Below are 56126 nucleotides of genomic sequence, written 5' to 3' on the forward strand. Positions count from 1 at the left end.
CCGCCAAAGACACAGCCGCTCAAGCCCGTCAGGAACAAACCGCGGCACGCGATCTGGCTGATCGGGCAGAGCAGGTTCTTGCAGAAGCCGAAACCGCCCGCGCCGAAACCCAATCGCGCGAAGCGGACGCACGCGCCGAAAGGTCCGAAGCCGAAGGCGAATTGAATGCGCTGAGCGCCGAAACAACGGCTCTTGCGCGGCTATTGGACCGGGACACTGCAGAAGGTGGGCAAATCCTTGACCGCTTGCAGGTCGAACAAGGCTTTGAAAAGGCCCTTGGCGCGGCATTGGCCGACGACCTGCGTGCGCCCGAGGTTGAGGGCGACGGACCAACGGGATGGACCGTGTTGCCAGCCTATGACGAAACGCTCCCCTTGCCGTCAGGAGTCAGCGCGCTGACCCGGCACGTCTCTGTACCCGAGGTTCTGGAACGGCGCATGGCGCAAATCGGGCTGGTGGACGCCGAAGATGCCGCGCGCCTGCAACCGCTCTTGAAACCCGGACAGCGGTTGGTCAGCCTCGAAGGGGACCTATGGCGCTGGGACGGGTATCGCGCATGGGCGGAAGATGCCCCATCTGCTGCGGCGCTGCGCCTTGAACAGTTAAACCGCCTCGAAACGCTCAAACAGGAAACCGCCCGTGCTTCGGCCCGAGTGGATGGCGCACGCGCCGCGCATGAAAGCCTGACACAGCGGTTGTCCGATTTGAGCCAAGCGGAAAAAACCGCACGTCAGGCCCGGCGCGATGCCGATGCCGCCGTCACAGAGGCCGCCCGCAAACTCAGCCGCGCCGAAGCCGACAGCGACATGGCCGAAGGCAAGCTGGAAAGCCTGTCCCTGTCGGTGTCACGGTATGAAGATGAAGCCACGACAGCCCGTGCACAACTCTTGGACGCCCAGCGCGCGGTCGGCGAACTTGAAGATCTCGACACAGCGCGCGGCGAGGTTGAAGATCTGAAAATGACCGTCGAAGCGGCCCGCATGACCATGATGGCCCGCCGATCAGAACATGACGAATTGCGCCGCGAAGGGGATGCCCGGACCGCCCGTGCCCAGCAGGTCACCAAAGAGCTGAGCGGCTGGCTGCACCGGTTGGACACCGCGGAAAAGCGTAGCGCCGAATTGGCCGAACGCCGGGACGCGGCGCAAGAGGAACTGGATGCCGCCGCGGATACACCCGCCCAACTGGCCGCCCAGCGCGCAGACCTCGGGCAAGCAATCTCAGACGCCGAAGCGCGCAATGCGGCGGCCAATGACACGCTGTCATCCGCCGAGAAAGCCCTGCGCGCCGCGGATCAGGCAGAACGGGATGCCGAACGGCAGGCCTCAGAAGCACGCGAAGCCCGCGCCAGATCAGAAGCCCACGCAGAAGCCGCCCGAGACGCCGTCAACGCAGCCGCTGAACGGATTGCGGAGGAACAGGAAACCAGCCCCACAGCGCTGTTGCAAAAGCTGGACGCAGACCCCGACACCCTGCCCAAGGCAGAGGCGATTGATGCAGATGTGTCCCGGCTCAAACGTCAGCGCGATGCGCTTGGGGCGGTCAACCTCAGAGCAGAAGACGACGCGCGCGAGGTCCAAGAAGAGCATGACACACTGCTGGGCGAAAAACAGGATCTGGAAGAGGCCGTAAAAACGCTGCGCTCTGGCATCGCAAGCCTGAACCGGGAAGGCCGCGAGCGGCTTTTGACAGCCTTTGAACAGGTAAACAGCAACTTTTCTTTGCTGTTCACGCACCTGTTTGGCGGCGGTGAAGCCAACCTTGTCATGGTTGAAAGCGATGATCCGCTTGAAGCCGGGCTAGAGATCATGTGTCAGCCGCCCGGCAAGAAGCTCTCGACACTGTCTTTGCTTTCGGGCGGCGAACAGACCTTGACAGCCCTGGCTTTGATCTTTGCGGTTTTTCTGGCCAACCCTGCTCCGATCTGTGTGCTTGATGAGGTGGACGCCCCTCTTGACGATGCCAATGTTACACGGTTCTGCGATCTGCTTGACGAGATGTGCCGCCGCACCGAGACCCGGTTTCTCATCATCACACACCATGCGGTCACAATGTCCAGAATGGACCGCCTTTTCGGTGTGACCATGGCGGAACAGGGTGTGAGCCAGCTGGTTTCTGTCGATCTGAAAAAGGCAGAACGCATGGTCGCGTGACCCTTCGCACCGGTTTGGACCGGCATCGTTCAGGCGGGGTTTCTACGCAGAAATGATGTCTGCATTAAGCGCCATCGACCCGGTCGCCCCGATGTGCCGGATCAGAACGCATAACAGCATGCGCTCGGCAAGGAACCGCTCATAGAATTTTGTACGCTTCATCATATCTACAAAGACGGCCCGAGTGAGATATGGCTCCGATGATGGACAGCGCGACCCGACATTCGATGGCATTCATGCCCCCATTGGCCAAACTGCCAATGGCAAAGCAGGATTTCTCAACCTCACCTGCCCATCAGACAAAACCGGAAACCGCATCGCGCGCGGATCTGCTTTGGCGTTTGGCAGCTTTCGCGCCAGCTGTGCTCATCACCATTTTTTTCAGCACCGCACTTGCTGTGTGGCTGGGCAACAGCGGCGTATCCGGCCTTGAAGCAGGTGTGGTTGGCCTAGTTGCGCTCACGTTTGTTTGGGTCTCGCTGTCGGTCACAACTGTTTCTTTGGGTTTGATCCGAAGAGTGACCAACCCATGCCGCACAAAGCTCAGCCCTGTGCGCGGCTCGGCCCAAAAAGTCGCGCTGCTTGTTCCGATCTATAACGAGGTGACGTCAGAGGTTTTCGGCAATGCCTCGGCGATGCTCAAAGATCTTAGCCATGGTCCGCAGAAAGATGAGTTCACACTTTTCATCCTGAGCGACACGCGCGACGCCGATATCGCCGACCAGGAATTGCAAGCTTATTTCGCGCTGCGCAACGACGCCCCAGACGGGATCTCGGTGTATTACAGGCGGCGCCCAGAAAACACCGACAAAAAGGTTGGCAATCTGGCAGATTGGATTGAAAACTGGGGGGCGGCCTATGAAGCGATGGTGGTTCTTGACGCCGACAGCCTGATGAGCGGAGCCGCGATCCGGCAGCTGGCGCATGAACTTGCCGCAGATCCGCGCGCGGGCTTAATCCAAAGCTTTCCATCCCTGATCGGGGCAAAAACCCTTTTCGGGCGCATGCAGCAGTTTTCAAATGCGGTCTACGGGTGGCTTTTGGCAGAAGGTCTTGCCGTTTGGTCCCAGCGCGAAAGCAATTATTGGGGTCACAACGCCATCATCCGCACCCGTGCCTTCGCGGACAGCGCGCGTCTACCATATCTGCCCGGCTTGCGTGGCGGCGAAACCCTGATCCTAAGCCACGATTTTGTCGAAGCAGGCATGTTGCGCCGCGCGGGCTGGAGCGTTCGCTTCCTGCCCAGATCAGGAGGTAGCTACGAAGAAGCCCCGCAAACATTGATAGATTATGCGTTGCGAGATCGTCGTTGGTGCCAGGGAAATTTGCAGCACCTGCGTTTGCTGACCGCACGCGGCTTTCATCCGGTGTCGCGATTTCACATGCTGCAGGGGGCTGTCGGTTTCCTGTTATCCCCAGCCTGGTTTGCGCTGATCGTGATTTGGGCGCTGCTTGGTACTTACCCCAATGACGCAGCCCCGTCCCGCGGCGCGGTCAATCCCTTACAGCCGATCTGGCCATCGTCTGAACCTGTCAACGGCCTGGTCTGCCTGGCGGTGATCTACACAATGCTCTTGATGCCGAAACTCATGGCCGCCTGTGCCCTTGGCCTGCGCCGCCGCACGCGAGACGACTATGGCGGATGGATGCCATTCATCGGCAGCGCCCTGTTCGAGGTTCTCTGCTCAGTCTTGTATGCCCCGGTGCTGATGGTTCAGCAAACGATCGCGGTGGTCCATGCCTGTGGCGGAAAATCCGGCACATGGGTTCCGCAAAATCGCGGGGCAAGAGCCTATAGCTGGCCACAGATCCTGCGGTTTCACTGGATCGAAACCATGTGCGGAACCGCCATGTGCCTTGGCATCGCCATCGGACCTGTATCGTTGTGGCTTTTGCCAATCGCAATCAGCCTAAGCCTGGCGGCACCTCTTTCCAAACTCAGCGCTGTGCGGATCAGCGCGCGCGTCCCAAAGCCATTCCGCCTGGATACACCCCAAACCCTTCGCGAACCGCGCGTTGTCCTGTCTGCGCGCAAAGAAAAAGCATGGATGGAAGAGCTGTTGACACGACCGACCTACGCGCCCTCGGCAATCGCTGCCGAGTGATCCATCCCATGATCCGAAACGCCTGTCTTCGTTTCAAAAATATCTTGGGGGAGCGCGAGAGGGCAAAGCCCCTTCGCATATGTCGGATTGGCACAGCCAATTCGATACCGCAGACACAGCTTCGGCAAAAACCGGCATCCGGGTCAGTTCAAAGCCTTTGTAACAAACCGGCGGTCGGCCACGCATCGACAGGCAGACCCATTTCCTTTTGCACCGATCGCACCGCGGCGCGGGTTCCAGCCCCTAAAATGCCGTCAATTTTGCCAACATCATATCCACGCGCTGTCAGCTTTTGCTGCAAGAGTTTCATATCATCACCACTTAGCCCCGGCCGCGGCGATCCTGCGTCAAACACCGGCGCGCCGTTCAGACGGTTGGCGAAATAAGCGGCTGTCAAAACGTAGGTGAAGCTTTGGTTCCATTCAAAGAAAACGCGAAAATTCGGATATGCGAAAAACGCGGGCCCGTCTTTTCCTTCCGGCAAAAGGACAGACCCCGTCAGACCTTGCCAAAGCGTTGATGTCCGCCCCTTAACCCCAAGCGCTTGCCATTCCATCACCGAAAGCTGCGTCGGCAACCCGGTAAGCGCAAGGTCAAGCGTGTCGGGCAACGTCACCTCTTGCAACCACGGCTCTCCTGCGCGCCACCCCAGACTTTGCAACATCTTCGCACCCGACAAAAGCGCGTCAGGTACGGATGTTTTTAGCGTCACACGCCCATCACCATCGCCATCGACACCGTTTTCAAGGATATCCGCCGGTAACATCTGCACCATTCCAATTTCGCCTGCCCAGGCTCCGGTGGTTCTTTGCGGATCAAAATCACCATTGGCAAACAATTGCATCGCAGCAAAAATCTGCGGTCGGAACAGGTTGGGCCTGCGGCAATCATGCGCCAACGTCACCAGCGCATCACGGGTATTGAAATCACCCTGAAACGTCCCGTAATCCGTCTCGAACGCCCAAAAGGCCAACAACACTCCGCGCGAAATCCCATAATCGCGTTCAATCTGTTCAAACACGCTGTCCCATTTCGCCGCATTGGCGCGCCCGCGTTCAATGCGATTTGCACTGATCAGCCGCCGCGCAAACTCTGTGAACCGCAATTGGAACACGCCTTGTCGACGGTCCGCTTTCAATACGGCTTGGTCTGACCGAACACCTTGAAAGAACGCCTCGGCCTGTTGTTCGGAAAACCCGCGTGTCTGTGCGTCACGCATCAATTCGTTAACAAACGAGTCAAATGAACCGCCACATTTCGCCCAGACCGGGCTGGCCAAGCCCGCGCAAATCATCAGTGAGCACAGAAATTTGCGCATATTATTCCCTTCTAAAACTGAATTTTTAACAACCTATCAGGGTGTTGAGCCAAACAACCACCCAAATCGGCTATGTTCCGCTCATTTTTTCGCTCTGCAAGCAAAGCTTACCGAAACGTTAACCTTTTATTATGATATCAGGGACGAGTCTGGGTCAGATACGCGACGCCATTGGAAAACTGTAAAACGTTCATGAATGTATTGATTGTCCAAACCAAACCGTCCCTCGGGCACCTGTGGCAACGTCACTTGCAGCGGCATGGCCATGCTGCGGAAATTGCTGTCGACCAGGATGGTGCCATCGCGCGCCTGTCCGAGCAGTTTTACCCGATCATCATTCTGGATGTCGTTCTGAATGACGGCAGCGCGCTTGCCGTGGCGGATTATGCCAGCTACCGTCATCCGAATGCCAAGGTCATTTTTGTGACCAACAGCAGTTTCTTTTCGGATGGGTCAATCTTTCAGCTGTGTTCGAATGCGTGCGCCTTTGTGCCCACGGCAACCGAACCCGAAGATCTGGCTGCCATGGTCGAACATTATGCCCAAACCGTCTAAGCGACCCGCTACAGCCTTTTAGGCCGCGTTCAACGCTGCTCGCCGATGAGGCGCATCAAAATCCAGATCCGGGTTGATCGGAATGATGCGATACGGATTTATGCTTTGGTGACTGTAGTGATAGTGGCGCACGATATGGTCAAAGTTCACCGTGTCTGCCACGCCCGGCCATTGATACAGTTCGCGCGTATACGCCCAAAGATTAGGGTAATCGACGATCCGCTTGCGGTTACACTTGAAGTGCAAATGATAGACCGGATCAAATCGCACAAGCGTTGTAAACAGTCGCCAATCCGCTTCGGTGATCCGATCCCCCATCAGGTATCTGTTGGTCGACAGACGATCCTCCAACCAATCCAAGCTTTCAAAAAGCGGGCCGACGGCGGCGTCATACGCCTTTTGCGAGGTCGCGAAGCCGGATTTATACACGCCATTGTTCACGGTATCATAAATACGTGCATTCACCTCTTCGATGGCATCGCGCATCGGCTCGGGCCAATAATCATCTGTATTGCCGGTAAGGCCGTTGAACGCTGAATTGAACATCCGAATGATCTCAGAGCTTTCGTTCGACACAATCGTCTCCCGCTCTTTGTCCCACAAGATCGGCACGGTGACCCGGCCGGTCATAGTAGGCTTCGCCTTGAGGTAAATATCGCGCGCGAATGGCAGATTATACAGGGTGTCACCGGTGGCAGCCGGATAATCATCCGCAAAGGTCCACCCCTCGCCCAGCATGTCAGGATGTACCACTGACACCGAAATATGCTCTGTCAGTCCTTTCAAAGCGCGGAAGATTAGCGCGCGATGTGCCCAGGGGCAGGCCAGGCTGACATAAAGATGATAACGCCCGCTTTGCGCCTCGAACCCGCTGCTCCCGCTTGGTCCCGCACTGCCATCGGCAGTGATCCAGTTGCGGAATTGTGCCTCTTCGCGCTTGAACGCGCCCCCGGTTTTTTCGGTGTCATACCATTGATCGCGCCAGTGTCCGTCTATCAGAAGTCCCATTGTGTCACTCCAAAAAGTTATCCCGGACAAGTTAGCGTATAGCACATTTGCACAAAACATCCGCGATCGCGCATATAATTACATATTTTCGCACAGAACCTTTGCCGCCATCGCATGCGCTCTCAGGTCAAGATCGAAGCTTTTGGACCACCCAAATCACGATCATCGCACCAAGCACCGCCCCTACGAGGCCGGCCACGGCTCCGGTCGCTGCCAGCAAGAGCCGGATGACCATCGCCCCGATCAATGCCCCGGCGACACCAACCATGACCGTTGCAAGAGTTCCCATTTCCACCCGCATCACACGCGTCGCCAAAAACCCGGCAGCCGCGCCCACAACCAATAAAAGCAGGATCGACATCGCTATCTCCGTCGACGGTTTCGCACCGTGCCGCGCCAGTGGGTAGGAACGATAATCAACGCGCCCAGCGAGGACGCGATGGCATTCATGCCGGGCGAATTAAAGCCGATCCCAAACATGATCCGGACAAAATACGCAAGAAACGCGCCGCCGATGCATATTATGATACTTTGCAGGATGCCATTATTGGTAAAGCCGCTTCGCTCGGAGACGTAACCCACGATGCCCGCAATGATAACAGTGCCCATCAAAACCATGAACATAGCGCTTTAGCCTCCGAACCGTGTTCCCGCCGGGATCGCAATACCTCTCAGGAAGGTTTCCGCATCCTGAGCCGCTTTGCCCGCGCGCTGTGCCCGCGTGATGGTAACGGCACCTGTTCCGCAAGCAATGGTGAAGTGATCATCAAGAGCCGTCCCGGCATCACCCTGTGCGTCGGACAAACGGCTTTGCAAGAGCTTGACCCGCTCTCCGTTCAAAGTTGTCCACGCTCCGGGAAAAGGCGACAGCCCGCGGATTTGGCGATCAATGTCAATCGCATCGCGGGACCAGTCAATCCGGGCCTCGGCCTTGTCGATCTTGTCGGCATATGTGATCCCGTCCTCCGGTTGCGCCTGCGGCTCTAAACTGTCCAGCTGCTGGATCGCCTCCACGATCAGCCGCGCACCCATGGTGCTTAGGCGGTCGTGCAAGCTGCCTGTTGTGTCCATCGCCCTGATAGGCGTTGTGTCCCTCAACAGAACAGGCCCCGTATCCAGCCCTGCATCCATCTGCATGATGCAGATGCCGGTCTCAGCATCTCCGGCCAGGATGGCCCGATGGATCGGGGCGGCCCCCCGCCATCTGGGCAGCAAAGATGCGTGGATATTCAGGCACCCATACGTCGGCGCATCAAGAATAGCCTGTGGCAGGATCAGACCATAGGCCACAACCACCGCAACATCGGCATCCAAAGCCGCAAACGCGGACACGGCTTCCTTGCTGCGCAAAGACGCAGGATGACGGACCTCAAGGCCCAGCGCGACCGCGCGGGTATGAACAGGTGTTAGACGTTCTTTTTTGCCCCGACCCGCCGGTCTTGGTGGCTGACAATAGACTGCGGCAATGTCGTGCCCGGCCTCGACCAGCGCATCCAGCACAGGAACCGAAAAGTCCGGAGTGCCCATAAAAATGATACGCATGGATCAGCCTTTCAGCTTTTTCGCGCGCCGCAGAAGCATATCGCGTTTTGTCTTGCTCAGATGGTCAAAATACATCTTGCCGTTCAAATGATCGATCTGATGTTGAACCGAGGTTGCCCAAAGCCCGACGAAATCTTGCTCGTGGATCTGAGAATCGTCACCCAGAAATCGCACCGTGACAGCGCGGGGGCGCTCTATCTTGGCGAACACACCCGGAAGATTGGGGCTTGCCTCTTCATGTGCGTGCAACTGGACAGAAGCGTGCAGGATCTCTGGGTTGGCCATCTTGATCGCGCGCCCTCGCTCCTCGGATGCGTCGACAACGGCAAGCCGCTGCAAAACCCCGATCTGATTGGCCGCCAACCCCACGCCGGGCATTGCTTCCATCGTGTCGATCATATCATGCCAGATCGTGCGCACATCATCGGTGATCGTATCAACCAGCAGAGCCGCAGTGCGCAGGCACTTGTTGGGCCATGGCACACAGGGTCGCACCGTCATGACTGCGCCCTACAGACATCGACCGTCAAAACCGGTACGCCACTCATGCGCGCGCCAATTCGCGCTTCATTTTCACCATTTTGCGCGTGATCATCTGCCGTTTGAGCGGCTTGAGGTGATCAATGAACAATGTCCCGTTAAGATGGTCAATCTCGTGCTGCAGGCAGGTCGCCCATAAGCCGTCAAATTCCGCCTCCCGTGGGTTTCCGTCACGATCCAGCCAAGAGACTTTCACCGCTTCGGGGCGGGTCACATCGGCGAATTGATCCGGCAGGGACAGACAGCCCTCTTCGTACACGTTCAGATCGTCTGATACGGAAATGATCTCAGGGTTGAACATTACCATTGGATTGGGTGTTGCGTCTTCGCCCGTTTCGCAATCCATAACGATCAGACGCGACAGCACACCGACCTGCGGCGCCGCCAAGCCGATGCCGGGGGCGTCATACATCGTCTCTAGCATGTTATCCGCCAATTCGCGCAATTGATCATTGATATCCGGCACGGATGCACAGGATTTCTTGAGACGCGGGTCTGGATGCAGAACAATCGGTAATTTCATGTGATTGATCTAGGCAATCCTGTCCTCAAGAGCAATAGACAGGGCCTTGCGCCCGCCGAACAGATCGCTAGCGTCATGCGAAAACCAGACCTGTTTTCGGAGCTTCCAATGCATGATCTTTTCAATCAGCCCACCGACCGACGTGGACGACACAGTGCCAAATGGGATCTTCTTGAAAGCAAATTCGATGTGCCAATGGAAGATGGTCTTTCCATGTGGACCGCAGACAGCGACTATCCAACCGCACCTTGCGTTCTGAAAGCGCTGCAAGACGAAATTGATCACGGCGTATTCGGCTATTTCACCGATTATTCCGATTACAATGCAGCAATCCACTGGTGGATGAAGGAACGCCATGGCTGGACCATCGACACCGATTGGATTTTGACGTCTCAAGGTCTGGGGAACGCAATTGCATTGTGCATCGACGTCTGGACCAATCCCGGCGACCGTGTGGTCACGTTCAATCCCGTCTACCACGAATTCGAACACAAGATCCGCAGAGCCGGTCGTGCGCCGGTGCAATGCCCTTTGGTGCGGGACGGCGACCGGTACAGTCTTGATCTCGACGCGGCACAACACATGCTGGATGGGTCGGAAAAGATGCTGATCTTTTGCTCGCCGCAAAACCCGTCTGGCCGCATTTGGTCGGCTGACGAATTGCGCGCGGTTGCAGATTTTGCAGCCCGCAACGATCTGATTTTGATTTCAGATGAAATTCACAATGACTTCATCTATCCCGGCAACAGCTTTGTTCCCTTCGACGTGGCCTCACCTGAATCCCGCGACCGGGCGATCATTCTGACCGCGTCGTCAAAAACGTTCAACATTGCGGGTCAAAAAACCGGCAATATGATCATCCCGGACCCCACCCTGCGCAGCGCGATGGAAAAACGCCTGCAATCGTTGGATTATTCCCCGAACGCGTTGGGCCTGAAGATGGTCACGGCGGCATACACCCCCGAAGGGGCAGCATGGGTCGACGCCCAGATCGCACATTTGGCTGAGAACAAAACGACCTTTGACGCCGGTGTAAGCGCAATTCCCGGAGTGTATTCGATGCCGTTGGCATCCACCTATCTGGCTTGGGTTGATTTCTCGGGCACCGGCATGACGTTTGAAGAGGTCAGTCGACGCATCCGGCAAGACGCCCGCATCGCACCCAGCCCCGGACCGGAATTCGGGCCCGGCGGCGAAACCTTCATGCGCTTTAACCTTGCAACGCAAAAACAACGGGTAGAGGAAGCTGTCCGCCGATTGCAGGACGCGTTTTCTGACTTGCAGTAGATCAGACCAACGGCGCAAAACGGCCGTCCGGAATGGGGGCGGCCATTATTTCGTGGAGGGTTTGAACGGCTTCATTCCCTCGCGCGCCAATTCATCAGCGCGTTCATTTTCGGGATGCCCCGCATGACCTTTGACCCATTCCCATGTCACATCATGGCGCGCCTGCGCCTCGTCCAGCCGCTGCCACAGCTCGACATTTTTGACCGGCTTTTTGTTGGCAGTTTTCCAACCATTGCGTTTCCAGCCATGAATCCACCCGGTCACACCGTTTTTGACATAGGCACTGTCAGTGATGATGGTCAGGGTTGAGGGGCGTTCCAGCGTTTCCAGCGCCATGATCGCAGCGAGCAATTCCATGCGGTTATTGGTGGTGTTTGCTTCACCGCCAGACAAGCTGCGTTCTTTAACGACGGTGTCGCCGTCTTTGGCTTGCAGCAGAACACCCCAGCCACCAGGGCCGGGATTTCCGGAACATGCTCCGTCAGTGTAGGCGAATAAGTCAGGCATAAGAGAGGATGGAGAACCACGCCGCCATGCTGCCGTCAAGCCCGCGATCACGCCCCTGGCGCACATCACCGGTTCTAAACCCGTGAATATGCAGCAGGGCGGTCATCTCGGACACGGTGTAATACGCATAGCGTCGCCCCAACCGATCCCGTGCTTCCCCAGTGCCTTCTTTGACGGCGATATGAAAACGGCCATTCGGCTTTAACGCCGTGTGTATCGCGGCAAGATGCCGGGGCATGTCCGCCCGAGGCGCATGCAACAGACTGAAATTCGCCCATATCCCGTCATACCGCTGCACGGCATCGAGATCGTCAAAACTAGCGGTCCACGCCGCAACGCCCTCAATGCGCGCGGTCAGCGCTGTCATTTCGGGTGACGCGTCCATCGCATCGACAATCAGCCCGGCGCGCACCATGTGGCGACAGGATGTGCCCGGACCACATCCAAGATCCAGCACATGCCCGCGTTCGGGTAACCCCTCCATAAATGCTACAAGACTGTCACTTGGGCTGTCAGAGGCATCCAATTGGCCGTATTCCTCGGCGCGGGCATTATAGACGTCAATGGTCTGGCGATCCGTCACCAGAACACACCAACGCTCAGGGAAATCACCACAAGCGACGTCAGCAAAACGCGCAGCTGCATCCACCATTTCGGCGCAAGACCCCAGTGCCAGAATGCGTAATCCAAAACCAAAAGCCCCAGAAATCCGAAAATCAGGTTGGTGCCAGCCGACACCGGGCCACCGCCAGTCATGAAAAATGCCCACAGCGCCGGGATCACCGAAAGCGCATATCCCGTTGCAGCCTGCCCGCCCTGCGCTTTGGTGGAAAATCCCCACAACACACCGGACATGAAGCTTAGGATCACCATCCCATAGGACAATTGAACATATGGTCCGATGAAACGCGGGCCAAGTGTGTCCAACCCCCATTGCGCAAGAGGATCAGACAACAACGTAAAAGCACCCCAGACAAACGGGATGACACCAGCAAGGCCAAGGCTTAGGGCAGAACGAGGAATAGAGGTCATGGCTGGCTCCGATAAGATGCGGCTCGTTGCGCCAGATAGATCATGCACGTTCCAACGCCAAGCGACCAGCAAGCGCTGCAAAGATCCCCGCGAATGACCGATTAAGCCAAAGCATCACGCGCTCACTTCCCAACAACCATGTCCGCGCCGCAGCGGCAAACACACCGTAAAATACGAAAACCACAAAGGTCAGCGCCATAAAGACCGCACCCAACAGCGCCATTTCAAATGTCGCCGTCGCAGGATTGCCGCTTAGGAAGGGCGGCAACAGGGCAAGAAAAAAGATCGACAGTTTCGGATTGAAGGATATTGATCAGTGCGCCGCGTCGCGCAATACGCAGGCCACGTTCGGCGGTCTTGTCAGCCGAAACCGCCAATGCACCACCCGATTTCAACGCTTGCCACGCAAGATAAAGAAGGTACGCCACGCCCGCGAACTTTACGATGTTGAACAAAAGAGCAGAGGTATGCAGCAAAGCCGCAAGACCAAGCGTCGCCGCGAGAAGATGCGGCACAATCCCAAAAGTGCACCCCAGGGCGGCCCAGATCGCGGGCCAGCGCTCCTGGCCCAGCCCAATGGCCAAAGTGTAAATCACACCTGTACCGGGCGCGATGACGACAACAAACGCTGTCAGCAGGAATTGCAGGGAGAGCATATCAGGTCCTTTCCGGGTGCGATGCCGTGACGCTATACATTTCACCTCGAATGATCTAGACGACCCCCTTTGGCGCTGCCGCCTTTTCGTTCGATGAAAGACCTCCCCCGTGAAAACTGCCCTGCAAGCCGCGCTTGATGCGCGTGGATATGACAAACTGACACCCGTGCAAGACGCTGTTCTTGCGCCTGAACTGGACGGCAAGGATTTGCTTGTCTCGGCACAAACCGGGTCGGGCAAGACGCTTGGGTTTGGTCTTGCCATTGCGCCCACGATTCTGGGCGACGCAGAGGCGTTCGGCGCGGCGGATGCGCCTTTGGCGCTGATCATCGCGCCCACGCGGGAACTGGCGCTACAGGTAAAGCGTGAATTGGCCTGGCTTTACGCTCAGGCCGGTGTCGTGATGGCATCGACTGTGGGCGGCATGGACATGCGCGATGAACGTCGGGCGTTGGCCCGTGGCGCGCATATCGTCGTCGCCACGCCGGGTCGTCTGCGCGACCATATCATGCGGGGGTCGATCGACCTGTCGCACTGCCGCGCGGTGGTGCTGGACGAAGCGGACGAGATGCTGGATCTTGGCTTCCGCGAAGACCTTGAGTTTATCCTTGGCGAAGCGCCCGAAGATCGCCAGACCCTGCTGTTTTCGGCCACCGTGCCCAAGATGATCGTCAATCTTGCCAAAAGCTATCAGCGCGATGCCGTGCGCGTGGTCACTAAATCCGAAACCAGCCAGCACGCCGATATCACCTACCGCGCGATGCAGGTTGCGGATCGCGATACCGACAACGCCGTGATCAACACGCTGCGCTATTACGAAGCGCCCAACGCCATCGTTTTTGCCAACACCCGCGCGATGGTGAACCGCCTGACGACACGTCTGTCGAACCGCGGGTTTCAAGTGGTGGCGTTGTCGGGGGAATTGTCCCAGTCTGAGCGCACCCACGCGCTGCAAGCGATGCGCGACGGGCGTGCGCAGGTCTGTGTGGCAACGGATGTGGCGGCACGGGGAATCGACCTTCCCAATCTTGATTTGGTGGTTCATGCCGAACTGCCGTCGAACCACGAAACCCTGCTGCACCGCTCTGGCCGAACGGGTCGCGCCGGGCGCAAAGGCGTTTCGGCTCTGATCGTCACACCCAAGGTGCGCAAGAAAGCTGAGCGTATTCTGGGCATGGCCAAGCTCAAATCCGAATGGGGCCCAGCCCCGTCAGCGGACGAAGTCCTTGCCCGCGACGAAGATCGAATGTTTGCCGATCCCGACTGGAACACACCGGTCAGTGCTTCCGAGGCTAGCGTCGTTGCGCGTCTGGTCGCTGAGAAGACCCCGGAACAGTTGGCCGCTGCCTATGTTCGGATGTTCCGCGAACAACATACGGCCCCGGAAGAATTGTCCGATCCCAAGGCCAAACCTGCCAAGCGCGAAGAGTTTGGCGCAAGCGTCTGGTTTGCCGTGTCAGGCGGCCGCGCCGCCGATGCGGAACCACGCCGCATTCTGCCCATGGTGTGTGGAGCCGGGGATCTGGACAAGGACGACATTGGCGCGATCCGCATTCAGCAGGATCATTCACTGGTGCAGATCAAGGAATCTTCTGTCGCGCGGTTCCTGAACGCCGTTGGTCCGGGCATGGAGTTGGAAAAAGGCGTCAACCTGACCAAGCTCGACAAAGCGCCGGAGTTCGAGCGCGGTGGTCCGCGCCCCGGTGGCAACCGGGGGCCAAAGTCGGATCGGAAGCCACACCGCGATGGCCCAAAGCCAGAACGCGCACCGCGTTCTGAAGACAAACGGCCAGACCAATCCGCACCCGTCTCCACGGACACCCCGACCAAAGCCAAGGCGAACGATGCCGCGCCGATTGACTGGAACGATGCACCCGCGCCCCGGGTCAGAAAGCCGAAACCGGCGGACCGCAAACCGACGGGGAAACCCGGCGGGAAGTCAGGTGCCCCAACGCGCGATCGCAAACCGTATGAGAGTAAACCCGGCGGAGAGCGCCCGCCCCGCAGAGACCGCGACGGGTCTGTCACGACTTACAAAGGCAAAGGCGGCAAGCCCAAAGGCCCGCCCCCGCCCGAAGGCAAACCTGACAGCAAGAAGAACATCGCGCGCCGCGCGGCTGCGACCGACCCATCACAAAGCATGCGCAAGCCGCGGGCCGGGGCATCGAAACCCGGTGGCAAGTTCAAAGGCAAATCGTCAGGGAAACCGGGCGGCAAGTTTGGCGGGAAACCAGGCGGGAAGCGATAACAGGTCGGGTGTACGTTTTGCACGCTTCCGACACACAGATCATCAGGCTGTTTGGCGCAGCACGCGGGGCACTTTGAATTCGACGTTCTCGACAGCGGTCTCGACCACCTCCATCGTCACGTCGAACTTGTCCCGGAACGCGTCAATCACCTCGTTGATCAGCTCTTCGGGCGCGCTGGCCCCTGCGGTGATGCCGATGGACGAAATCCCGTCCAACGCCCGCCAGTCGATATCAGCAGCCCGTTGAACAAGCTGCGAATAGGAACACCCTGCCTTGCTGCCCACTTCGACCAACCGTTTGGAATTGGATGAATTGGGTGCCCCCACAACCAGCATCGCATCGCATTTCGGGGCCATCGCCTTGACCGCTTCCTGACGATTTGTGGTCGCGTAGCAAATGTCTTCCTTGTGTGGGCCGACAATGTTCGGAAACCGCGTCTTCAGGGCCGCGACGATGTCGATGGTGTCATCCACCGACAGCGTTGTTTGCGTGACAAAGGCCAGCTTTTCGGGGTCGCGGACTTCAACCGTCGCAACATCCTCAACGGTTTCGACCAAAAGCACTTCGCCGTCCGGCAATTGGCCCATGGTCCCAACGGTTTCGGGATGACCTTCATGGCCGATCATGACCATCTGCAAGCCGTTGTCGTGGTGCCGCGCCGCTTCGATATGCACCTTGCTGACCAGTGGGCAGGTGGCATCCACATAGATCATTTTGCGCTTGGCCGCTGCTGCGGGCACCGCTTTGGGCACGCCATGCGCCGAGAAAATCACCGGGCGGTCATCAGGGCATTGATCAAGCTCTTCAACAAAAACTGCGCCCTTGTCACGCAGACCATCGACCACGAATTTATTGTGAACAATCTCGTGGCGCACATAAACGGGCGCACCCCATTTATCCAAGGCCATCTCAACGATCTTGATCGCACGGTCGACCCCGGCGCAGAAACCGCGCGGAGCAGCAAGGTAGACAGTAAGAGGTTGCTTTGTCATGGCGGTCTCCGGTGTTGAACCTAGAGGTAAAACGTCTGTGTCCCAGAATCCAGTGCGTTCCACTGTGCACGATCACGTGACTTGACCTTCCAGCGCAGGAACCGCGTTCATCGGGCAAAAACGAAGGACATTCAGAAATGCGAAACGCAATATTGATCGGCAGCGCAACATGTCTTGCTGTCGCCGGGGGGCTGGCGCTCTTTTTGGGATCTGGTGCCAATGGCCAGGAATCGGGTCTTCCTTATACCGACACGGCGCGCGTTGCAGCCGGTGCCGTGGTGTACCAGGATTATTGCGCGAGTTGCCACGGTGCCAACCTTGAGGGCGAGCCGAACTGGAAAACCCCGGATGCCGACGGGTATCTTCCCGCCCCTCCTCATGACCCGACAGGGCATACATGGCACCATGATGACGCCCTATTGATCCAGATCGTGACCCACGGCACAGAAGCCATCGTTGGCGGCACATACAAATCGCGGATGGAAGGCTACGGTGACATTTTGACCGCGGACGAGATCCTGAATGTTCTGGCCTATATCAAAAGCACATGGCCGGACGAGGTGCGCGATATACACAACGAAATCAATGCGAGGTCTGCCGGGAACGGTTAAATACGCTGTTGGCAGAATGGAGAACCGTTGGGCCAGCACCTTGCCTGGATGGCGGCGCATCGCGCGCGCCGCCTGCAATCCGATTAAAACGCCTGTGCGGTTAACCACGCAACCGCCATGTAGCGCACGGTTTTGGCGATGGTGACCAGCAAAAAGAACAACCACACGTTTGTGCGCATTACACCGGCCACGATGGTTAACGCATCACCCAGCGGCATCCAGCTGACCAAAAGGCTCCAAACCCCGTATTTCAGATACCAGTCGCGCGCGCGATCCAGTTGCGCTTGCGTGACGGGAAACCATCTACGGCCCCGGAACCGTTCAATGTAAAGACCAAGCGCAAAGTTCAGCCCGGAGCCAAGAATATTGCCGATACTCGCCACGATTATGATCCACGCGATCGGAATTTCGCCTTTCACCTGAAGGGCGATAAACACGATTTCGGATTGGAACGGCAGAATTGTTGCCGCGCCGAACGCCGCAATGAAAAGCCCGCTTAACGCGAGAATGTCATTCCACATGGATCGTTCGGCGCAGGATCAAGCTTAGGATTCTTCCGCAGCCACCGGCTGGCGATCTGGCATCGGATCACGCGGGGGGCGCCCGACAACATCGCGCAGTTCATCCAATTCGATAAAGTTATCCGCCTGACGGCGCAATTCATCCGCAATCATTGGCGGCTGGCTACGGATGGTCGACACGACAGACACCCGCACACCTTTGCGTTGCAAGCTGTCCACCAGCGGTCGGAAATCGCCATCTCCGGAAAACAACACGATGTGATCGACGTGGTCTGCCAGTTCCATGGCATCAACGCAAAGTTCGATGTCCATATTGCCTTTCACCTTACGGCGGCCCTGGCTGTCAGTGTATTCTTTCGCGGGCTTCGTGCGCATGTTGAAGCCGTTGTAATGAAGCCAATCCACCAAGGGCCGGATCGGAGAATACTCGTCATTCTCAAGCAAGGCCGTGTAGTAGAACGCACGCAGCAATTTGCCCCGACGCAGAAACTCCTGCCGCAGAAGTTTGTAGTCAATGTCGAAACCGAGAGACTTGGCTGCGGCGTAAAGATTGGAGCCGTCAATAAACAGCGCCAACCGCTCATCTTTGTAGAACATGAATTTCGCCTTTCAAAAAATTTGCACCTGAAGCCGACATTCGGGAGTGGTTTGATCCGAAGCCTCATGGCCAAGCTGCGTGGCGTGATTTAATGACTCGATTGCATATGGCAAGGTGCCAATTCCGAACACACTGATTTATGTAAAGTAATTATGAACGATTTCTACATCGCTTTGGGTGCTAATTTACCGTCAAGCAAAGGTTCGCCGAGCAAGACGCTGAAATCAGCTGTGCAAATTCTGGAAAAACCAGGGGTTTCGGTTGTGGCCACAAGCCGGTTCTACCAGACACCGTGCTTTCCGCCCGGTGCCGGCCCCGATTACATTAACGCAGCGGTCCATCTTCGATCCGACCTGACACCAGAGGCCCTACTTGAAAACCTGCACGCCATCGAAGCCGATTTTGGCCGGGAACGGATCGAACGGTGGGGTATGCGGACACTCGATCTTGACCTTCTGGCCTGCGGGTCTCGAATTTTACCCGATCTAGAGACATATAATGCATGGCGCGCCTTGTCGCCGGAGGCGCAGAAAGCGTCTGCACCGGACAGGTTGATCCTCCCCCACCCGCGTTTGCAGGACCGTGCATTTGTGCTTGTGCCGTTGCGGGATATTGCGGCAGAGTGGCGACATCCGGTCCTGCACAAGACCGTGGATGACATGTACAATGCCCTCTCGCCAGACGATTTGGCAGAGATCATCCCCCTGTGACCTTTATTGACTTGAATTCATCCAGTCAGGCGGATATCTAACAGCCTCTTATAAGCTGCCCGATGAATTGGAGTGTTCCATGGCCCGCGTAACGGTTGAAGATTGCGTTGATAAAGTCCCAAATCGTTTTGAACTGGTGATGCTTGCTGCACACCGGGCGCGTGAAATATCCAGCGGCGCTGCGATTACTGTCGATCGTGACAACGACAAGAACCCTGTTGTTGCCCTTCGCGAGATTGCTGACGAAACGCAATCTGCGGACGAACTTCGCGAACGGCTGATCGAATCGAATCAGACGCAGATCGAAGTTGACGAACCCGAAGAGGACGCGATGGCGCTGCTTATGGGCGCGGAGCCGGACAAACCGGCAGAAGACGACCTTTCCGAAGAGAAACTGCTGCGCGCTTTGATGGAGGCGCAGGGCCAGGGCTAAGGCGCGCGGCGATGCGGGCCACATGAGAATGAGGCGCCGATGATCGCGGCAGACGACCTTATTGCGCTGGTGCGCAATTATAACCCCAAAACGAACGAAGCGCTGATCCGCGATGCCTATGAATACGGGCGCGCCATGCACGAGGGCCAGACGCGTCATTCCGGCGAGCCGTATTTTTCGCATCCCGTTGCTGTTGCCGCAATCCTGACCGAGCAGCAGCTGGATGACGCAACCATCGTCACGGCGATACTGCACGATACCATCGAAGATACGAAATCCACCTTTTCCGAGATTTCCAACCGCTTTGGTCCAGAGGTCGCGATGCTTGTCGATGGCGTGACCAAGCTGACCAACCTTCAACTCTCTAGCTCTGAAACCAAGCAGGCCGAGAATTTCCGCAAACTGTTCATGGCGATGTCCAAGGACCTGCGCGTTATACTGGTCAAACTTGCCGACCGTCTGCACAACATGCGCACCATCAAGGCCATGCGCCCGGAAAAGCAGGTTCAGAAAGCACGCGAGACGATGGATATCTATGCGCCGCTGGCAGGGCGCATGGGGATGCAATGGATGCGGGAAGAGCTGGAAGATCTGGCCTTTCGCGTTCTTAATCCCGAAGGCCGCGCCAGCATCATCCGTCGGTTCATCACGTTGCAGAAAGAAACCGGTGACGTCATTCACCGCATCACCAGCGACATGCGCACAGAGCTGGCGAAGGCTGGCGTCGATGCCGAAGTGTTCGGGCGTGCGAAAAAGCCCTATTCGATCTGGCGCAAGATGCAGGAGAAAGAGATCGGGTTTTCACGCCTGTCCGACATCTATGGCTTTCGCATCATCACCGCGTCCAAGGCAGAGTGTTACGTTGTGCTTGGCGTTATTCACCAACGCTGGCGCGCGATCCCGGGTCGGTTCAAGGATTATATCAGCGAACCGAAATCAAACGGCTACCGGTCGATCCACACTACGGTGTCCGGGCGCGACGGCAAGCGGGTCGAAGTGCAGATCCGCACCCGCCAGATGCACGATGTCGCCGAAACCGGTGTCGCCGCGCATTGGTCATACCGTGACGGCGTGCGCGGTGAAAACCCCTTTGCGGTTGATCCGGCAAAATGGGTCGCCTCCCTGACCGAACAATTTGACGAGGAAGACGATCACGAAGACTTCCTTGAAGCGGTCAAATTGGAAATGTACCCCGACAAGGTGTTTTGCTTCACACCCAAGGGCGATGTCGTCAAACTGCCCCGAGGTGCGACACCGCTTGATTTTGCATATGCTATTCACACGCGTATTGGCTCTGGCTGTGTCGGCGCAAAGGTCGACGGGATTCGCGTTCCGCTTTGGACCCGGCTGAAAAACGGCCAATCGGTCGACATCATTACCGCCGAGGGGCAATCCCCGCAGGCGACCTGGCTGGATATTGTCACAACCGGGAAAGCGAAATCTGCAATCCGCCGCACCCTCAGAGAAGCCGGGCGCGAGCGGTTTGCCCAGCTGGGTCGTGAACTTGCACGTTCCGCCTTTGAAAATGTTGGCAAAAAAGCCAGCGACAAAGTGCTTGAGATGGCTGCTCGCAATCTCCGGATCGACACGGCACAGGAGCTGCTGGCGCGTTTGGGCAGCGCCGAGATGTCAGCGCGCGAGGCGGTCGAGGCAGTATATCCCGATCTTGCACCGCAACCGGTGGAATTTGTTGAAATGCAAAGCGCTGTGATCGGCCTGAACGCCGGTCAGGCATTCGATCGCGCCCCGTGTTGTCAACCGCTTCCGGGGGAACGCATTGTCGGCATCACCGAACGGGGCCGCGGCGTCACCGTTCACAGTATTGATTGCGGCGCATTGGCGACATACGAGGATCAACCCACACGATGGCTTGACCTGCATTGGGCCACCGGCCACCATCCTCCGGTTTATGTCGTTTCCCTGGAGCTGACCATCGGCAATGACGCTGGTGTCCTGGGACGGATTTGCACATTGATCGGAGAACAGAAGGCCAATATCTCGGATCTGAACTTTGTGGATCGCAAACCAGATTTTTACAGACTGCTGCTAGATGTCGATCTGAGTGATGCAAACCATTTGCATTCGGTCATGTCGGCCTTGGAAGCGGAAAGCGATGTAGCATCTGTTGTGCGAAGACGGGATCCCGCTTTGTCGGTGCAAACGGCTGCGGCCGAATAGAAAGATCGAAGGAACAAGGATTGGTATTCAAACGGCGGGACCGGCGGTCAATGTGGACCACGCTCCGCGAGGCCCTGTGGCCGCGTGGCGGCTGGACCCGTGCCGCCCGCTATGTCCAGCATCGTTTGAACCGACTGCCTGACCCACCTGAACGCATTGCGCGGGGCATTTTTGCCGGTGTTCTGACCACATTCACGCCGTTTTACGGACTGCATTTTGTGACGGCTGCGGTCATCGCCTGGGTGATGCGGGGCAATATTCTGGCCGCACTACTGTCTACGTTTTTCGGAAACCCGCTGACCTATGTTCCGATCACCGTTGTATCCTTGCAAACCGGGTATTGGTTGCTTGGCCTTGGAGAGGTGATTCACGAACACGGCACGGTAGGCTATAAATTCGCCAAAGCGGGCGAAGATCTTTGGCAAAACTTTCGGGCACTGTTCACCCAGACTGAACCGGAATGGTCCGGCCTGACCATCTTTTTTGACGAAGTGTTTTTTCCCTGGCTTGTCGGTGGCATCATTCCGGGCATTATCAGCGGTTTAATCTGCTATTATCTGTCCGTTCCCTTGATCCGGGCCTACCAGAACCGGCGCAAGGGCGTTTTGAAGGCGAAACTTGCCGCTTTGAAGAAAAAGAAGAAACAGGCTGACGACGGGCAAGCAGCAGACTAGGTTCTGCCCCAACACAGGAGGCGAGAATGACTAAGTATGCAGGCCCTTTGCGGTTAGGTGTGAACATTGACCACGTCGCAACCGTGCGCAACGCACGCGGGGGCGACACCCCCGACCCGACCCGCGCTGCAAAAATCGCGCAAGACGCCGGTGCCGATGGCATCACCGCTCATCTGCGCGAAGATCGCCGCCACATCCGCGACGAAGACATCGAACACCTGATGGATGTTCTGACCGTACCACTGAACTTTGAGATGGCCGCGACACAGGAAATGCAGGACATCGCCCTGCGCCACAAGCCGCATGCCGTATGCATTGTCCCGGAAAAACGCGAAGAGCGGACCACTGAAGGCGGGTTGGAAGTGGCGCGCGAAGAAAACAAATTGGCCGGCTATATCGCACCACTGCGCGAGGCCGGGTGCCGCGTGTCGATCTTTATTGCAGCCGACGAACGTCAGATCACCGCAGCGCACCGGATCGGGGCACAGGTCATCGAATTGCACACCGGTGCCTATTGCGATGCCCATGCCGAAGGTCGGTTTGACGAACGGGATCGTGAATTGGAGGCGATGCGCGAAATGGCGCAATACGCGCACTCCCTTGGGCTAGAGGTGCATGCCGGGCATGGTCTGACCTATGATTGTGTGCAGCCCATCGCAGCGCTGCCCGAGGTGGTTGAACTCAATATCGGGCACTTCCTGATCGGCGAAGCGGTTTTCCTGGGTCTGGCACCTGCCATTCACAAGATGCGCGCCGTCATGGACGAAGCCCGCGCCTGAGTTCGCAACCATGGCGCGCAGGGTCATTGCGGTTATTGCGTTGCTGGGTGCAATCGTGTCGATTTTCATCCTTGAATCGGCGCGGTTCGGGCTGGATGATTCTGACCACATGGTCGGTGACACACCGGTCACGACACTGTCTCGCAACGGCGCGGACGGCCCGCATGTTGTGGTGGCCCACGGTTTTGCCGGGTCCCGAGAGATGATGCAGGGATATGCGCATGTTCTGGCCCAGGCCGGATATCGCGTCCATATGTTCGATTTCGAAGGCCACGGTGCGCACCCGCGGCCCATGTCGGGGGATGTGACGCGCATTGATGGCACCACACAGCGCCTCATGGCCCAGACCCGCGCGGTCATTGACGACATCGACAGCAACACACCGGTTGCCCTTCTTGGTCACTCGATGGCAACAGACGTGCTGGTCCGCGTGTCAGCAGAGGTCGATCAGCCCGGACCATTGGTTCTGTTATCTGCATTCTCGCAGGCCGTGACTGCCGATATGCCGCAAGACATGCTGCTGATCTCGGGCCAATGGGAGCCGCCTCTGCGGGACTTTGCCCTGAGGGCCGCCCGCATGGTACAGCCCGACGCGTCCGAAGGAGAGATTGTGCAGAACGGAGATGTCATCCGGTCTGCGCAGGTGGCCCCCTTCACCGAACACGTCGCAATCTTGCAATCTCGCGCCGGTCGCGCCGACGCGGTGGCGTGGTTGAACCGGGCATATGGGCGCGACGAAACGGTCTCTGTGCCGCCCACGGGCTGGGCGTTTCTTTCTCTTATGGCAGCAATCACAATTCTTGCTGCCCCGGTTGCACGGCTGATTGTGCCACCCACGAACCTCCCCTGCAAACCAGACCTGCCAATGTGGAAATTTGCGGCGGTTCTGGGTGTGCCCATGATCCTCGCCCCGGGCATTGCGGGTATCTTTGATATCAATGTTCTGCCAGTTCTGGTCGCGGATTATCTGGCGGTTCATCTGGGACTCTACGGCCTTATCACGCTGTTGATGCTGCATCTTGTCACCAGAGGCCACGGCTATGGGCGCTTTCAGACTGCGGCGTTTCTGGGTCTCCTTGTGTGGGGCATCGGTGTCTTTGGTCTTGCACTGGATCGCTATGGCGCGAACTTCTTTCCTGTGGCCGAACGATTGCCGATCATCGCGGCTCTCGCCATGGGTGCGGTCCCGTTCATGATGGCCGATGCACTGGTGGCCTGGAAAGCCTCTGTCTGGCGGCGCATTGCGTCTCGCGTCGCGATTATCGTGTCTTTGGGCATCGCGGTCGCGCTGGATTTTGAAGGCTTGTTCTTTCTCATCATGATTGCGCCGGTCATTGTGCTGTTTTTCCTTGTCCACGGGGCCATGGGCCGGGCATTTGCCAAACGCGCGGGGCCTTTGACGGGCGGTCTAGCCCTGGGTCTGATTTTGGCATGGGCGCTTGGCGTCAGTTTCCCGATGTTTGCCGCAAGAGGAGCCTGAGATGATCATCGGCATCGGAACTGATCTTGCCAATATCGACCGCATCGCAGGCACGCTTGAGCGGTTTGGCGACAGGTTCCGCAACCGCGTCTTTACCCAGATCGAACAGCACAAGGCAGAACGCCGCCATGATACGGTTGGAACCTATGCCAAACGATGGGCCGCAAAAGAAGCCTGCTCAAAAGCGCTGGGAACCGGTTTGCGCATGGGTATCGCCTGGAAAGACATGTCCGTGCGCAACCTTCACACCGGCCAACCCATTATGGAGGTGACAGGATGGGCCAAACAACGTCTTGACGATCTTACCCCACCCGATCACGAGGCCATCATTCATGTGACGCTGACAGATGACCACCCCTGGGCGCAGGCAATGGTCCTGATCGAAGCGCGCCCCAAGTAACCCCACGTCGCTTGACACCTGCGCCGCCCCCGCTCATGTAGCGCCAGACAGTCGAGCAAAAGGCAGGACAATGGCGTCAGATACCAAAAAAGGCGGCGGGATCGTCGAAACGATCAAAACCGTGGTCTACGCGCTCTTGATCGCGGGCATCTTCCGGACGCTGTTCTTTCAGCCGTTCTGGATTCCTTCGGGGTCCATGAAGGACACTCTTCTGATCGGTGACTTTCTGTTCGTCAACAAAATGGCATATGGCTATTCCTATGCGTCGTGCCCGACATTGTTCTTGCCACAGATCGGCATTGATATCGACGCGACGGATATCTGCGGCTGGGCTGATGGCGACAACAGCCGTTTGTTCGGGTCTGAACCTGATCGCGGTGATGTGGCGGTGTTCCGCCATCCGGTCACGGGACGCGATTTCATCAAACGCGTTGTTGGTCTGCCCGGCGATGACATCCAAATGATCCGCGGCGTGTTGCACATCAACGGCACCGCGGTCGAGCTGGAACCCCAGCCCGCCTTTGAAGAAACCGCTGCACCGCAAGGCCCGCAAGGCCTGCGACCCCGCTGCGCCAACGGACCGGTGGGCACAGGTGGAACCTGTATCAAAGAGCGATTCCTGGAAACCCTGCCCAACGGCACCACCCATTCCATCCTGAATATCGGCAATCAGGGTTCTGACAACACGCCGGTGTATTCCGTGCCCGAGGGTCATTACTTTATGATGGGTGACAACCGCGACAATTCTTCTGACAGCCGCGTGCCAAGCATGGCCGGGGGCGTTGGCTTTGTGCCGTTCGAAAACCTTGTTGGCAAAGCCAATCGAGTGGTGTTTTCCTCTGCCGGGTCGTCCATGTTGTATTTCTGGACATGGCGCCGCGACCGCTTTTTCGAAAAGATCGAATAATGAAACTGTCGGCTGATCTGCAGGCGCTGTCAAAGCGTTTGGGGCATCGGTTCGAAAGCCCGTCCCTGCTGGTGCGCGCGGTGACACATGCGTCTCGCGCCGGACCGAACCGCGACGACAACCAGCGATTGGAATTTCTGGGGGACCGTGTGCTGGGTCTTGTGATGGCCGAGGCTCTTCTTGCCGAAGACCCATCTGCATCCGAAGGACAACTTGCCCCAAGGTTCAACGCACTGGTCCGCAAAGAAACCTGCGCCGATGTTGCGCGTGAAATAAATCTTGGCGACGCTCTCAAACTTGGCAGGTCTGAAATGCTGTCCGGCGGGCGGCGTAAACAGGCCCTGCTGGGCGATGCCATGGAGGCCGTGATTGCCGCCGTCTATCAGGATGCTGGATTCGACGCCGCCAAGGCAATGACACTTCGATTGTGGGGCAACCGCATCGGATCAGTCAAAGAAGACGCCCGCGACGCCAAAACCGCCTTGCAGGAATGGGCACAGGCCCGTGGCATGTCTCCGCCAGACTATCTTGAAGTCTCGCGTGACGGCCCCGACCATGCCCCTGTCTTCGTCATCTCTGCACGGCTTTCGAATGGCAAAACAGCCGAGGCCACAGCCGGATCAAAGCGCCTCGCAGAACAGGCAGCTGCCAGAGCATTACTGGCAAAAGTGGAAAAGAGCGGATCGTGAGCGACAATCTCAGGGGCAGCCTTTTCATGATGCTGGCCATGCTGGGATTCGCCATCGAAGACGCGTTTTTCAAAAGCGCAACCGGCTCTGGCGGTGTTTCTCCGGGCGTCGGCACGATGATTTTCGGCTTTTTCGGAACCGTCAGCTTTGCGCTGTTGGCGCATTGGAAACGGGAAGCTGTCTTTCGGCGCGCATATATCGAACGGCCCCTGCTGATCAGATCGGGTTTTGAGATCCTCGGACGCCTGTTCTTTGCACTCAGCCTTGCGTTTGTTCCTTTGTCGACAACATCGGCCATCCTTCAAGCCGCGCCCTTGATGGTGACGTTGGGCGCGGTTGTTGTTCTCAAAGAACCGGTCGGCATGCGCCGCTGGATCGCAATGATTGTTGGCTTTCTGGGGGTCTTGCTGATCCTGCGCCCCACGCCGTCCGGCTTTGATTCAACGGTAATCTTTGCGGTTCTGGGCATGATCGGCTTCGCCGGGCGTGACCTGATGACCCGCGCCAGCCCACCCGAAGTGTCATCGACCCAATTGGGCATTCTGGGATTTTTGATGGTGTTCATCGCGGGATGTGTCATCACAATCTTTGAAACCCCGACACTCGCCGCACCGACACCAACGGCGTTTGCGCTGATCATGGGAACCGCCGTGTCGGGGGTGTTTGCCTATAGCGCCCTGACCAAAGCGATGCGCACCGGAGAGGTGTCGGTGGTGGCACCGTTCCGCTATTCGCGTCTTCTGATTGCCCTTGCCATCGCATTCATTATCTTCGGAGAACGCCCTGACGCCCTGACACTGGTGGGAGCATCGCTTATTGTGGGAAGCGGAACCTACACGCTGATCCGCGGCGCACGCAAAGACGGGGCTGGTTCTGTCAGACAAACTGGCGTATGACGCCGGACTTCCAATAACGGGATGATATCATGACCAAACGCGCCGGTTTCGTCGCCCTGATCGGAGAGCCCAACGCGGGCAAATCGACGCTCACCAACCAGATGGTTGGTGCCAAGGTGTCGATTGTCACGCACAAGGTTCAAACCACACGCGCGCGTATTCGTGGCGTGGCAATTGAAGGCGATGCGCAGATTGTGTTGGTGGACACACCGGGCCTGTTCAAACCGCGCCGCCGACTTGACCGCGCGATGGTCGCTGCTGCCTGGAGCGGCGCGTCAGACGCTGATATCGTTGTGCTTCTGATCGAGGCCCATCGCGGGATCACCGAAGGCGTTGAGGCAATCCTTGAGAATTTGGCAGAAGTGGCAGGCGACCGCCCTGTTGCGCTGGCCATCAACAAAATCGACCGCGTCGAGGCACAGCACCTGTTAAAGCTGACGCAAGAGATGAACGAGAAGTTCGCTTTCACGCAAATCTTCATGATTTCTGCGGAAAAGGGCCATGGCGTCAAAGACCTGCGCAAATGGCTGGCCAAAGAGCTGCCCGAAGGCCCGTGGCTGTACCCCGAGGACCAGATCGCCGATTTACCGCTACGCATGATCGCATCTGAAATGACCCGCGAGAAACTGACGCTTCGGCTGCATCAGGAATTGCCTTATCAACTGACCGTCGAAACCGAAAGCTGGGAAGAACGCGAAGATGGGTCAGCCCGCATTGACCAGATCATCTATGTGGTTCGCGACGGGCACAAAGGCATCGTGCTTGGCAACAAGGGCGAAACAATCAAAGCCATCTCAAAAGCCGCACGAGAGGAATTGGAAGAATTCCTTGGCCGTCGCATTCATCTGTTCATGCAGGTGAAGGTCCGCGAAAAATGGCTGGACGAGGCAGAGCGCTATTCCGAAATGGGGCTGAATTTCAAGGATGGGAATGGCTAAGGCGTTTCTTAGGGCGCATTCATGACACGCCTTACCTCTTCTTTTTGGGTCCAGGCCTATCTGCGTCGCCTGTCGCTTTACAACATCCCGGCCTTTGTCACCGCACATGGCGATGACACCGCGGGCGCGGTTCTGGTCAAACTGAACACCCTGGACGGGCAGGCCAAAGTCTTTGTGCGGCAGTTCGACCTGTTGACCGGGGAACGCGACTGGCAGGTTCTGGCCGATGGTCCTGAACAGGATGTGGATACCAGCATCGCCAAGCAGCGCAGCTTTGACAGCGACCTTTGGGTGATCGAAGTCGAGGACCGCGACGGTCGTCACCTTCTGGATGAAGACGGCCTTTCGGGCTAACAACATCTCATGGATTGGCGCGATACCGGTATCCTTCTCAGCAGTCGCCGCCACGGCGAAAGCTCTATGATCCTGGACGTGTTCACACCGCAGCGTGGACGCCATGCGGGTGTTGTGCGCGGTGGCGCGTCTCGTAAGATCGCTCCGATTCTGCAACCCGGCGCTCAGCTGGATCTTGTCTGGCAGGCACGTCTGGAAAACCACATCGGTCGGTTTACCGTTGAGCTTCAACGCTCCCGTGCGGCCATCGCGATGGGAGATCGGCTTGCGCTTGCCGGAATGAACGCCGTGCTGGCGCTACTGGCTTTTTCGCTGCCGGAACGGGAACCTCACCAAGCGCTCTACCACCAAAGCCAGACCCTGTTGGATCTGCTGGATCAGCCCGATCTCTGGCCACTGGCCTATCTACGTTGGGAAACTGCGCTGCTTGATGATCTTGGATATGGGCTGGACCTGTCCTGCTGCGCGGTTACCGGATCAACCGATGATCTGATTTATATTTCGCCCAAAACCGGACGTGCAGTGTCGGCCAAAGGTGCCGGTGACTGGGCAGACAAGCTTCTGCCCCTGCCTGACGCGCTAAAAGGCACAGGCGACGGGGCCGATCAGGACATTCTAAAATCACTTGGCACCACGGGTTATTTTTTGGAACAGAAGCTTGGGATTCAACAAAACGACAAACCGCTTCCGCCGGCACGCGACCGATTTGTCGCCGCACTGGCCCGGCGCAGTTCCGCGCATGATCCCGGCAACAGCAGTCCCGTTCAGGGGTGACGACACGCCTCAGCGGCTGGCCGTCCGGCCTGCCAAACAGGGCAATATATCGCCATCCAACAGCATCATTCAGGCTGCCAACGCCCGTCGCTGGAAAACAACGCAACCTGTGCCTTTCAAGTGGCCTGCAGGCGCGTTAGATACAAGGTATGAACATGACCGTGCCAAATATCCTGACAGTCCTGCGCCTGATGGCAGCACCAGGGGTTGCGCTGATGTTCTTGTATTTCTCGCGCCCGGCGGCAGATTGGTTCGCGCTGATCCTGTTCATCACCGCCGCGATCACAGATTGGTTCGACGGCTATCTCGCGCGCGCATGGAAGCAGGAAAGCAAGCTTGGCGCGATGCTCGACCCAATTGCCGACAAGGCAATGGTGGTCATCGCCCTGATGGTGATCGTCGGGTATTCGTCCATGTCGCCTTGGCTGGTCCTGCCCGCGACCTTCATTCTATTTCGTGAAGTCTTCGTATCGGGCTTGCGCGAATTTCTGGGCGACACAGCCGGGACACTCAAGGTCACCCCGTTGGCAAAATGGAAAACGACCTTGCAGATGGTCGCAATAGCCATTCTTTTTGCGCAAGGCGTGTTCGAACACTATCTCGGCATGTCCGCGATGGGGATGGGCCCCGAGATTTTCGAGGGCGTCATGCGCGGCGATGTCGAGGACCTGCACGGCCTTTGGTGGAAACACGCGGGCATGGTCTGGACCGGGAATATCGGGCTGGCCCTGCTTTGGATTGCTGCCTTTCTCACTCTCATCACCGGCTGGGATTATTTCCGCAAAGCGGTGCCGTTTCTAAAGGATTGATCAGATGGATGTTCTTTATTTTGCATGGGTCCGTGAACGGATCGGCCTGCCCAAGGAAACCGTCACAACCGACGCCGCCACAGTCGCCGATCTGGTGGCCGAACTGCGCGCCAAAGAAGACCGTTACGACATGGCCTTTTCTGACCTGACCGCGTTGCGCGTCGCCGTGGATCAGGAACTGACCGATTTCGACGCTCCGCTCGCAGGCGCGCGCGAAGTGGCGTTCTTTCCACCGATGACCGGGGGCTGACCATGCACGTCATCGTTCAGGAATCCGCGTTCGATTTCGGGGCCGAGGCAGACCGTTTTGCCAGCGGACGGCATGACATGGGGGCCGTGGTCACCTTTACCGGCATCGTGCGCGATTTTGGCGGCGGGGGGCTGGATGCGATGGAGATCGAGCATTATCCCGGCATGACGCAAAAGGCGTTGGAAAAAATCGCCTCGGACGCAATTGGGCGCTGGTCGCTGGGTGATGCCTTGGTCATTCACCGCTACGGACGGATGGAACCGGGCGAGAAGATTATGATGGTCGCGACCGCAGCCCCGCACCGCAAAGACGCGTTTGAGGCGGCAGAGTACCTGATGGACTACCTCAAATCACGCGCGCCGTTTTGGAAGAAGGAACATGCGTCCTCTGGCAAGACCGATTGGGTCGCCGCCAAAGACGAAGACGAGGACGCGCTGACGCGCTGGTAGGTTGTGCAATGGCAGATTTGGTCATATCATTTGACCAGTTTGCGCGAGTTTGCTTCCTATGCCCTTTCAACCGGTCGTTCCTGAAAAGCTCTCGGCAGCCGTCACACGCCAGATCGAACAGCTGATCCTGCGCGGCATTCTGCGGCCCGGCGAACGCCTGCCATCCGAACGGGAATTGTCGGAGCGGCTGGAGGTGTCCCGCCCGTCCCTGCGCGAAGCGATTTCCGACCTGTCGGAGCGCGGGCTGCTGACGAGCCGCAAGGGCGCGGGGGTCTATGTGGCGGATGTGCTTGGGTCCGCCTTTTCGCCAGCCTTGGTGCGGCTCTTTGCGTCGCATGATGAGGCGGTGTTCGACTACCTGTCCTTCCGTCGCGACATGGAAGGCCTGGCCGCCGAACGCGCCGCTAGGTTGGGGTCGGACACGGACTTGGCCGTGATCGCGGCGGTGTTCGCCCGCATGGAAGCGGCGCACCAGAAACGCGACCCGTCCGACGAGGCGGCGCTGGACGCGGAATTCCACCTGTCGATCATCGAGGCCAGCCACAACGTGGTGATGCTCCACATGATGCGGTCAATGTACGAATTGCTGCGCGAGGGCGTGTTCTACAACCGGCAGATCATGTTCCGGCAGAAGACCACGCGGGCGACGTTGTTGGACCAGCACCGGGCGATCAATTCCGCGTTGCAGGCCCGGGACCCCGCTGGCGCGCGGCAGGCGGTGGTGGATCATTTGTCGTATGTGGAGGCGTGTCTGGCGGACAACAGGAAGGCCGAGGCGCACGAAGCGGTGGCCCGGCAGAGGTTGGAGCATGTTGGGGGGAAGGGGTGAGCGCCGACTTTGGAAAAGAGGGACAGCAGATTACTTCTCTATCGGGGTGAATAATGTCAGAATTGGATTTCAGAGAATATAATGACGCTCTCAGGCGCGTTCCACAGAAGCTTTATATTTCCAAGAGCTTCACGCACCCACGACAGGATAATGCTCGTAGATTTGCACGTAAACGCTTTGAGGTTGGTCCATTGAAAGAAGTTCTAATGAAAGGCGATGAGTTCGTCCTCCACGAGACTGATACAGGTATTCAGCAGATTAGAGCGACGTTTCTCGAAGATGGACGGGGGATAACGCATCTTCACATTCAAAGGTGGAGCACAAAAACCGGTAATCCAATGGGTGAGCAAGTAGTGCTCTATGGAGAACAAATCGGACGATTGATAGAGTTTATACAGAATATAAGACAGATCGAAATTCCTACACCGAATACCTTCAATGTAGACGAAGCTAATCTACGCTTAGTTCATAAACCCGACGCTGATGCGCTCAATGTCCTTAAGGACCATCCAGAGCTGGTTGCCGAGTTCGCACGTAGCCAGATCACAACCGAAGATGTCGTCGCCATCGCCTACCGCCAACGACAACTGCAATTGTTTTCAGATATGCTCGACAGGGGAAATGACATATCTGAAGATGAATGGCAGGATTACTTTGAGCGAAATCAGTGGATATTCGGTTATGGTTTAAGCTACATATTCACAACAGGCCTAGACGGCAAAAAACTGCAACAAACAATCAGGGGATCAAACCTGATTGCACCCGGTAAGATACCTGATGGCATAATGAAAACTCGCGCAGCGGTTAGCGCGCTATGCTTAGTTGAAATAAAGAAGAGTTCGACCGAACTCCTCAAAAATAACCCCTATCGTGCCGGAACTTGGGCACCATCAAACGAGCTAAGTGGCGCGGTTGCACAATGCCAAGAGTCTTTGCGAGCAGCTTCTGAAGCTTTTAATACTCACCATTGTTTCACTGATGAGCGCGGCAATCCGACTGGTGAAGAATTGCTGTCAGTTGAACCAAGAGCTTTTCTTGTTGTCGGAAACTTGGGTGAGTTTCGCTCCGAGCATGGAATTAATTCCAAACGCTATCAAGCATTCGAAGGCTTCCGTCGAAATTTGCGTCAGCCTGAGATACTTACTTTTGACGAACTCTACGAACGAGCCAAGTTTATCGTGGCCAGCCAACCGAGTTCTGATGGAATCAATGAATAGTCGATATTATTTGGCCAGGTGAATTAATGCGGGACGTGACGCAAGCCGCGCATCGCCAGACCGCGGGATGGCGAACAGACGGGTGTTCTGTACCGCTTTATGGTTGCCACGTCCGTCCGTCATTCGAGCGATGCGCCAACACCAACCAAATCGCCAGCCCGGGGGGCGGTCTGGCGATGCGCGGCGGCTTCGCCTTGATTCCGCGCGGGTGCGTTGAAGGATGGTTAGCTTTCGACGCGCGCTTTCATCAGGCCGTCTTCTTTCAGGCGGGCGTGGCATTCGTCCAGCGACTTCCAGGCGCGGGCGATGAGGACGTCGATTTCCTCCTTCGAGATCACCAGCGGGGGCGAGATGATCATGCGGTCTCCGACGTGGCGCATGACCAGGTTGTTGGCGAAGCAGCGTTCGCGGCAGATGAGGCCGACGGTGCCTTCGTCAGCCTCGAACTTGGCGCGGGACGCTTTGTCGGGGGTGAGGGCGATGCTGCCCATCATGCCGACGATTTTTGCTTCACCCACCAGCGGGTGGTCGGCCAGGGATTCGAACTTTTCCTTCAGATAAGGCCCAGTTTCCTCGCGCACGCGGGTGACGATGCCTTCCTCGTCTAGGATACGCAGGTTCTCCAATGCGACGGCACAGGCAACCGGGTGGCCGGAATAGGTGTAGCCGTGGTTGAACTCGACGCTGTTGATGACCTCGGCCACCTCGTCACAGATGATCGAGCCGCCGATGGGTTGGTAGCCAGAGCTAAGCCCCTTGGCGATGGTCATGATGTGCGGGCGGATGCCGATGGTTTCCGAGCCGAACCAATTGCCGGTGCGCCCGAAGCCGCAGATCACCTCGTCGGCGATCAAAAGGATGCCGTATTGGTCCACGATGCGCTGGATCTCGGGCCAATAGGTCTCCGGCGGGACGATCACGCCGCCTGCGCCCTGCACGGGTTCGGCGATGAAAGCGGCGACGCGGTCGGGGCCGATGTCGAGGATCGCCTGTTCCAGTTGCCGGGCGCGTTCCAGGCCGAACTCCTCGGGCGTCATGTCACCGCCTTCGGCCCACCAGTTGGGCTGGTCGATGTGGTGAATGTCGGGGATCGGCAGGCCGCCCTGCATGTGCATGCCCTTCATCCCGCCCAGAGAGCCAGAGCCGACAGACGAGCCGTGATAGGCGTTCCAGCGCGAGATGATGACGCTCTTTTGCGGCTGGCCTTTTGCGGCCCAATAAGTGCGGACAAGGCGAAGGTTGGTGTCGTTCGCCTCGGACCCGGAGCTTGCAAAGAAAGTTTGGTTGAACCCGTCAGGGGCCAGTTCTGCCAGTTTCTGCGACAGCGCAATCGCAGGCACATGGGTGGTTTGAAAGAACGTGTTGTAATACGGAAGCTCTTCCATCTGACGCGCGGCGGCCTGGGCCAGCTCGGTGCGCCCGTAACCGATATTCACACACCACAGCCCCGCCATAGCATCCAGAATGCGGTTGCCTTCGCTGTCATTCAACCAAACGCCATCCGCCCGCGTGATCACCCGCGCGCCCTTTTCAGCGAGTTCACCACCATGGGTAAACGGGTGCATGTGATGGGCGGCGTCTAGCGCCTGCAATTCAGCGGTGGGCATGTGGTTGGTGATCATGGCCATGGGATGCGTCCTCTCAAACGGTTCCGCACAGAATATGATCAAATTATTCCAAGTCAATCGAATCAGGACAAACCTTGGCGAATTTGATCCATACCCTGCACCACATCGGCGTCCATCGCCGCAGCGGCTGCCGCGGCATCGGCCTGCGCCAAGGCCTCCAGAACGTCTTTGTGACGGTCCGGCAGGTTACGTGTTCCGACCTGTCCACAGACAACCCGCAGCGACGGGCCAAACCGAAGCCAAAGCCGCTCGACCATACCCGTCAGGATCGGAGCCTGCGCCAGAGCGTTCAATCCATGGTGAAACTGGTGGTTCTCGACAAGGTACTGTCGTACATTGCCGCCACGGATCGCGCTGTCCAGGCGCGCATCGGTTTCGGCCAATGCGGCGATATCAGCTTCTGTCACATGCCGGGCAGCGCGGCGCACCAGTTCCGGCTCAAGCGCGCGTCGGGCGACGCAAAGCTCGTCAATTGCTTGCAAATCCAACTCTGGCACCACAATGCGTCGATTGCCCATAAAGGCCAGCGCCCCTTCGGCGATCAACCGCCGCAACGCTTCGCGCACAGGCGTCATGCCCACGCCCAGCGTGTCAGTCAGACCCTGGATCGTGACGGGTTGTCCCGGCTCGAATTCGCCAAACAACACCCGATCCCGCAATTGACGATACACCACCTCATGCCGGGGCAGGCCGGCACGTCCTTTGTCAGAGTCGGGTAATAATTGGACCGTCATGCGCACCTCACGCCCCCTCGCCTCTTTTGAAATATGACGGGATTGCCCGCCAAAACAAGTCAGCTTGCACGAACAAACATTGCGTGAAAGCATGTCAGCTATTGCCAGAGCTAGAAAGATTTGATCAAATTCAAGTCAAAGGGGTCGCAAGCACCCCAAGATCAACGGGAGACTCACATGAAAATCCAATTTCTGACAGTGACCGCAGGTGCTGCACTTGCCGCGTCTACGGTCTTTGCCGACGAAGTCCGCGTTTATAACTGGTCAGACTATATCGACGAGGATCTTCTGACCAAGTTCACAGAAGAAACCGGACTCGAGCTGATCTATGACGTGTTCGACAGCAACGAATTGCTGGAAACCAAAATGCTTGCCGGCGGCTCGGGCTACGATGTGGTGGTTCCCACAGGCACCTTCCTACAACGCCAGATCACTGCCGGTGCCTTTCAACCGCTGGACAAATCCAAACTGCCCAATCTCGACAACATGTGGGACGTGATCCAGGATCGTACAGCACAATACGATCCCGACAACGGATACTCGATCAATTACATGTGGGGCACCACAGGGTTGGGCGTGAATGTTGGCAAAGTGACAGAGCTGTTGGGTGAGGACGCGCCGATTTCATCGCTGGATCTTATCTTCAATCCAGAGCACATGGAAAAGCTGCAAAGCTGCGGCGTGCATTTTCTGGATGCCCCGACAGAGCTGATCCCGGCGGCGTTGGCGTATCGTGGGCTGGACCCGGATCGTAAAGACGAAGAAGCCCTCGCGGCAGCCGAGGAAGTCCTGACCGCCGTGCGCCCTTATGTTCAAAAATTCCACAGCTCTGAATACATCAATGCGCTGGCAAATGGCGACATCTGCGTGGCCATCGGCTGGTCCGGTGACATCCTTCAGGCACGTGACCGCGCGGCAGAAGCCGCCAACGGCGTGGAAATCGCCTATAACGCGCCGGTCGAGGGCGGCTTGATGTGGTTTGACCAAATGGCGATCCCGGTGGATGCTCCCAACCCGGATGGCGCACATGCGTTTTTGAACTTCATCATGGATGCGCAGAACATGGCACAGGCATCGAATTACGTTTATTACGCCAATGGCAACGAAGCATCGAAAGAGTTTCTGGTAGAGGACGTGATCGGCGACACCGCAATCTATCCGGATGATGCCACATTGGAAAAGCTCTACACTGTCACCCCATTTCCGCCACGCGAGCAGCGCAACCTGACGCGGATGTGGACGCGCGTGAAGTCGGGCACCTGATCGGTGTCGGAAGCCCTGGCCCTGGCACAGGTTCAGGGCCATCGCCGGAGCGACCCCGCGCTCCGGCCTTCTCGGCGAGAGACATATAATGGTTAACGATGCCACATTTGCCCCCTGGACCGCCCCCGGCGCAACGCCGTTGATCGAATTCAGGAACGTCACCAAACGGTTTGGCGACTTCACCGCGATTGATGATCTGACGCAGGGAATATTCGAGAAAGAATTTTTCGCGCTCCTTGGTCCATCAGGATGCGGCAAAACAACGATGATGCGAATGCTTGCCGGGTTTGAAACGCCAACCGAAGGCCAGATCCTGATCGACGGACAGGATGTGGCCCATGTGCCGCCCAACCGGCGTGCGGTCAACATGATGTTCCAGTCCTACGCGCTGTTTCCACATCTGTCCGTGTGGGAAAACATCGCCTTTGGATTGAAACGCGAAAGCAAGAATAAAGAGGCGATCGCGGCGCGAGTGGAAGAAATGCTGCGCCTGACGCGCTTGTCCAAATTCGCCCAGCGCAAGCCGCACCAGATCTCGGGCGGCCAAAGACAGCGCGTCGCACTGGCACGGTCGCTGGCGAAGGCACCCAAGCTGTTGCTTCTGGACGAACCGCTTGGCGCGCTTGACAAAAAACTGCGGCAGGACACCCAGTTCGAATTGATGGATATCCAGGAAAAGACCGGAACAACCTTTGTCATCGTGACCCACGATCAGGAAGAGGCGATGACCGTGGCCTCCCGCGTGGCGGTGATGAATGAAGGCAGGATCATTCAGGTCGCCACGCCCGACGAAATCTACGAAGCCCCTAATAGTGTCTATGTGGCAGACTTTATCGGCGACGTGAACCTGATCGAAGGCAAGGCACAGGCACGCCCTACCAAAGCTCCGGCCGCCCCGGCCAAGCAAGAACAGCAAACGGTCGCTGCCCCACCGGCCACCAAAACAGCTGCAGACGGACCACAACCGAACGCGTACGGCGAATGGCTGCAAAACAAAGTTCTGTTCCCGTTTCTCGGCAAACGAGACCCTCAGCCCAAACAACTGCCCGCCCCCGCTGCATCACCCCCCGACACACCCACCCAGCCTGTTGCCACAACGCCGGTCCAAGAGGGTGGATTTGCATTGCACTGGGCCGACGGACAACCGTCGATCATTGTGGCGAACGGGGATGCGGGGCTTGTCGGCGAACAGATCACCTTGGCCATGCGCCCCGAAAAACTCAGCATCGCAAAAAACAAACCGGACGCGCCCAATGTATTGCCAGGCAAGGTGATCGACATCGCCTATCTCGGTAACCTTTCGACCTATCATGTCGAACTGGAAAACGGCGTGATGATCAGGGTTCAAATGACCAATATCCGCCGCATCGCCCGACGCGACATCACCTGGGAAGATAACGTCTGGGTCAGCTTTACCGAGACCGCCGGCGTCGTGTTGAGGGGCTAGAGATGCGCCGTCTCATCCTCATCGCAGTGCCCTATCTGTGGCTGGTCGCACTGTTCCTGGTGCCCTTTGCGATTGTGCTCAAGATCGCGCTGTCCGACGTGGCCCTGGCGCGCCCCCCCTACATGCCACAGCTCGATCTCACGGGCGGGTGGGCCGCAATCCGCAGTTTTTTTGCCGGACTGGATTTTGAGAATTTTGTCTTCCTGACCACCGACGATCTTTACTGGAAAGCCTATCTCAGCTCGCTTCAGATCGCTTTCATTTCAACCCTGCTTACCCTGTTGGTCGGATACCCAATCGCCTATGCCATGGCCCGGTCTGCCCCGGAATGGCGGCCCACATTGTTGATGCTGGTGATCCTGCCCTTCTGGACCAGCTTTCTGATCCGCGTCTACGCGTGGATGGGTATTCTGTCGAACGAAGGCGTGCTGAACCAGTTTCTGCTTTGGATCGGTCTCATCAACGAACCGCTGACCATCCTGAACACCAACACCGCAGTCTATATCGGCATCGTCTACACCTATTTGCCGTTCATGATCCTGCCGATCTATTCGGCCCTGGAACGCCTCGACGACAGCCTGCTCGAAGCCGCCGAAGATCTTGGCTGTTCGCGCTTCACCGCCTTTTGGCTCGTGACGATCCCGCTTTCGAAAAACGGCATCATCGCAGGCTGTTTTCTGGTCTTCATTCCGGTGATCGGTGAATTCGTGATCCCATCGCTGCTGGGCGGGTCAGGCACGTTGATGATCGGCAAAGTGCTTTGGGAAGAATTCTTCTCCAACCGCGACTGGCCCGTCGCCTCGGCGGTTGCTGTCATTCTGCTGCTGATCCTCGTAATCCCCATCATCCTGTTCCAACGCAACGAACAAAAACAGCGCGAGGCCGAGGGATGACAGATCTGTGCTTCTTTGGGCCCCGAATACCTCGGGGGAGGCCGCAGGCCGGGGGCAGAGCCCCAAAGGGAGCGATCACATGAGACGCTTCTCCTGGTTCAACGCCACCAGCCTTACGTTGGGTTTTGCATTTCTCTACATGCCGATGATCATTCTCGTGATCTACAGCTTCAACGCCTCCAAACTGGTCACCGTTTGGGCCGGGTTTTCGACCCAGTGGTACGGCGAGCTGTTCCGCAACGAGGAATTTCTGAATGCCGCCTGGGTCACGCTCAAGGTCGCTTTCATGAGTTCCAGCATCGCGACGGTGCTCGGCACGATGGCCGCCTATGTCCTGGTCCGCGCCGGTCGGTTTACCGGACGGACGCTGTTCAGTGGTATGATATACGCACCTCTTGTCATGCCCGAGGTGATCACGGGCCTGTCGCTTTTGTTGCTGTTCATCGGCATCGGGCTTGACCGCGGTGTGCTGACCATTGTGCTGGCGCATACCACGTTTTCCATGTGCTACGTCTCTGTCGTCGTGTCGTCGCGCCTGATCAGCTTTGACCGTTCGCTCGAAGAAGCAGCACTTGACCTGGGGTGCACCCCTCTCGAAGCCTTCCGACTGGTCACTCTGCCCATTATTGCCCCTGCGGTGATTTCCGGCTGGCTATTGGCCTTCACCCTGTCGCTGGATGATCTGGTAATTGCCAGCTTCACCACCGGCCCCTCCGCCACGACGCTGCCGATCAAGATCTTCTCGGCCGTCCGCCTTGGCGTCAGCCCCGAAATCAACGCGCTCAGCACGATTATGATTGCCATTGTCACACTTGGCGTGATCACCGCCTCTTTGGTCACAAAACAAGCGGCTGTCAGACAGGCACGCGATGCGCGGATGGCCGAACGCCCCGCATGAGGCGGATCTACGAAACATCCGCCTATCAGACACCGCAAAGCTGCTGGTGGTGGTCTACGACATCGCCTCAAGCGTTGCGGCCGCTTCAAGGCCCACAGCGCACCGAAGTTGCGATCATCGGCGGTGGGTTCACGGGAATGAACGCCGCCTTGGCACTGGCAAAGGCCGGTGTGCAAACCTGCGTGCTGGACGCGCAACACCCCGGATGGGGTGCCTCAGGGCGCAATGGTGGATTTTGCTGTCTCGGCGGTGCCAAAGCCACGGATGCCAGCCTCACCAAACGGTTCGGCACAGACCAGTGCGCGCAATGGCATCAGGCTGAACGCGCTGCAGTCGATCATGTTGCCGGGCTGCTGGCAGATTACAAGATAGACGCGGACACCCATTCAGATGGCGAGACGCTGCTTGCACATTCGCCCCGGGCGATGGCCCAGATCCGCGCGACGGCAAAGGGTTTGGGACAAGCATATCAAACCGATCTGCATGTCTTTGGCCAGGATGCGCTGCGTCAGCTGGGGCTGAACGGTCGTTTTCACGGCGGGATGACACTTCCCGTCGGCTTTGCGCTCAACCCTGCAAAATACCATGCAGGGGTGTTGGCCGCCGCGCAAACCAAAGGCGTGATCGTTTATGAGCAAACACCCGCAACGGCAATCACTCGGGATGGCGCGAAATGGCGTGTGAGCACTCCAAGCGGCACAGTGCATGCCGATAAGGTGATCCTTGCAACCAATGGGTATTCCTCCGAGGATCTTCCCGACTGGCTGCGTGCGCGATACTTGCCGGTGCAATCATCCATCATCGTCACGCGCCCTCTGTCGGAACAGGATCAGGCGCGCCAAGGCTGGACCAGTTTGCAGATGTGCTATGACACCCGCATTCTGTTGCATTACTTTCGATTGATGCCGGATGGCCGCTTCCTGTTCGGCATGCGCGGCGGGTTGCGGGCGACACCCCGTTCAGAGACCGCGCTGGCAAGTAAAATCCGCGCGCATTTCCATCACATGTTCCCGGCCTGGCGCGATGTAAAGATCACCCATCACTGGTCTGGTTTGTTGTGCCTGATGCGCAGTTTGACGCCTTTCTGCGGGGCTGTGCCGGATCATCCGGGGCTCTATGCCGCGATGGGCTATCATGGCAATGGCGTTGCCATGGGCAGTTACCTGGGCGCATGTGTTGCGGACCATGTGCTGGGCCGGGTGCCACAAGGCCCCTTTCCGGCATTCCTGCGCCAGCCACCAAAACGGTTTCCTTTGGGATCGCTACGGCGCGCTTTGCTGGCACCGGCCTATGCGGCGGCCGCGGTGAAGGATCGCTGAAATAGACCTGTTCATTCTTGTGAACTTGCAGACCCTTCGTTATTCCGGGAACCAACAGGAATTCAGGGAGACCCGTCATGCTCAAGCGTCCATTCGACAAGTCGACACTGCCGAGCCGTCATGTGACCGAAGGTCCGGAGCGTGCGCCGCATCGGTCGTATTACTATGCGATGGGCATGACCGAAGAAGAAATCCACCAGCCACTGGTTGGCGTCGCAACCTGCTGGAACGAAGCGGCCCCCTGTAACATCGCGCTGAACCGGCAGGCTCAAGCGGTAAAAATGGGTGTCAAGCAAGCCTTCGGTACCCCGCGTGAATTTACCACAATCACCGTCACCGACGGCATTGCCATGGGTCACGAAGGCATGCGGTCGTCGCTGGCATCTCGCGAGGCGATTGCCGACACCGTCGAGCTGACCATGCGCGGCCATTCCTATGATGCGGTTGTGGGCCTTGCGGGTTGTGACAAATCCCTGCCTGGCATGATGATGGCAATGGTGCGTCTGAACGTGGCATCGGTGTTCATCTATGGCGGGTCGATCCTGCCGGGCCGTGCGCCGCAGGTCGAAGAAATCCCCGAAGATTTCCGCAGCCGCGACCTGACGGTACAAGACATGTTCGAAGCGGTCGGTCGTCACCAGAATGACCAGATGTCGGACAAGGCGCTCGACATGCTCGAACGGGTGGCCTGTCCATCTGCGGGGGCCTGCGGCGGTCAGTTCACCGCCAACACCATGGCCTGTGTGTCCGAGGCCATCGGCCTGGCGCTGTTCAACTCCTCCGGCATGCCCGCACCCTACGAATCCCGCGATGCCTATGGCGAAGCGTCGGGGCGCGCGGTGATGGACCTGATCGAACAGAACATCAAAGCCCGCGATGTGGTCACGCGCAAAGCGCTTGAAAACGCTGCACGCGTTGTCGCCTGCACCGGTGGGTCAACCAATGCCGGTCTGCACCTGCCGGCGATTGCCAATGAGGCAGGCATCGAATTCTATCTTGAAGACGTCTGCGATATCTTCAAAGACACGCCCTATTTCGTTGATCTGAAACCGGGCGGAACCTATGTCGCCAAAGACCTGTATGATGCAGGCGGCATCCCGGTTGTGATGAAAGAACTGCGCAAGGCGGGTCTCATTCACGAAGACTGCATCACCGCCTCCACCCGCACCATCGGCGAAGAGCTTGATCTCATTGAGCGCGAGGCGGATGGCAAAGTGATTTATGCCATCGACACGCCGATCACCAAAACCGGCGGCGTTGTGGGCCTCAAGGGCAACCTTGCCCCGGAAGGCGCAATTGTCAAAGTCGCGGGCATCGCAGCCGAAGATCAGGTGTTCACCGGCCCCGCGCGTGTGTTCGAATGTGAAGAAGACGCGTTCGAGGCGGTCAAGGGGCGCGCTTATGAAGAAGGCGAAGTCATCGTCATCCGCAACGAAGGCCCCGCAGGCGGCCCCGGCATGCGCGAGATGCTGTCAACCACCGCCGCTTTGTCGGGTCAGGGCATGGGCAAAAAGGTTGCGCTCATCACCGATGGCCGGTTTTCGGGCGCAACACGTGGGTTCTGCGTCGGCCACGTTGGCCCCGAAGCCGCATATGGAGGCCCGATTGCCTTGCTCAAGAATGGGGACATTGTCACCATCGACGCTGTGAACGGTGCATTGACCGTTGATCTGTCCGACGAAGAGCTTGCCCAGCGCAAAGCAGACTGGTCCGGACCCAGAGAGACAATCTACACATCGGGCGCGGTCTGGAAATTCGCCAAGATGGTGGGGCCAACCTATAAAGGCGCCGTTACACATCCCGGTGCTGCCGGTGAAAAGCACCAGTATTGCGATCTGTGACACGGCGTGCCCAAACCCTTGGTGTTGCGCTTCTTGGCGCAACACTGTTGGCCGGTTGTGATGCGACCGGGTCAACGGGCGGATTGTCCTTTCTCGAAAGCGCCGCGTCCCCTCCGGTAAAAGCGGCAGAAACGGCACGCCTTGCACGGGGACAAGTGGTTGTATCCGGACCAGATGGATACTGCATCGACACCACAACCCTGCGTCAATCTTCTCGCGGTGGTTTTGCGGCGATCGCCAGTTGCAACATTCTGTCCGGCGGCCAGACCGGACCAATCGTGGAACCCGTGCTTGTCACCGTCACGGTGGATCGAACCTCTGTCGAGGCCCCCACCCTCGTCGATTTGGCCAGCGCTTTGGGCACAGAATTATCGCACTCCCGCGAACTCAGCGCAGTGACGGCAGGCCAGATGGCCAGTGGCGGTGAAACCGCGTTTCAGGGCAGCGACCCCCGCCATTGGCGCGGCATGTTTGTCCTTGGAGACAGGATCATCGGCCTTGCCCTTTACGCCCCACAAGACAGCCCGTTTGTCGGCAATCAGGGGGCCGCGTTCTTGAACACGGTTTCTTCACGCATTCGCGCTAATTCCCAAAACTCGGGGCGCAGTGCACAACAGTCGCAACCATCAACCGATCCGCTGGCGGCACGACTTGGGCGTTTATTTGGCAACCGCGATCTGCAATAGTCGCGCCACAACCGACCACTCAGAGTGTCGGAAAAAAACATAAGCAGGAGCGAGCAGCTCATGTCGGAAATGAAACCCGGTCTGTTCGACCGCGTTATTCAGCAATCTGCGCTCAGACGGTTTCGTCAATGGGCCGAAACCGCGCGTGACGCAGATCTCAAGGATTTGCGCACCACCCGCGCAACCGCCCGCCGCATGAAATACTTCCTCGACGAGGTACTTCACGTGGCCGACAATCGACTGGCCCTGCCGGTCATCGGCAATCAGGCAGTGCCTGTTCCGTATGATGCAGACTGGTCATGGCGCCCCGAGGTGTGGTGCGGTCCGCTGCCCACGCAAGGGATATCCTCTGTTGCCAATAAATCCACCTTGGGTCGTGAAGTAACCCTGTTTCACGACTGCGCCAATTCCGAACTGACCTTGCGCCAACTGCGCAACACAAGCGCGGATGATCTGGCCGCATTCGGCCTGCGCTTGGATGTCTTTCGTTTTGACGGCTCATACCTGTCACTGGTCATCGACCTGCCCCCCGACGCCGCGCATCAATTGAAACGAAAGCACCTTATCCGGCTGGATGCGATCCTGGAGCTTGAACGCCCCTTGGAAATCTTTGCGCGACTGAACGTACAGCACGGGCCGAACACCGAACAGATCGTTCGTGAACTGCCCTTGATTGACCGGGATCTGTCTGTCGAATTCGATCTTGCCTATACCAAACTCAACGAAAAACGGGTGGAAAAAATCTGGATCGACCTGATCTTTGAAAACCCGGAAATGAGTCAGGTCGTTCTGCGTGACCTGTTCTTCAGCCGCCGCCCAAGGGCAGAGTTGTGAGGGGCCCAAAATGACTGCGTATTCCTTGTCCAAATCCCGGTTTTTTGAAGGTGTCTGGGAAGGCGTGATCGCCGGAGACAGTGACACCGCGCCAGAGCCGAATGTCGATGTACGGGTCCATGACCTGCCCATACCGGATGTCACGATCGAGCCATTGCAAGACCCCGCCTCCTGGCTGCTCAAGGTGCCGGTTCCGGCGCATATGATTGCAGATGGCGTACATACCTTTGTCATTACAGAAGCCACGCTGGGGCAGGCGCTTGGCGATTTCTCGATCATTGCAGGCGATGCTGCCGGAGAAGACATCCGCGCCGAGATGTCCCTTTTGCGCGCCGAGCTGGACATGCTCAAACGCTCCTTCCGCCGCCATTGTCGGGAAACCGCCTGAACCCTGAAAAGCCAGATCAGTCCCGCCTTTTTGCGTGTCAGATCCTAGTTTTTCATTTCGTCGACAGACATGTCGCGCACATCGACCTTATAGCGTCGCCCATGTTCGTCCAGGATCAACAGGTGACCGGAATCCACGGCACGCATCTCTTCGATAAAGATGTCCTGCTTGTCCTGTTCCATGTCGTCATCATAGACGATGTCATAAATCTTGAGCACCCAAAGAGACTCCCCGGTCGAAACCTTGAACGCCTCGATATATCCGCCGTTCTGACCAAGATCGCGGGCCTTGCCCCACATCAGCGCCTCATAACGGATATCGCCCAAAACAACAGGCTCCGGTTCGGGGGGCTCCAGCCGTTCCTTGGCTATGTCGTCATTCATCGTGTGACCTCCAAAAAAGCTCAAAGCGCCAAATTTCCGTTCGGGACTTCACGAATTCCCGTACATGCTTTGACGGCGTTCTGCTTGCCCGGACCGGTCAGCAAACCATTCACATCAATTGCAAAATACGCCCAGCTGTCCGCATTGTGCAGCGCATATGCACCGGTAAGAGTTCCGTTGGGTTTCAAACCTCGCGGTCCGTAAACCACATCCTCGGTGCTCAGCTCCTTATGCGACATTTCATGAATGATCGTGCGGGCGCATCTGTGCAGCGGACCCGAATTGTCGGCTGTGGCTTCGTCGGCTTTTTGAAGCCACGCGTTTTGAAGGTAAATGACCTTCATCTGTTCCGCAGTGTAAATAAAGGCCCAGTCTTTCCACCCCCCACTCAGCCGGTCTCCGGGTTCATCCGAAATAACCAGGCTGGAACTGCCAAGCCCCGCTGCAATCTTTTTATAGCCTTTTGTCAGCGTCTTGATGATGTCATCGGTGTCATAAGTGCTGCCGGAATCGGTGAAGTACTGATTGACCAGATCAACAGTCTCTTCGCTCTTTGTATCAAGCTTGACGACCGCATTGCTTGCGACGCGCTTGGCCTCGGATATGGCATCGACCATGATCTTGCGATGATGTGCGCTATAAACCTCGTCTTTGCGCTTTTTGAGGGTCTTCTTGATGTCATCGTCACTGTCAGACGAAAACATATCGAAAATCCATTTGTCATAGGCAACCGGCGGCGAATAGACCCAGATCGAGGCACCACCAATTTTGGAGCCGTGATAAAGATGGCGAAACATCTTGAGCGTCGCGGCTTTCTTGCGTTTGCCATGGGCATCTTTGGCACCGGCGGCATTCGTTATCACAGATGCCTCTCCCACTTTGCCGAAGACAAAGGACGATTTCTTGGCTTTTTGGGAAATCTCTGTGCGCACCTTGTCGAGAACCTCTTTCTTGGTATCACTGGGTCCACCGTCGACCAACAACGCGCTCATGTCGCTGCGCAATTGTTCGACATCGCCGATCAGCGGTGTTTTCAAGGCGTCTTTTGCCGCTTTGTACGCTTGTTCAAACTTATTCATTTGACACAATTCCTTTCGATATATTGACGAAACACCCTGACGCCGGGTCTGCGCGCCAGACAAGAAAAGCACTGACAATCAAATCATTCAGGTTCTCGTGCTGGCCAATTCCAGCACAGTCAAACCAACTAACCCTACGTCAAGATGACCACGGATCAGAGAGTCGGGCAAATCAATTCGCGACCAGACAGCACAGAACACGACCGGAATTGACGTTCCATCGTCATCGGGGCAGGTTGTCTGCGTATTCTTACCTCGGAGAAGATATGTCCCCGCTGCGCGGTATGGCGTTGAAACTCAGCGCTGTTTTGCTGTTTGTCTTCATGGCCGCACTGATCAAAGCCAGTTCTGATGTCGTGCCCCCCGGACAGGCTGTTTTTTTTCGCTCGTTCTTTGCCTTGCCGATCATTCTGGGCTGGGTTGCCATGAACCGACAGTTGCACACCGGTTTGAAAACCAAAAACCCGCTTGGTCATTTGTGGCGGGGTATGTTTGGCGTCAGTGCGATGGCCTGCGGATTTGCGGCACTTGGCCTGTTGCCTTTGCCCGAGGTCACCGTGCTGGGCTATGCAGCCCCGATCATGACGGTTCTGTTTGCCGCCCTGTTGCTGGGTGAAAAAATCAGACTGATACGCATGTCTGCCGTGGTTCTGGGCCTGATTGGCGTGGTCATCGTGATGCTGCCGCAACTCGGCAATGACGAGATGGGCACTGCCGCCCGATGGGGTGTCGCACTTGTTCTTGCCTCTGCCACGTTGCGCGCTTTGGCACATGTGCATATCCGCAAGCTTGTTCAGGATGAAACCACATCCGCGGTGGTATTTTATTTCGCGGTCACCTCGTCTTGCTTTGCGCTTTTGACGTCGCCGTTCGGATGGGTCGTTCCAGACACGCTCACCGCGGCACAGCTTGTCGGGGCCGGGCTGTTCGGAGGTGTGGCGCAGATCCTTCTCACGTCGTCATACCGCCACGCAGAAGCCGCCGTTCTGGCACCGTTTGATTATGCCTCCATTCTGTTTGCGCTGATCATCGGATACACAGTCTTCGACGAAATCCCCACATGGCAAACCGTCATTGGGTCGGTTGTCATCATCGCGGCTGGCGTGTTGATCATCTGGCGCGAACGGCAACTGGGCGTCAAACGCGGGTCCGCGCGGTCAAATCTTACACCGCAGGGCTGATTGCATTTACTCTGGCTCGGGATTAGATCAACCGCAACTAAGACAGGGTGACGGGAGCCGCACTGCATGAACTGGATTACCAACTACGTCCGTCCCCGGATCAATTCGATCTTTTCGCGGCGCGAAATCCCCGAAAACCTTTGGGTGAAATGCGACGATTGCGGCACAATGCTGTTCCACCGCGAAATGTCGGACAACCTCAATGTGTGCGACACCTGCGGACATCACATGCAGATCACCCCACGGGAACGCTTTCATTTCTTGTTTGACGGCGGCATCTTTAACGAAGTCGATGTTCCCGAACCGGTCGCCGATCCGTTGCAGTTTCGGGATCAGAAAAAATACCCAGACCGGATGAAAGCCGCCCAAAAGGCAAGCGCCGAAAAAGAAGCCATGCTGGTGGCCACGGGTGATATCGGTCGCACACCTGTCGTGGTGGCCGCGCAGGACTTTAGCTTTATGGCCGGGTCGATGGGGATGTATGTGGGCAACGCCATCATTGCCGCCGCCGAAAAAGCGGTCGAACTCAAGCGCCCGCTGATCCTGTTTTCGGCGGCGGGTGGTGCACGTATGCAAGAGGGCATTCTCAGCCTGATGCAAATGCCGCGCACCACCGTTGCGGTGCAACTGCTCAAGGAAGCGGGTCTGCCCTATATTGTGGTGCTGACCCATCCCACGACAGGCGGCGTGACCGCGTCTTATGCGATGTTGGGCGATGTGCAGATCGCGGAACCCGGTGCATTGATCTGTTTTGCCGGACCGCGTGTGATCGAACAAACCATCCGCGAAAAGCTACCCGAAGGCTTCCAGCGCGCGGAATATCTGTTGGAACACGGCATGCTTGACCGGGTCACGGATCGTCGCAAACTGCGCGAGGAACTGGTTCAGATTGTCCGGATGCTGATGCATCTGCCACCGCCCATCGCCGGGGATCTGCCTCCTCCCGGCCCGTCTGATATGGCACCGCAGCCTGCCAAGACGGAAGAAACATCGTGACACAACCGATCGGGTCGGATGTCATCCTCGATCGGATGATGGCGCTTCATCCCAAAATCATCGACCTCACACTGGACCGGGTCTGGGACTTGCTGGCGGCGCTGGACAATCCGCAGAAAAAGCTTCCGCCGGTGATCCACATCGCAGGCACCAATGGCAAAGGGTCAACACAAGCGATGATCCGCGCCGGGCTTGAAGCGGCGGGAAAATCCGTCCACGCCTACACGTCGCCCCATCTGGCCCGGTTTCACGAACGTATCCGACTGGCCGGCGATCTGATCACGGAACAGCATCTGACGCAGGTTCTGGATGACTGTTACACCGCCAATGACGGTGCCAATATTACGTATTTCGAAATCACCACCTGCGCCGCGCTGTTGGCCTTCGCGCGCACCCCGGCAGATTTCACCTTGCTCGAAGTCGGGCTTGGCGGGCGTTTGGATGCAACCAATGTGATTGACCAACCGGCGCTGACAATCATCACACCGGTGTCGATGGACCATGAACAGTTTCTTGGTGACACGCTTGCCAAAATCGCGGGCGAAAAGGCCGGGATCATCAAGCGCGGCGTGCCCTGTATTGTCGGGCCTCAGCACCCCGACGCGCTGGACGTGATCGAGGACAAGGCCGCACGGCTTGGCGCGCCGCTTTTGGCGTTTGGCCAACACTGGCACATCGGCGAGGATCGCGGACGTCTTGTGTATCAGGACGACACCGGGCTTCTGGATCTGGATCTGCCCAACCTTCCCGGAGCCCACCAGATTGAAAACGCCGGTATGGCGCTGGCGGCGTTGCGGCACCTTGGCATGCCCGAACGTGCGTTTGACGGGGCGGTACAGAACGCAGACTGGCCCGCGCGCATGCAGCGGCTCAGCGAAACACGGCTGAATGATCTTGCCCCGCAAATCGACCTTTGGCTTGATGGGGGGCATAACCCGGCAGCGGGAGCTGCTCTTGCCGCGCATCTGAAATCCCTGCCCAAGCGCGACACGCATTTGATTTGCGGCATGCTGAACACCAAGGATGTTGGCGGGTATCTGGCCCCCCTTTCCAATGTCTCAGACAGCCTGACCGCCGTTTCGATTCCCGGCGAAACCAACACGCTTAGCGCCGACGACACGGCCACCGCCGCGCGGGCCATGGGTCTGACCGCCAAGACCGCCGCCAACGTGGAAACCGCCCTTGCCGACATCGCCGTCGATGCCCCCAAGGCGCGCGTCCTGATCTGCGGATCTTTGTATCTCGCGGGTCACGTCTTGCGCAGCCTCAGCTGATCTATTGGCGAAAATACGCTTTATATTGACGAATTCGCGGATTTCCGCCTATATATCGTGAAAAAGAGCGGTGTCCGCGCAGGCGTGACCAATAGGTGAACAGATGGTACCAGTATTTCGCGCAGTCGCGTTGACTGTGGCTTTCATGGCGAGTCCGGTTGCGGCGCAATCATCAGCCATCACCGAAACGACAACCACTTTTACTTTCAATCTGAATGGCACCGAAATGACGGTGTCCCGCACAGGCCTGTCTTGCCCGTCCTCCTGTATCCAGCCGATGCAAGCGGCGCTGGGTGTGACCACGCTGGCAGAACTTGAAGTCATCGCCTTCTTGCAGGAGGCCGTGGGCAGTGGCACCGGCCTGCTTGTCGATGTCCGGATGCCAGACAGGTTTTCATCCGGATCATTGCCCGGGTCGGTCAACGTGCCTGTTGCAACCTTTCAACCGTCAAACCCCTATCGCGACGACCTGTTGTCGGCTTTGGGTGTCACCAACCTGGCCACAACGCCGGATTTCAGCAACGCCTTTTCGCTTGTGATTTTCGCCAACGGTCCCGACGACACAGGCGCGGTGGACGCGATCAACAGCTTGTTGGACGCCGGATATCCTGCCGGCAAAATCAACTACTACAGAGGCGGCGCATCCAGCTGGACCACGCTTGGCCTGAACCTTTCGGTGGGACAATGACAACAGCACCCAAACAAAACGGTCTGATCCGCATGGTTCTGATGGCAATCGCCTTTATCGGGCTGACGATCGTGCTTGTTGTCTTCCAGCCGGGCTCGCCCCGACATGCCGACACTGACGCCCCACCCCCTGAAGCCACCGTCACCCGAGTGGCTCCATCGCTGGAAACCATAAACGCGGCGGCAGAGCAGAGTGCACCGCCAGAGCAGACCAGTGTCGCCCTACCGCAAGCCCCCAAGCGCGCGGTCTCTGAGACGGCACAGCCCGGCTCGCTACGCGATATGACCTTTGTCGCGATCTCGAACCTGAAATCCGCAACCACCGGCGAAGCCCCCGCCCCGGGGGAACCCGGCAGCCTGTTGCACAGCGTTGTTCAGCGCAGCATCGCAGCACCGGTTTCAACCACCCCAGCGCCGCTGTCACCCACGCCTGAACCTATGCAAACAACAGCCGCCGAAACAGGGCTTGCCGACACCTATCTGGTGCAACCCGGCGACACGCTGGTCAGCATCGCACGAACAATCTATGGCGACGTGAACATGGCCTCGGCACTGTTTACCGCGAACACAGACGTGATGGCACGGCCCGACGGGCTTCGCCCTGGAATGGTGCTGAACCTTCCAGCCCCCTAATACCCACCAGATTTAGACATCACGTCCATTTGTGGGAAATATTGCTCAAATCTCAGCTAAATGTTGACCGGTACGAATCAGTATGTCAAAACGAATCAATACTTCGCGATATCCGATTACAGGACGCGAAACGGGGGATACAAAAGGCGCATAAGCGGCCACGCAGGCATCCGGATCAAGCTGAAAAACAGCAATTCGGAAGATGGTCAAAAGCAACGCTCGATCAAGACCTCCAAGACGACCCAACCTCCGGCGCACCCTCGCGCCACAGACGTAAGGCATAGCAAGGACCTGAACACAGGCGAAATGTATCGAGCAGTCCTAGAGGTCCCTAAGGGGCCTCTTTTTTTTGTTTAACTGTCGCCCCAGCCTTCGGCTTGCATTTCGCGTAACCGACTTGCCGTGCGTTCAAATTCAAACGTGCCTGCGCCCTCGACATAAAGCATTTCCGGCTGCGCGGCCGCTGATGCAATCACCCGAACGCGCGCTTCGTATAGCGCGTCAATCAACGTCACAAAGCGCCGGGCTTCGTTAAAGTTTGAACGGCTCAGGCGTGGTATGTCCTCGATGATCAAAACACGCACCGCATCCGCCAAAGCAAGGTAATCCGCAGGGCCAAGCATCTTGCCGCACAGGTCATAGAATTTGGCCCGCGCCACACCGTTGTGAAACCGGGGCAATTCAAGCTCCCGACCTTGCACAAACAACGTCAGGCTTTCCTGATGCCCATCGGTCAGCTCTTGCCAGATACGGTCAATTTCGGCTTTCGCGGCGGCATCGCTTGGCGTGAAATAAACCTGCGCGCCCGTCAGCTGACCCTGGCGGTAATCGGTGGGCGACGCCAGCTCGAACATAACCATATTGTCTTTGAGCATGTCGATAAACGGCAGAAATATCTGGCGGTTCAGACCATCTTTATAAAGGTCATCCGGTACCCGATTGGATGTGGTGACAACAACGACACCGGCGGCGAACAATTGCTCGAACAGCCGACCGACAATCATCGCATCCGTGATATCGGTGATCTGCATCTCGTCAAAGGCCAGCACGCGCACGGCGTCCGATACGGATTTGGCCACGGGTTTGATCGGGTCTTCCACCCCCCGCTGCCGGGCGGCATGGATCAAGGCGTGGCTCTCTTGCATGAAAGCATGAAAATGAACCCGGCGCGCCGGAACGCTCAGGCTTTCGACGAAAAGATCCATCAGCATCGACTTACCACGTCCGACACCACCCCAGATATACAGACCCTTCGGAGGCTCGGGCGCTTTGCGGAAAAGTGATTTTTTGACCGGCTCTGCCAGTGCCGCGCGAATGCGCTCGAACTCGGGCAAGGCTGCTTCTTGCGCCGGATCGCGGGTCAATGTGCCCTCCGCGACACGCGTCTCGTAAATCTCGGGTAACGCGGTCATGCCTGCCGGTTGCTATATGTTCTGAACATCGAAGGTGGCCTTACTCGACCGCGCGGATCAACTTGCGCTCCAGCACGCGCAGAACCGTCTTCAGATCATGCCCCCGCTTCAACACGTGCCCATCAATATTGATCACCGCGTATTGACCCTGTCGATTGCGCAGCTTGGGGCGTTTTTCGATCCGGTAAAGCGGGTTTTCCGCGGTCCGGCGAAACACCGAAAAGACCGCAACATCACGCAATGTCGAAATTCCGTAATCGCGCCACTCTCCGGCGGCCACCATACGCCCGTAAAGCGACAGGATAACGCTCAATTCAGTCCGGTGAAACGCCACTTGCTCGGGCGCGCGGGAGGATGTCGGAAACGGGGTCAAACTATTCATGTCTCATGATGTGTATAGCGTTGGCGGTAAATCAAGCGTTTTAGCACGGCGCGGGAACGGGTGTGGGAAATCGGTTCGCTTCGTCCCTGTCCTTTTGCTCATCAAACCGTGCCGCAACAGCCCTGCCTTTGTGGCACGGCTCTGTGCCAAATGGGCCTGCTACGCGAACTCGCCCTGACAGAACCAACCAGACGACATCGCCGCACCATGCGCATAAAAAAGCCAAAGACGCTGCCCCGTCTTGGTGATCACCTGCCAATAATCCCGTTGTCCACTGCGCCAGTTGGGATCATCCAGCCACCATTCCGGCGCAATCCGCTCTGGCCCCGAAAGGCCGGCAATTTCGTGGATGCGGCCCCGCCAGCGAAACCTGTCCGGAAGTCGTGGCGCATCAGGCGCTGTCACAGGCTCGGGCCGCCAGATCAGCACGGGCCGGCGCCGCCCACGATCCGGCCAGTCATCACCCGGCTTTGACCATGCCGCCGCCAGCGTCACAAAGGTCTTTTCCGGGATGTGGCTGTCTGCCGGATGCACACGGGTGATCGCCTCCATACCCAGACGCGCGCCCAACCGGCCGACAAGGTCTTCCAGGGCATTGCCCGCCTCCAGACGCGCACGAACGGCGGCCGCAGCTTCAAGATGCCCTGCCTTGGTGCGCAAATGCAGCGGCTCATGCACCACCGCCTCAAGCCGCAGCATGTCGATCCCGAACCCGGCATCCAGATCTTCGACCTTCATCCTCAGAAGCGGACGAATGCGATCCACCTCGTCAGATGGTTTGGCCAGAGTCACGTTCATCCATTGCATCGTGCTGTCACTGCGATACGCCTCAAGCCTGAGCGTCCTGGCCCCCCGGCCCTTGGTGCGCAGCGACGCGCACAATCGCGGCAACATCCGATCCAATGCCGCCATCACATCATCTTCCAGCCCAATCGGGTCAGGCAGGCTGAGACGGGTCGCAAACCGACCCGGTGGCACCGCAGGGCTGACAGGTTCCGGCAAAGCCCCTATCGCCTGATCCAGACGCGCCACCAAACCGCGCCCAAAGCGCCGCACCAAACCCGCCCGAGGCTGACGCATCACATCCTGCACCCGCCGCAGGCCAAGGCGGGACAACTCGGCGCTGGTGTGCGCCTCCAGCCGCAGCGCCGCAATCGGCAGCGGTGCCAAAGCATCATAGGTCTGTCCCGGTGCCGCAATACGCAACCTGCCCTGCGCCGCAGGCAGAAACACCGCCGGAGCCGCGCCACCGCGTTCCCAATGCCGCCGCTTGCCTGCCCGAGACCGCGTCGCGCGGGCCTCTTGGTCAATCGCATCTCCGGTCCGGTTGTGATCGTCCGCACCCTGCTGACCACCGAACCGGGCCAACGCCCACGCGCCTCCCAGCGTATCCGCAATGCCCAGTTGCACCGACACTCCAAGCTGTGCGCACTCGTCCTCGATCAGCTGCGCCAACGATGCCTCGCCGCCGAACAGATGGCTGCAACCGGTCAGGTCCAGCACCAAAGCATCTGTGCCTTCCCGCGCCACCCAGGGGGAAAATTTACCAGCCCAGCGGTGCAGCCCGCCCAGAAAGGCCGCTTCGGCATGGGGGTTGGACAACCGCGTCAAAAGATCCGCGCACATTGCATGGGCATCGCGCAACGGTTGCCCTTCATAAAGTCCCGCCGCTTGCGCCAGACCCGACAAAGACGCCAACACCTGCGCCTGGCCCACATCCTTGACCACGGCAAAAGGCACTTCTGCCAGATTGGGGTCCCGGCGCATATGCCGTTCGGCGGCCAGCCGGGGAAACCAGATGGACAGGATACGTCTGTTGGGCATGACACTCGGCAGCAAATGTTCTATTTTTGTTCTTTATATTTCAGAACCGCGCCGAGTCGAGTCACTCTGCCTTGGATCGCCCGGATAAAACAGGGTTTGGATCATCCACACCAGATGCGGACAACCTCATCATTTTCATCCAGAGTGAAATTCACCCGTGCCGCATTGTAATCCATCGTCATGACTGAACCCTCTGGAAGAATCCGATGCGGTTGTGAAAACGCAATGTTTTCAAGTTGTGACCGCTGGATACCCCTCAAATGGGACATGTCTTCACTGCCACAGGATTCAGGTTGTTTCTCGGCAACAATCGTTTCCTGACAGGCAACCAGCCCCAGACAAGCACAAAAAAATAAAATAAAGCGCATGATGACCCCTCAATTGAATGGGCCAATGCTTGCAAAGCTGATGCTTTCCCGCAAGAGTCTTTCCAACATGACGATCAGGAGACATGACATGAGAACACGCGCTGCAGTTGCCGTACAAGCCGGAAAACCCCTTGAAATCATGGAGGTTAACCTTGACGGCCCCCGTGCCGGAGAGGTCCTGGTTGAAATTAAGGCAACAGGCATTTGTCACACCGATGAATTCACGTTGTCCGGCGCAGATCCCGAAGGCATGTTTCCTGCCATTCTTGGCCACGAAGGCGCGGGCGTGGTGCTTGAAGTCGGCGAAGGTGTCACCAGCCTCAAACCGGGCGACCACGTCATCCCGCTTTACACGCCGGAATGCCGCGAATGTGAATATTGCCTGCATCCCAAGACCAATCTGTGTCAGTCGATCCGCGAAACACAAGGCAAGGGTGTGATGCCGGACGGCACATCCCGGTTCAGCACGCTCGATGGAGATCCGATCCTTCACTACATGGGCTGTTCGACCTTTTCCAACCACACGGTTCTGCCCGAAATCGCTTTGGCCAAGATCCGCAAAGATGCGCCGTTCGACAAGGTCTGCTATATCGGTTGCGGTGTGACGACCGGCGTGGGCGCGGTGATCAACACCGCCAAAGTCGAGATTGGCTCTCGGGCGATTGTGTTCGGTCTTGGCGGCATCGGTCTGAACGTGATCCAGGGATTGCGTCTGGCGGGGGCCGATCAAATCGTGGGCGTCGATCTGAATCCGGACAAGGTTGAAATGGCAACCCGGTTTGGCATGACGGATTTTGTGAACCCCAAAGAGGTCGAGGGCGATCTGGTCCCGTATCTCGTGAACCTCACCAAAGGCGGCGCGGATTACACCTTTGACGCAACAGGCAACGTTCAGGTCATGCGCGACGCTCTGGAATCCGCCCATAAGGGATGGGGCGAAAGCATCGTGATCGGTGTGGCCCCTGCCGGTGCAGAAATCAGCACACGTCCGTTCCAACTGGTCACAGGCCGGT

The 56126-nt window shown here is 57.7% G+C and carries 60 protein-coding genes and 1 pseudogene (2 of these 61 cut by a window edge); 39 read left to right on the top strand and 22 right to left on the bottom strand.

The window, feature by feature from the left end; all coding sequences use genetic code 11:
• Both smc and mdoH read left to right on the top strand, forming a co-directional pair.
• Positions 1 to 2153, top strand: partial view of a chromosome segregation protein SMC gene (gene smc / locus ACG74X_RS01420; RefSeq protein WP_411232193.1) — the 3' portion only. It extends 1303 nt beyond the left edge of the window; the window shows 2153 of its 3456 coding nt (coding positions 1304-3456); its start codon lies beyond the left edge, outside the window; the stop codon is at positions 2151 to 2153.
• Positions 2154 to 2356: 203 nt separating this feature from the next.
• A complete protein-coding gene (gene mdoH, locus ACG74X_RS01425) occupies positions 2357 to 4258 on the top strand; it encodes a glucans biosynthesis glucosyltransferase MdoH (protein WP_411232871.1) in 1902 nt (633 codons plus the stop codon).
• 148 nt (positions 4259 to 4406) lie between these two features.
• Here mdoH and ACG74X_RS01430 read toward each other — a convergent pair whose 3' ends face one another.
• Positions 4407 to 5576 carry a lytic murein transglycosylase gene (locus ACG74X_RS01430; protein ID WP_411232194.1) on the bottom strand — a complete coding sequence of 390 codons (1170 nt, stop codon included), beginning with the start codon at positions 5574 to 5576 and terminating at the stop codon, positions 4407 to 4409.
• Between the two features lie 192 nt (positions 5577 to 5768).
• Here ACG74X_RS01430 and ACG74X_RS01435 point away from each other — a divergent pair, with 192 nt between their 5' ends.
• On the top strand, positions 5769 to 6131 hold the full coding sequence (locus ACG74X_RS01435) for a hypothetical protein (RefSeq protein ID WP_411232195.1): 363 nt from the start codon (positions 5769 to 5771) through the stop codon (positions 6129 to 6131).
• Between the two features lie 18 nt (positions 6132 to 6149).
• Here ACG74X_RS01435 and ACG74X_RS01440 read toward each other — a convergent pair whose 3' ends face one another.
• From ACG74X_RS01440 to def (ACG74X_RS01465), 6 genes are all read right to left on the bottom strand, one after another.
• Entirely contained in the window at positions 6150 to 7139 is a 990-nt protein-coding gene (locus ACG74X_RS01440; protein ID WP_411232196.1) for a glutathione S-transferase family protein, read from the bottom strand.
• A gap of 127 nt (positions 7140 to 7266) precedes the next feature.
• Positions 7267 to 7500 (bottom strand): GlsB/YeaQ/YmgE family stress response membrane protein, encoded by a 234-nt coding sequence (locus ACG74X_RS01445; RefSeq protein WP_411232197.1) that lies wholly within the window; start codon positions 7498 to 7500, stop codon positions 7267 to 7269.
• A gap of 2 nt (positions 7501 to 7502) precedes the next feature.
• Positions 7503 to 7763 (bottom strand): hypothetical protein, encoded by a 261-nt coding sequence (locus ACG74X_RS01450; RefSeq protein WP_411232198.1) that lies wholly within the window; start codon positions 7761 to 7763, stop codon positions 7503 to 7505.
• 6 nt (positions 7764 to 7769) lie between these two features.
• A complete protein-coding gene (fmt, locus tag ACG74X_RS01455) occupies positions 7770 to 8681 on the bottom strand; it encodes a methionyl-tRNA formyltransferase (protein WP_411232200.1) in 912 nt (303 codons plus the stop codon).
• 3 nt (positions 8682 to 8684) lie between these two features.
• Positions 8685 to 9182: a peptide deformylase gene (def, locus tag ACG74X_RS01460; RefSeq protein ID WP_411232201.1), complete on the bottom strand. Its 498-nt coding sequence runs from the start codon at positions 9180 to 9182 to the stop codon at positions 8685 to 8687.
• Positions 9183 to 9225: 43 nt separating this feature from the next.
• A complete protein-coding gene (def, locus tag ACG74X_RS01465) occupies positions 9226 to 9744 on the bottom strand; it encodes a peptide deformylase (protein WP_411232203.1) in 519 nt (172 codons plus the stop codon).
• A gap of 108 nt (positions 9745 to 9852) precedes the next feature.
• Between def (ACG74X_RS01465) and ACG74X_RS01470 the strand changes: the two genes are divergently transcribed.
• Positions 9853 to 11031, top strand: a complete 1179-nt coding sequence (locus ACG74X_RS01470; protein ID WP_411232205.1) for a MalY/PatB family protein — start codon at positions 9853 to 9855, stop codon at positions 11029 to 11031.
• Positions 11032 to 11076: 45 nt separating this feature from the next.
• Here ACG74X_RS01470 and rnhA read toward each other — a convergent pair whose 3' ends face one another.
• The 4 genes and pseudogenes from rnhA to ACG74X_RS01490 form a co-directional block, all read right to left on the bottom strand.
• On the bottom strand, positions 11077 to 11538 hold the full coding sequence (gene rnhA / locus ACG74X_RS01475; RefSeq protein ID WP_411232207.1) for a ribonuclease HI: 462 nt from the start codon (positions 11536 to 11538) through the stop codon (positions 11077 to 11079).
• Entirely contained in the window at positions 11531 to 12121 is a 591-nt protein-coding gene (locus ACG74X_RS01480; RefSeq protein ID WP_411232208.1) for a class I SAM-dependent DNA methyltransferase, read from the bottom strand. The genes rnhA and ACG74X_RS01480 overlap by 8 nt, the downstream gene beginning before the upstream one ends.
• Positions 12118 to 12570, bottom strand: coding sequence for a DUF3429 domain-containing protein (locus ACG74X_RS01485; RefSeq protein WP_411232209.1), 453 nt, complete (start codon positions 12568 to 12570; stop codon positions 12118 to 12120). Before ACG74X_RS01485 ends, ACG74X_RS01480 begins: the two co-directional genes overlap by 4 nt.
• Positions 12571 to 12610: 40 nt before the next feature.
• Positions 12611 to 13226, bottom strand: a pseudogene (locus ACG74X_RS01490) (LysE family translocator).
• 109 nt (positions 13227 to 13335) lie between these two features.
• Between ACG74X_RS01490 and ACG74X_RS01495 the strand changes: the two are divergent.
• Complete coding sequence (locus ACG74X_RS01495) at positions 13336 to 15474, top strand: DEAD/DEAH box helicase (RefSeq protein WP_411232211.1); 2139 nt, start codon at positions 13336 to 13338, stop codon at positions 15472 to 15474.
• A 42-nt stretch (positions 15475 to 15516) separates the two neighbouring features.
• Here ACG74X_RS01495 and ispH read toward each other — a convergent pair whose 3' ends face one another.
• Positions 15517 to 16467: a 4-hydroxy-3-methylbut-2-enyl diphosphate reductase gene (ispH, locus tag ACG74X_RS01500; protein ID WP_411232213.1), complete on the bottom strand. Its 951-nt coding sequence runs from the start codon at positions 16465 to 16467 to the stop codon at positions 15517 to 15519.
• Between the two features lie 137 nt (positions 16468 to 16604).
• On the opposite strand from ispH, the gene ACG74X_RS01505 reads away from it, so the two are divergent.
• Positions 16605 to 17078 (top strand): c-type cytochrome, encoded by a 474-nt coding sequence (locus ACG74X_RS01505; RefSeq protein WP_411232215.1) that lies wholly within the window; start codon positions 16605 to 16607, stop codon positions 17076 to 17078.
• 83 nt (positions 17079 to 17161) lie between these two features.
• Here ACG74X_RS01505 and ACG74X_RS01510 read toward each other — a convergent pair whose 3' ends face one another.
• Positions 17162 to 17599 (bottom strand): YqaA family protein, encoded by a 438-nt coding sequence (locus tag ACG74X_RS01510; RefSeq protein ID WP_411232217.1) that lies wholly within the window; start codon positions 17597 to 17599, stop codon positions 17162 to 17164.
• Positions 17600 to 17623: 24 nt separating this feature from the next.
• Positions 17624 to 18196: an NYN domain-containing protein gene (locus ACG74X_RS01515; RefSeq protein ID WP_411232218.1), complete on the bottom strand. Its 573-nt coding sequence runs from the start codon at positions 18194 to 18196 to the stop codon at positions 17624 to 17626.
• A gap of 153 nt (positions 18197 to 18349) precedes the next feature.
• Between ACG74X_RS01515 and folK the strand changes: the two genes are divergently transcribed.
• The 18 genes from folK (at position 18350) to ACG74X_RS01605 (ending at position 32963) form a co-directional block, all read left to right on the top strand.
• Positions 18350 to 18907 (top strand): 2-amino-4-hydroxy-6-hydroxymethyldihydropteridine diphosphokinase, encoded by a 558-nt coding sequence (folK, locus tag ACG74X_RS01520; RefSeq protein WP_411232219.1) that lies wholly within the window; start codon positions 18350 to 18352, stop codon positions 18905 to 18907.
• Between the two features lie 79 nt (positions 18908 to 18986).
• Positions 18987 to 19340: a DNA-directed RNA polymerase subunit omega gene (gene rpoZ, locus ACG74X_RS01525; RefSeq protein ID WP_411232221.1), complete on the top strand. Its 354-nt coding sequence runs from the start codon at positions 18987 to 18989 to the stop codon at positions 19338 to 19340.
• A 39-nt stretch (positions 19341 to 19379) separates the two neighbouring features.
• Positions 19380 to 21518: a RelA/SpoT family protein gene (locus ACG74X_RS01530; protein WP_411232223.1), complete on the top strand. Its 2139-nt coding sequence runs from the start codon at positions 19380 to 19382 to the stop codon at positions 21516 to 21518.
• A gap of 20 nt (positions 21519 to 21538) precedes the next feature.
• Positions 21539 to 22192 carry a DUF2062 domain-containing protein gene (locus ACG74X_RS01535; RefSeq protein ID WP_411232225.1) on the top strand — a complete coding sequence of 218 codons (654 nt, stop codon included), beginning with the start codon at positions 21539 to 21541 and terminating at the stop codon, positions 22190 to 22192.
• Between the two features lie 26 nt (positions 22193 to 22218).
• Positions 22219 to 22971 carry a pyridoxine 5'-phosphate synthase gene (locus tag ACG74X_RS01540; RefSeq protein WP_411232226.1) on the top strand — a complete coding sequence of 251 codons (753 nt, stop codon included), beginning with the start codon at positions 22219 to 22221 and terminating at the stop codon, positions 22969 to 22971.
• 10 nt (positions 22972 to 22981) lie between these two features.
• On the top strand, positions 22982 to 24451 hold the full coding sequence (locus ACG74X_RS01545) for an alpha/beta hydrolase (protein WP_411232228.1): 1470 nt from the start codon (positions 22982 to 22984) through the stop codon (positions 24449 to 24451).
• Position 24452: 1 nt separating this feature from the next.
• Positions 24453 to 24851 carry a holo-ACP synthase gene (acpS, locus tag ACG74X_RS01550; protein ID WP_411232229.1) on the top strand — a complete coding sequence of 133 codons (399 nt, stop codon included), beginning with the start codon at positions 24453 to 24455 and terminating at the stop codon, positions 24849 to 24851.
• Positions 24852 to 24921: 70 nt separating this feature from the next.
• Positions 24922 to 25758: a signal peptidase I gene (gene lepB, locus ACG74X_RS01555; RefSeq protein WP_411232231.1), complete on the top strand. Its 837-nt coding sequence runs from the start codon at positions 24922 to 24924 to the stop codon at positions 25756 to 25758.
• Positions 25758 to 26447, top strand: a complete 690-nt coding sequence (gene rnc / locus ACG74X_RS01560; protein ID WP_411232233.1) for a ribonuclease III — start codon at positions 25758 to 25760, stop codon at positions 26445 to 26447. Before lepB ends, rnc begins: the two co-directional genes overlap by 1 nt.
• On the top strand, positions 26444 to 27343 hold the full coding sequence (locus tag ACG74X_RS01565) for a DMT family transporter (RefSeq protein ID WP_411232235.1): 900 nt from the start codon (positions 26444 to 26446) through the stop codon (positions 27341 to 27343). The genes rnc and ACG74X_RS01565 overlap by 4 nt, the downstream gene beginning before the upstream one ends.
• A 29-nt stretch (positions 27344 to 27372) precedes the next feature.
• Entirely contained in the window at positions 27373 to 28281 is a 909-nt protein-coding gene (gene era, locus ACG74X_RS01570) for a GTPase Era (protein WP_411232237.1), read from the top strand.
• Between the two features lie 21 nt (positions 28282 to 28302).
• Positions 28303 to 28635 carry a DUF1491 family protein gene (locus ACG74X_RS01575; protein WP_411232239.1) on the top strand — a complete coding sequence of 111 codons (333 nt, stop codon included), beginning with the start codon at positions 28303 to 28305 and terminating at the stop codon, positions 28633 to 28635.
• A gap of 9 nt (positions 28636 to 28644) precedes the next feature.
• Entirely contained in the window at positions 28645 to 29409 is a 765-nt protein-coding gene (gene recO / locus ACG74X_RS01580; protein ID WP_411232240.1) for a DNA repair protein RecO, read from the top strand.
• 149 nt (positions 29410 to 29558) lie between these two features.
• The gene (gene pgsA / locus ACG74X_RS01585) at positions 29559 to 30218 is read left to right on the top strand and encodes a CDP-diacylglycerol--glycerol-3-phosphate 3-phosphatidyltransferase (protein WP_411232241.1); all 660 of its coding nucleotides are present in this window, start codon (positions 29559 to 29561) and stop codon (positions 30216 to 30218) included.
• Between the two features lie 4 nt (positions 30219 to 30222).
• Positions 30223 to 30468 carry a molybdopterin converting factor subunit 1 gene (gene moaD / locus ACG74X_RS01590; RefSeq protein ID WP_411232243.1) on the top strand — a complete coding sequence of 82 codons (246 nt, stop codon included), beginning with the start codon at positions 30223 to 30225 and terminating at the stop codon, positions 30466 to 30468.
• Between the two features lie 2 nt (positions 30469 to 30470).
• Positions 30471 to 30917: a molybdenum cofactor biosynthesis protein MoaE gene (locus ACG74X_RS01595; protein ID WP_411232244.1), complete on the top strand. Its 447-nt coding sequence runs from the start codon at positions 30471 to 30473 to the stop codon at positions 30915 to 30917.
• Between the two features lie 58 nt (positions 30918 to 30975).
• Positions 30976 to 31746: an FCD domain-containing protein gene (locus tag ACG74X_RS01600; protein ID WP_411232246.1), complete on the top strand. Its 771-nt coding sequence runs from the start codon at positions 30976 to 30978 to the stop codon at positions 31744 to 31746.
• Positions 31747 to 31799: 53 nt separating this feature from the next.
• Positions 31800 to 32963 (top strand): Shedu immune nuclease family protein, encoded by a 1164-nt coding sequence (locus ACG74X_RS01605; RefSeq protein ID WP_411232247.1) that lies wholly within the window; start codon positions 31800 to 31802, stop codon positions 32961 to 32963.
• A gap of 224 nt (positions 32964 to 33187) precedes the next feature.
• Here ACG74X_RS01605 and ACG74X_RS01610 read toward each other — a convergent pair whose 3' ends face one another.
• Positions 33188 to 34591, bottom strand: a complete 1404-nt coding sequence (locus ACG74X_RS01610; protein ID WP_411232249.1) for an aspartate aminotransferase family protein — start codon at positions 34589 to 34591, stop codon at positions 33188 to 33190.
• A 62-nt stretch (positions 34592 to 34653) separates the two neighbouring features.
• Complete coding sequence (locus tag ACG74X_RS01615; RefSeq protein WP_411232251.1) at positions 34654 to 35325, bottom strand: GntR family transcriptional regulator; 672 nt, start codon at positions 35323 to 35325, stop codon at positions 34654 to 34656.
• 177 nt (positions 35326 to 35502) lie between these two features.
• Between ACG74X_RS01615 and ACG74X_RS01620 the strand changes: the two genes are divergently transcribed.
• The 9 genes from ACG74X_RS01620 (at position 35503) to ACG74X_RS01660 (ending at position 44894) form a co-directional block, all read left to right on the top strand.
• Positions 35503 to 36588: a polyamine ABC transporter substrate-binding protein gene (locus tag ACG74X_RS01620; protein WP_411232253.1), complete on the top strand. Its 1086-nt coding sequence runs from the start codon at positions 35503 to 35505 to the stop codon at positions 36586 to 36588.
• Positions 36589 to 36676: 88 nt separating this feature from the next.
• Positions 36677 to 38035, top strand: coding sequence for an ABC transporter ATP-binding protein (locus ACG74X_RS01625; RefSeq protein ID WP_411232255.1), 1359 nt, complete (start codon positions 36677 to 36679; stop codon positions 38033 to 38035).
• A 2-nt stretch (positions 38036 to 38037) separates the two neighbouring features.
• Positions 38038 to 38928, top strand: coding sequence for an ABC transporter permease subunit (locus tag ACG74X_RS01630; protein WP_411232257.1), 891 nt, complete (start codon positions 38038 to 38040; stop codon positions 38926 to 38928).
• A gap of 79 nt (positions 38929 to 39007) precedes the next feature.
• Entirely contained in the window at positions 39008 to 39826 is an 819-nt protein-coding gene (locus ACG74X_RS01635; protein ID WP_411232259.1) for an ABC transporter permease, read from the top strand.
• On the top strand, positions 39823 to 41145 hold the full coding sequence (locus ACG74X_RS01640; RefSeq protein WP_411232260.1) for an NAD(P)/FAD-dependent oxidoreductase: 1323 nt from the start codon (positions 39823 to 39825) through the stop codon (positions 41143 to 41145). Before ACG74X_RS01635 ends, ACG74X_RS01640 begins: the two co-directional genes overlap by 4 nt.
• Before the next feature lie 77 nt (positions 41146 to 41222).
• Positions 41223 to 42986: a dihydroxy-acid dehydratase gene (ilvD, locus tag ACG74X_RS01645; RefSeq protein ID WP_411232261.1), complete on the top strand. Its 1764-nt coding sequence runs from the start codon at positions 41223 to 41225 to the stop codon at positions 42984 to 42986.
• Positions 42983 to 43672: a dihydroxy-acid dehydratase gene (locus ACG74X_RS01650; RefSeq protein WP_411232263.1), complete on the top strand. Its 690-nt coding sequence runs from the start codon at positions 42983 to 42985 to the stop codon at positions 43670 to 43672. The genes ilvD and ACG74X_RS01650 overlap by 4 nt, the downstream gene beginning before the upstream one ends.
• 60 nt (positions 43673 to 43732) lie before the next feature.
• Positions 43733 to 44506 (top strand): DUF6478 family protein, encoded by a 774-nt coding sequence (locus ACG74X_RS01655; protein ID WP_411232265.1) that lies wholly within the window; start codon positions 43733 to 43735, stop codon positions 44504 to 44506.
• Positions 44507 to 44516: 10 nt separating this feature from the next.
• On the top strand, positions 44517 to 44894 hold the full coding sequence (locus ACG74X_RS01660) for a hypothetical protein (protein ID WP_411232267.1): 378 nt from the start codon (positions 44517 to 44519) through the stop codon (positions 44892 to 44894).
• 44 nt (positions 44895 to 44938) lie between these two features.
• Here the strand turns inward: ACG74X_RS01660 and ACG74X_RS01665 are convergent, their stop codons facing one another.
• Entirely contained in the window at positions 44939 to 45277 is a 339-nt protein-coding gene (locus tag ACG74X_RS01665; protein WP_411232269.1) for a hypothetical protein, read from the bottom strand.
• Between the two features lie 20 nt (positions 45278 to 45297).
• Positions 45298 to 46356, bottom strand: coding sequence for a M35 family metallo-endopeptidase (locus ACG74X_RS01670; RefSeq protein ID WP_411232271.1), 1059 nt, complete (start codon positions 46354 to 46356; stop codon positions 45298 to 45300).
• 266 nt (positions 46357 to 46622) lie between these two features.
• On the opposite strand from ACG74X_RS01670, the gene ACG74X_RS01675 reads away from it, so the two are divergent.
• From ACG74X_RS01675 to ACG74X_RS01695, 5 genes are all read left to right on the top strand, one after another.
• Positions 46623 to 47537 carry a DMT family transporter gene (locus ACG74X_RS01675; protein WP_411232272.1) on the top strand — a complete coding sequence of 305 codons (915 nt, stop codon included), beginning with the start codon at positions 46623 to 46625 and terminating at the stop codon, positions 47535 to 47537.
• A gap of 66 nt (positions 47538 to 47603) precedes the next feature.
• Entirely contained in the window at positions 47604 to 48533 is a 930-nt protein-coding gene (gene accD / locus ACG74X_RS01680) for an acetyl-CoA carboxylase, carboxyltransferase subunit beta (RefSeq protein WP_411232274.1), read from the top strand.
• Positions 48534 to 48568: 35 nt separating this feature from the next.
• Positions 48569 to 49807, top strand: a complete 1239-nt coding sequence (locus tag ACG74X_RS01685; RefSeq protein ID WP_411232872.1) for a bifunctional folylpolyglutamate synthase/dihydrofolate synthase — start codon at positions 48569 to 48571, stop codon at positions 49805 to 49807.
• A 103-nt stretch (positions 49808 to 49910) separates the two neighbouring features.
• A complete protein-coding gene (locus tag ACG74X_RS01690; RefSeq protein ID WP_411232275.1) occupies positions 49911 to 50495 on the top strand; it encodes a rhodanese-like domain-containing protein in 585 nt (194 codons plus the stop codon).
• Positions 50492 to 51127 (top strand): LysM peptidoglycan-binding domain-containing protein, encoded by a 636-nt coding sequence (locus tag ACG74X_RS01695; protein ID WP_411232277.1) that lies wholly within the window; start codon positions 50492 to 50494, stop codon positions 51125 to 51127. Before ACG74X_RS01690 ends, ACG74X_RS01695 begins: the two co-directional genes overlap by 4 nt.
• 353 nt (positions 51128 to 51480) lie before the next feature.
• On the opposite strand, the gene zapE is transcribed toward ACG74X_RS01695, so the two are convergent.
• The 4 genes from zapE to ACG74X_RS01715 form a co-directional block, all read right to left on the bottom strand.
• Positions 51481 to 52539: a cell division protein ZapE gene (gene zapE / locus ACG74X_RS01700; protein WP_411232278.1), complete on the bottom strand. Its 1059-nt coding sequence runs from the start codon at positions 52537 to 52539 to the stop codon at positions 51481 to 51483.
• 40 nt (positions 52540 to 52579) lie between these two features.
• Positions 52580 to 52921 (bottom strand): DUF2794 domain-containing protein, encoded by a 342-nt coding sequence (locus ACG74X_RS01705; protein WP_411232280.1) that lies wholly within the window; start codon positions 52919 to 52921, stop codon positions 52580 to 52582.
• 159 nt (positions 52922 to 53080) lie between these two features.
• Positions 53081 to 54745, bottom strand: a complete 1665-nt coding sequence (locus ACG74X_RS01710) for a DUF6504 family protein (protein WP_411232281.1) — start codon at positions 54743 to 54745, stop codon at positions 53081 to 53083.
• A gap of 101 nt (positions 54746 to 54846) precedes the next feature.
• On the bottom strand, positions 54847 to 55113 hold the full coding sequence (locus ACG74X_RS01715) for an I78 family peptidase inhibitor (protein ID WP_411232282.1): 267 nt from the start codon (positions 55111 to 55113) through the stop codon (positions 54847 to 54849).
• Positions 55114 to 55201: 88 nt separating this feature from the next.
• On the opposite strand from ACG74X_RS01715, the gene ACG74X_RS01720 reads away from it, so the two are divergent.
• Positions 55202 to 56126, top strand: the 5' portion of a protein-coding gene (locus ACG74X_RS01720; RefSeq protein WP_411232284.1) for an S-(hydroxymethyl)glutathione dehydrogenase/class III alcohol dehydrogenase. It continues 188 nt past the right edge of the window; only the first 925 of its 1113 coding nucleotides appear in the window; the start codon lies at positions 55202 to 55204; its stop codon lies beyond the right edge, outside the window.

The organism is Marivita sp. S0852, assembly GCF_046591575.1.
Classification (GTDB): domain Bacteria; phylum Pseudomonadota; class Alphaproteobacteria; order Rhodobacterales; family Rhodobacteraceae; genus Marivita.

What these genes read in the sequence shown, in the direction of transcription:
- mdoH (WP_411232871.1), top strand. Translation starts at nt 2,357, where the DNA reads ATGGACAGCGCGACCCGACATTCGATGGCATTCATGCCCCCATTGGCC.
- ACG74X_RS01430 (WP_411232194.1), bottom strand. Translation starts at nt 5,576, where the DNA reads ATGCGCAAATTTCTGTGCTCACTGATGATTTGCGCGGGCTTGGCCAGC.
- ACG74X_RS01435 (WP_411232195.1), top strand. Translation starts at nt 5,769, where the DNA reads ATGAATGTATTGATTGTCCAAACCAAACCGTCCCTCGGGCACCTGTGG.
- ACG74X_RS01440 (WP_411232196.1), bottom strand. Translation starts at nt 7,139, where the DNA reads ATGGGACTTCTGATAGACGGACACTGGCGCGATCAATGGTATGACACC.
- ACG74X_RS01445 (WP_411232197.1), bottom strand. Translation starts at nt 7,500, where the DNA reads ATGTCGATCCTGCTTTTATTGGTTGTGGGCGCGGCTGCCGGGTTTTTG.
- ACG74X_RS01450 (WP_411232198.1), bottom strand. Translation starts at nt 7,763, where the DNA reads ATGTTCATGGTTTTGATGGGCACTGTTATCATTGCGGGCATCGTGGGT.
- fmt (WP_411232200.1), bottom strand. Translation starts at nt 8,681, where the DNA reads ATGCGTATCATTTTTATGGGCACTCCGGACTTTTCGGTTCCTGTGCTG.
- def (WP_411232201.1), bottom strand. Translation starts at nt 9,182, where the DNA reads ATGACGGTGCGACCCTGTGTGCCATGGCCCAACAAGTGCCTGCGCACT.
- def (WP_411232203.1), bottom strand. Translation starts at nt 9,744, where the DNA reads ATGAAATTACCGATTGTTCTGCATCCAGACCCGCGTCTCAAGAAATCC.
- ACG74X_RS01470 (WP_411232205.1), top strand. Translation starts at nt 9,853, where the DNA reads ATGCATGATCTTTTCAATCAGCCCACCGACCGACGTGGACGACACAGT.
- rnhA (WP_411232207.1), bottom strand. Translation starts at nt 11,538, where the DNA reads ATGCCTGACTTATTCGCCTACACTGACGGAGCATGTTCCGGAAATCCC.
- ACG74X_RS01485 (WP_411232209.1), bottom strand. Translation starts at nt 12,570, where the DNA reads ATGACCTCTATTCCTCGTTCTGCCCTAAGCCTTGGCCTTGCTGGTGTC.
- ispH (WP_411232213.1), bottom strand. Translation starts at nt 16,467, where the DNA reads ATGACAAAGCAACCTCTTACTGTCTACCTTGCTGCTCCGCGCGGTTTC.
- ACG74X_RS01505 (WP_411232215.1), top strand. Translation starts at nt 16,605, where the DNA reads ATGCGAAACGCAATATTGATCGGCAGCGCAACATGTCTTGCTGTCGCC.
- ACG74X_RS01510 (WP_411232217.1), bottom strand. Translation starts at nt 17,599, where the DNA reads ATGTGGAATGACATTCTCGCGTTAAGCGGGCTTTTCATTGCGGCGTTC.
- ACG74X_RS01515 (WP_411232218.1), bottom strand. Translation starts at nt 18,196, where the DNA reads ATGTTCTACAAAGATGAGCGGTTGGCGCTGTTTATTGACGGCTCCAAT.
- folK (WP_411232219.1), top strand. Translation starts at nt 18,350, where the DNA reads ATGAACGATTTCTACATCGCTTTGGGTGCTAATTTACCGTCAAGCAAA.
- rpoZ (WP_411232221.1), top strand. Translation starts at nt 18,987, where the DNA reads ATGGCCCGCGTAACGGTTGAAGATTGCGTTGATAAAGTCCCAAATCGT.
- ACG74X_RS01530 (WP_411232223.1), top strand. Translation starts at nt 19,380, where the DNA reads ATGATCGCGGCAGACGACCTTATTGCGCTGGTGCGCAATTATAACCCC.
- ACG74X_RS01540 (WP_411232226.1), top strand. Translation starts at nt 22,219, where the DNA reads ATGACTAAGTATGCAGGCCCTTTGCGGTTAGGTGTGAACATTGACCAC.
- ACG74X_RS01545 (WP_411232228.1), top strand. Translation starts at nt 22,982, where the DNA reads ATGGCGCGCAGGGTCATTGCGGTTATTGCGTTGCTGGGTGCAATCGTG.
- acpS (WP_411232229.1), top strand. Translation starts at nt 24,453, where the DNA reads ATGATCATCGGCATCGGAACTGATCTTGCCAATATCGACCGCATCGCA.
- lepB (WP_411232231.1), top strand. Translation starts at nt 24,922, where the DNA reads ATGGCGTCAGATACCAAAAAAGGCGGCGGGATCGTCGAAACGATCAAA.
- rnc (WP_411232233.1), top strand. Translation starts at nt 25,758, where the DNA reads ATGAAACTGTCGGCTGATCTGCAGGCGCTGTCAAAGCGTTTGGGGCAT.
- era (WP_411232237.1), top strand. Translation starts at nt 27,373, where the DNA reads ATGACCAAACGCGCCGGTTTCGTCGCCCTGATCGGAGAGCCCAACGCG.
- ACG74X_RS01575 (WP_411232239.1), top strand. Translation starts at nt 28,303, where the DNA reads ATGACACGCCTTACCTCTTCTTTTTGGGTCCAGGCCTATCTGCGTCGC.
- recO (WP_411232240.1), top strand. Translation starts at nt 28,645, where the DNA reads ATGGATTGGCGCGATACCGGTATCCTTCTCAGCAGTCGCCGCCACGGC.
- pgsA (WP_411232241.1), top strand. Translation starts at nt 29,559, where the DNA reads ATGAACATGACCGTGCCAAATATCCTGACAGTCCTGCGCCTGATGGCA.
- moaD (WP_411232243.1), top strand. Translation starts at nt 30,223, where the DNA reads ATGGATGTTCTTTATTTTGCATGGGTCCGTGAACGGATCGGCCTGCCC.
- ACG74X_RS01595 (WP_411232244.1), top strand. Translation starts at nt 30,471, where the DNA reads ATGCACGTCATCGTTCAGGAATCCGCGTTCGATTTCGGGGCCGAGGCA.
- ACG74X_RS01600 (WP_411232246.1), top strand. Translation starts at nt 30,976, where the DNA reads ATGCCCTTTCAACCGGTCGTTCCTGAAAAGCTCTCGGCAGCCGTCACA.
- ACG74X_RS01605 (WP_411232247.1), top strand. Translation starts at nt 31,800, where the DNA reads ATGTCAGAATTGGATTTCAGAGAATATAATGACGCTCTCAGGCGCGTT.
- ACG74X_RS01610 (WP_411232249.1), bottom strand. Translation starts at nt 34,591, where the DNA reads ATGGCCATGATCACCAACCACATGCCCACCGCTGAATTGCAGGCGCTA.
- ACG74X_RS01615 (WP_411232251.1), bottom strand. Translation starts at nt 35,325, where the DNA reads ATGACGGTCCAATTATTACCCGACTCTGACAAAGGACGTGCCGGCCTG.
- ACG74X_RS01620 (WP_411232253.1), top strand. Translation starts at nt 35,503, where the DNA reads ATGAAAATCCAATTTCTGACAGTGACCGCAGGTGCTGCACTTGCCGCG.
- ACG74X_RS01625 (WP_411232255.1), top strand. Translation starts at nt 36,677, where the DNA reads ATGGTTAACGATGCCACATTTGCCCCCTGGACCGCCCCCGGCGCAACG.
- ACG74X_RS01630 (WP_411232257.1), top strand. Translation starts at nt 38,038, where the DNA reads ATGCGCCGTCTCATCCTCATCGCAGTGCCCTATCTGTGGCTGGTCGCA.
- ACG74X_RS01635 (WP_411232259.1), top strand. Translation starts at nt 39,008, where the DNA reads ATGAGACGCTTCTCCTGGTTCAACGCCACCAGCCTTACGTTGGGTTTT.
- ACG74X_RS01640 (WP_411232260.1), top strand. Translation starts at nt 39,823, where the DNA reads ATGAGGCGGATCTACGAAACATCCGCCTATCAGACACCGCAAAGCTGC.
- ilvD (WP_411232261.1), top strand. Translation starts at nt 41,223, where the DNA reads ATGCTCAAGCGTCCATTCGACAAGTCGACACTGCCGAGCCGTCATGTG.
- ACG74X_RS01655 (WP_411232265.1), top strand. Translation starts at nt 43,733, where the DNA reads ATGTCGGAAATGAAACCCGGTCTGTTCGACCGCGTTATTCAGCAATCT.
- ACG74X_RS01660 (WP_411232267.1), top strand. Translation starts at nt 44,517, where the DNA reads ATGACTGCGTATTCCTTGTCCAAATCCCGGTTTTTTGAAGGTGTCTGG.
- ACG74X_RS01665 (WP_411232269.1), bottom strand. Translation starts at nt 45,277, where the DNA reads ATGAATGACGACATAGCCAAGGAACGGCTGGAGCCCCCCGAACCGGAG.
- ACG74X_RS01670 (WP_411232271.1), bottom strand. Translation starts at nt 46,356, where the DNA reads ATGAATAAGTTTGAACAAGCGTACAAAGCGGCAAAAGACGCCTTGAAA.
- ACG74X_RS01675 (WP_411232272.1), top strand. Translation starts at nt 46,623, where the DNA reads ATGTCCCCGCTGCGCGGTATGGCGTTGAAACTCAGCGCTGTTTTGCTG.
- accD (WP_411232274.1), top strand. Translation starts at nt 47,604, where the DNA reads ATGAACTGGATTACCAACTACGTCCGTCCCCGGATCAATTCGATCTTT.
- ACG74X_RS01685 (WP_411232872.1), top strand. Translation starts at nt 48,569, where the DNA reads ATGATGGCGCTTCATCCCAAAATCATCGACCTCACACTGGACCGGGTC.
- ACG74X_RS01690 (WP_411232275.1), top strand. Translation starts at nt 49,911, where the DNA reads ATGGTACCAGTATTTCGCGCAGTCGCGTTGACTGTGGCTTTCATGGCG.
- ACG74X_RS01695 (WP_411232277.1), top strand. Translation starts at nt 50,492, where the DNA reads ATGACAACAGCACCCAAACAAAACGGTCTGATCCGCATGGTTCTGATG.
- zapE (WP_411232278.1), bottom strand. Translation starts at nt 52,539, where the DNA reads ATGACCGCGTTACCCGAGATTTACGAGACGCGTGTCGCGGAGGGCACA.
- ACG74X_RS01705 (WP_411232280.1), bottom strand. Translation starts at nt 52,921, where the DNA reads ATGAATAGTTTGACCCCGTTTCCGACATCCTCCCGCGCGCCCGAGCAA.
- ACG74X_RS01710 (WP_411232281.1), bottom strand. Translation starts at nt 54,745, where the DNA reads ATGCCCAACAGACGTATCCTGTCCATCTGGTTTCCCCGGCTGGCCGCC.
- ACG74X_RS01715 (WP_411232282.1), bottom strand. Translation starts at nt 55,113, where the DNA reads ATGCGCTTTATTTTATTTTTTTGTGCTTGTCTGGGGCTGGTTGCCTGT.